The organism is Acetobacter orientalis, assembly GCF_000963965.1.
Lineage (GTDB): Bacteria > Pseudomonadota > Alphaproteobacteria > Acetobacterales > Acetobacteraceae > Acetobacter > Acetobacter orientalis.
Map to the genome: position 1 here is coordinate 1 of NZ_BAMX01000009.1, position 49,134 is coordinate 49,134.

General features: G+C 53.8%; 42 protein-coding genes and 1 riboswitch. Of the genes, 25 read left to right on the forward strand and 17 right to left on the reverse strand.

The window, feature by feature from the left end:
- Together Abor_RS03475 and aroB are read right to left on the reverse strand one after the other, a co-directional pair.
- Positions 1-899: hypothetical protein (locus tag Abor_RS03475; protein ID WP_048840460.1), on the reverse strand; the 899-nt coding region annotated here is incomplete at its 3' end.
- A 336-nt stretch (positions 900-1,235) separates the two neighbouring features.
- Positions 1,236-2,969 (reverse strand): 3-dehydroquinate synthase, encoded by a 1,734-nt coding sequence (gene aroB / locus Abor_RS03480; protein ID WP_084594357.1) that lies wholly within the window; start codon positions 2,967-2,969, stop codon positions 1,236-1,238.
- 63 nt (positions 2,970-3,032) lie between these two features.
- Between aroB and Abor_RS03485 the strand changes: the two genes are divergently transcribed.
- The 3 genes from Abor_RS03485 to Abor_RS03495 all read left to right on the forward strand — a co-directional run bounded on the left by Abor_RS03485 (position 3,033) and on the right by Abor_RS03495 (position 5,248).
- Positions 3,033-3,284 carry a hypothetical protein gene (locus tag Abor_RS03485; RefSeq protein ID WP_048840461.1) on the forward strand — a complete coding sequence of 84 codons (252 nt, stop codon included), beginning with the start codon at positions 3,033-3,035 and terminating at the stop codon, positions 3,282-3,284.
- Entirely contained in the window at positions 3,284-4,219 is a 936-nt protein-coding gene (locus Abor_RS03490; RefSeq protein WP_048840462.1) for a tyrosine recombinase, read from the forward strand. The genes Abor_RS03485 and Abor_RS03490 overlap by 1 nt, the downstream gene beginning before the upstream one ends.
- A 72-nt stretch (positions 4,220-4,291) precedes the next feature.
- Positions 4,292-5,248 (forward strand): acetyl-CoA carboxylase carboxyltransferase subunit alpha, encoded by a 957-nt coding sequence (locus Abor_RS03495; protein ID WP_048840490.1) that lies wholly within the window; start codon positions 4,292-4,294, stop codon positions 5,246-5,248.
- Positions 5,249-5,283: 35 nt separating this feature from the next.
- Here the strand turns inward: Abor_RS03495 and Abor_RS03500 are convergent, their stop codons facing one another.
- Positions 5,284-6,036 carry a competence/damage-inducible protein A gene (locus Abor_RS03500; RefSeq protein ID WP_048840463.1) on the reverse strand — a complete coding sequence of 251 codons (753 nt, stop codon included), beginning with the start codon at positions 6,034-6,036 and terminating at the stop codon, positions 5,284-5,286.
- 163 nt (positions 6,037-6,199) lie between these two features.
- On the opposite strand from Abor_RS03500, the gene Abor_RS03505 reads away from it, so the two are divergent.
- Genes Abor_RS03505 through Abor_RS03515 form a run of 3 tightly spaced genes read left to right on the forward strand, consistent with a single transcriptional unit; the run spans position 6,200 to position 10,667 of the window.
- Complete coding sequence (locus tag Abor_RS03505) at positions 6,200-7,825, forward strand: lysine--tRNA ligase (RefSeq protein WP_048840464.1); 1,626 nt, start codon at positions 6,200-6,202, stop codon at positions 7,823-7,825.
- Between the two features lie 17 nt (positions 7,826-7,842).
- Entirely contained in the window at positions 7,843-9,894 is a 2,052-nt protein-coding gene (locus Abor_RS03510) for a lysylphosphatidylglycerol synthase domain-containing protein (protein ID WP_048840465.1), read from the forward strand.
- A gap of 59 nt (positions 9,895-9,953) precedes the next feature.
- Complete coding sequence (locus Abor_RS03515; protein ID WP_048840466.1) at positions 9,954-10,667, forward strand: MarC family protein; 714 nt, start codon at positions 9,954-9,956, stop codon at positions 10,665-10,667.
- Positions 10,668-10,766: 99 nt separating this feature from the next.
- On the opposite strand, the gene Abor_RS03520 is transcribed toward Abor_RS03515, so the two are convergent.
- Complete coding sequence (locus Abor_RS03520) at positions 10,767-11,588, reverse strand: 23S rRNA (adenine(2030)-N(6))-methyltransferase RlmJ (protein WP_048840467.1); 822 nt, start codon at positions 11,586-11,588, stop codon at positions 10,767-10,769.
- Positions 11,585-12,655: a tRNA (adenosine(37)-N6)-threonylcarbamoyltransferase complex transferase subunit TsaD gene (gene tsaD / locus Abor_RS03525; protein WP_048840491.1), complete on the reverse strand. Its 1,071-nt coding sequence runs from the start codon at positions 12,653-12,655 to the stop codon at positions 11,585-11,587. The genes Abor_RS03520 and tsaD overlap by 4 nt, the downstream gene beginning before the upstream one ends.
- Positions 12,656-12,975: 320 nt before the next feature.
- Between tsaD and hemC the strand changes: the two genes are divergently transcribed.
- Together hemC and Abor_RS03535 are read left to right on the forward strand one after the other, a co-directional pair.
- On the forward strand, positions 12,976-14,049 hold the full coding sequence (gene hemC / locus Abor_RS03530; RefSeq protein WP_048840468.1) for a hydroxymethylbilane synthase: 1,074 nt from the start codon (positions 12,976-12,978) through the stop codon (positions 14,047-14,049).
- A 57-nt stretch (positions 14,050-14,106) separates the two neighbouring features.
- Positions 14,107-14,841, forward strand: coding sequence for a uroporphyrinogen-III synthase (locus Abor_RS03535; protein WP_084594353.1), 735 nt, complete (start codon positions 14,107-14,109; stop codon positions 14,839-14,841).
- A 125-nt stretch (positions 14,842-14,966) separates the two neighbouring features.
- On the opposite strand, the gene secB is transcribed toward Abor_RS03535, so the two are convergent.
- Both secB and Abor_RS03545 read right to left on the reverse strand, forming a co-directional pair.
- Positions 14,967-15,464, reverse strand: coding sequence for a protein-export chaperone SecB (secB, locus tag Abor_RS03540; protein ID WP_048840469.1), 498 nt, complete (start codon positions 15,462-15,464; stop codon positions 14,967-14,969).
- 226 nt (positions 15,465-15,690) lie between these two features.
- A complete protein-coding gene (locus tag Abor_RS03545; protein ID WP_048840470.1) occupies positions 15,691-16,209 on the reverse strand; it encodes a histidine phosphatase family protein in 519 nt (172 codons plus the stop codon).
- 173 nt (positions 16,210-16,382) lie between these two features.
- Here Abor_RS03545 and Abor_RS03550 point away from each other — a divergent pair, with 173 nt between their 5' ends.
- The 4 genes from Abor_RS03550 to Abor_RS03565 all read left to right on the forward strand — a co-directional run bounded on the left by Abor_RS03550 (position 16,383) and on the right by Abor_RS03565 (position 20,244).
- On the forward strand, positions 16,383-17,063 hold the full coding sequence (locus Abor_RS03550; protein WP_048840471.1) for a Tim44/TimA family putative adaptor protein: 681 nt from the start codon (positions 16,383-16,385) through the stop codon (positions 17,061-17,063).
- Complete coding sequence (locus Abor_RS03555; RefSeq protein ID WP_052946348.1) at positions 17,060-17,902, forward strand: DNA-methyltransferase; 843 nt, start codon at positions 17,060-17,062, stop codon at positions 17,900-17,902. The genes Abor_RS03550 and Abor_RS03555 overlap by 4 nt, the downstream gene beginning before the upstream one ends.
- Positions 17,903-18,099: 197 nt before the next feature.
- Positions 18,100-19,518: a cytochrome-c peroxidase gene (locus Abor_RS03560; protein WP_048840493.1), complete on the forward strand. Its 1,419-nt coding sequence runs from the start codon at positions 18,100-18,102 to the stop codon at positions 19,516-19,518.
- Positions 19,519-19,668: 150 nt separating this feature from the next.
- Positions 19,669-20,244, forward strand: a complete 576-nt coding sequence (locus tag Abor_RS03565) for a Smr/MutS family protein (RefSeq protein WP_048840494.1) — start codon at positions 19,669-19,671, stop codon at positions 20,242-20,244.
- 171 nt (positions 20,245-20,415) lie between these two features.
- Here the strand turns inward: Abor_RS03565 and Abor_RS03570 are convergent, their stop codons facing one another.
- Both Abor_RS03570 and hemF read right to left on the reverse strand, forming a co-directional pair.
- Positions 20,416-21,558 (reverse strand): hypothetical protein, encoded by a 1,143-nt coding sequence (locus Abor_RS03570; RefSeq protein WP_048840473.1) that lies wholly within the window; start codon positions 21,556-21,558, stop codon positions 20,416-20,418.
- Between the two features lie 97 nt (positions 21,559-21,655).
- Entirely contained in the window at positions 21,656-22,570 is a 915-nt protein-coding gene (gene hemF, locus Abor_RS03575; RefSeq protein WP_048840474.1) for an oxygen-dependent coproporphyrinogen oxidase, read from the reverse strand.
- A gap of 235 nt (positions 22,571-22,805) precedes the next feature.
- Between hemF and Abor_RS03580 the strand changes: the two genes are divergently transcribed.
- The 4 genes from Abor_RS03580 to Abor_RS03595 all read left to right on the forward strand — a co-directional run bounded on the left by Abor_RS03580 (position 22,806) and on the right by Abor_RS03595 (position 26,629).
- On the forward strand, positions 22,806-24,002 hold the full coding sequence (locus Abor_RS03580) for a cytochrome b (protein WP_048840475.1): 1,197 nt from the start codon (positions 22,806-22,808) through the stop codon (positions 24,000-24,002).
- A gap of 89 nt (positions 24,003-24,091) precedes the next feature.
- On the forward strand, positions 24,092-24,853 hold the full coding sequence (locus tag Abor_RS03585) for a cytochrome c1 (protein WP_052946350.1): 762 nt from the start codon (positions 24,092-24,094) through the stop codon (positions 24,851-24,853).
- Positions 24,840-25,730 (forward strand): S-methyl-5'-thioadenosine phosphorylase, encoded by an 891-nt coding sequence (locus Abor_RS03590; protein ID WP_048840476.1) that lies wholly within the window; start codon positions 24,840-24,842, stop codon positions 25,728-25,730. The genes Abor_RS03585 and Abor_RS03590 overlap by 14 nt, the downstream gene beginning before the upstream one ends.
- 77 nt (positions 25,731-25,807) lie before the next feature.
- The gene (locus Abor_RS03595; RefSeq protein ID WP_048840477.1) at positions 25,808-26,629 is read left to right on the forward strand and encodes an SDR family NAD(P)-dependent oxidoreductase; all 822 of its coding nucleotides are present in this window, start codon (positions 25,808-25,810) and stop codon (positions 26,627-26,629) included.
- A 168-nt stretch (positions 26,630-26,797) separates the two neighbouring features.
- On the opposite strand, the gene Abor_RS03600 is transcribed toward Abor_RS03595, so the two are convergent.
- The 4 genes from Abor_RS03600 to Abor_RS03615 all read right to left on the reverse strand — a co-directional run bounded on the left by Abor_RS03600 (position 26,798) and on the right by Abor_RS03615 (position 32,877).
- Entirely contained in the window at positions 26,798-28,471 is a 1,674-nt protein-coding gene (locus Abor_RS03600; RefSeq protein ID WP_048840478.1) for an OprO/OprP family phosphate-selective porin, read from the reverse strand.
- Positions 28,468-29,811: an MFS transporter gene (gene tcuC / locus Abor_RS03605; RefSeq protein ID WP_084594354.1), complete on the reverse strand. Its 1,344-nt coding sequence runs from the start codon at positions 29,809-29,811 to the stop codon at positions 28,468-28,470. Before tcuC ends, Abor_RS03600 begins: the two co-directional genes overlap by 4 nt.
- Before the next feature lie 158 nt (positions 29,812-29,969).
- Positions 29,970-30,968 (reverse strand): Lnb N-terminal periplasmic domain-containing protein, encoded by a 999-nt coding sequence (locus Abor_RS03610; protein ID WP_052946349.1) that lies wholly within the window; start codon positions 30,966-30,968, stop codon positions 29,970-29,972.
- A 1-nt stretch (position 30,969) separates the two neighbouring features.
- Positions 30,970-32,877 carry an esterase/lipase family protein gene (locus Abor_RS03615; protein WP_373319047.1) on the reverse strand — a complete coding sequence of 636 codons (1,908 nt, stop codon included), beginning with the start codon at positions 32,875-32,877 and terminating at the stop codon, positions 30,970-30,972.
- A gap of 522 nt (positions 32,878-33,399) precedes the next feature.
- Between Abor_RS03615 and Abor_RS03620 the strand changes: the two genes are divergently transcribed.
- On the forward strand, positions 33,400-34,221 hold the full coding sequence (locus Abor_RS03620; protein ID WP_048840479.1) for a hypothetical protein: 822 nt from the start codon (positions 33,400-33,402) through the stop codon (positions 34,219-34,221).
- Between the two features lie 107 nt (positions 34,222-34,328).
- Here Abor_RS03620 and Abor_RS03625 read toward each other — a convergent pair whose 3' ends face one another.
- Positions 34,329-34,886 (reverse strand): flavodoxin family protein, encoded by a 558-nt coding sequence (locus Abor_RS03625; RefSeq protein WP_048840499.1) that lies wholly within the window; start codon positions 34,884-34,886, stop codon positions 34,329-34,331.
- A 237-nt stretch (positions 34,887-35,123) separates the two neighbouring features.
- Here Abor_RS03625 and Abor_RS03630 point away from each other — a divergent pair, with 237 nt between their 5' ends.
- A complete protein-coding gene (locus Abor_RS03630; RefSeq protein ID WP_048840480.1) occupies positions 35,124-35,717 on the forward strand; it encodes a peroxiredoxin in 594 nt (197 codons plus the stop codon).
- 9 nt (positions 35,718-35,726) lie between these two features.
- On the opposite strand, the gene petA is transcribed toward Abor_RS03630, so the two are convergent.
- The 3 genes from petA to Abor_RS03645 are packed head-to-tail and all read right to left on the reverse strand — an operon-like array spanning position 35,727 to position 38,491.
- Entirely contained in the window at positions 35,727-36,428 is a 702-nt protein-coding gene (gene petA / locus Abor_RS03635) for a ubiquinol-cytochrome c reductase iron-sulfur subunit (protein ID WP_048840481.1), read from the reverse strand.
- A 6-nt stretch (positions 36,429-36,434) separates the two neighbouring features.
- Positions 36,435-37,244, reverse strand: coding sequence for a cytochrome c1 (locus Abor_RS03640; protein WP_232015146.1), 810 nt, complete (start codon positions 37,242-37,244; stop codon positions 36,435-36,437).
- Positions 37,244-38,491, reverse strand: coding sequence for a cytochrome b (locus Abor_RS03645; protein ID WP_048840482.1), 1,248 nt, complete (start codon positions 38,489-38,491; stop codon positions 37,244-37,246). The genes Abor_RS03640 and Abor_RS03645 overlap by 1 nt, the downstream gene beginning before the upstream one ends.
- Before the next feature lie 272 nt (positions 38,492-38,763).
- On the opposite strand from Abor_RS03645, the gene Abor_RS03650 reads away from it, so the two are divergent.
- The 7 genes from Abor_RS03650 (at position 38,764) to Abor_RS03680 (ending at position 48,874) form a co-directional block, all read left to right on the forward strand.
- The gene (locus tag Abor_RS03650) at positions 38,764-41,169 is read left to right on the forward strand and encodes a TonB-dependent receptor (protein ID WP_048840483.1); all 2,406 of its coding nucleotides are present in this window, start codon (positions 38,764-38,766) and stop codon (positions 41,167-41,169) included.
- Between the two features lie 153 nt (positions 41,170-41,322).
- Positions 41,323-41,466, forward strand: a riboswitch (FMN riboswitch).
- Between the two features lie 113 nt (positions 41,467-41,579).
- Positions 41,580-42,629 carry a bifunctional diaminohydroxyphosphoribosylaminopyrimidine deaminase/5-amino-6-(5-phosphoribosylamino)uracil reductase RibD gene (ribD, locus tag Abor_RS03655; protein WP_244877860.1) on the forward strand — a complete coding sequence of 350 codons (1,050 nt, stop codon included), beginning with the start codon at positions 41,580-41,582 and terminating at the stop codon, positions 42,627-42,629.
- Positions 42,614-43,216, forward strand: coding sequence for a riboflavin synthase (locus Abor_RS03660; RefSeq protein ID WP_048840484.1), 603 nt, complete (start codon positions 42,614-42,616; stop codon positions 43,214-43,216). The genes ribD and Abor_RS03660 overlap by 16 nt, the downstream gene beginning before the upstream one ends.
- A complete protein-coding gene (gene ribB / locus Abor_RS03665) occupies positions 43,201-44,538 on the forward strand; it encodes a 3,4-dihydroxy-2-butanone-4-phosphate synthase (protein ID WP_084594356.1) in 1,338 nt (445 codons plus the stop codon). The genes Abor_RS03660 and ribB overlap by 16 nt, the downstream gene beginning before the upstream one ends.
- Before the next feature lie 30 nt (positions 44,539-44,568).
- A complete protein-coding gene (ribH, locus tag Abor_RS03670; RefSeq protein WP_048840485.1) occupies positions 44,569-45,051 on the forward strand; it encodes a 6,7-dimethyl-8-ribityllumazine synthase in 483 nt (160 codons plus the stop codon).
- Positions 45,052-45,108: 57 nt separating this feature from the next.
- Positions 45,109-46,164, forward strand: coding sequence for a lysylphosphatidylglycerol synthase domain-containing protein (locus tag Abor_RS03675; RefSeq protein ID WP_048840486.1), 1,056 nt, complete (start codon positions 45,109-45,111; stop codon positions 46,162-46,164).
- Positions 46,165-46,279: 115 nt separating this feature from the next.
- Entirely contained in the window at positions 46,280-48,874 is a 2,595-nt protein-coding gene (locus Abor_RS03680; RefSeq protein WP_048840487.1) for an MMPL family transporter, read from the forward strand.
- The last annotated feature ends 260 nt before the right edge of the window (positions 48,875-49,134 follow it).

Consider the following 49,134-nt stretch of genomic DNA (forward strand, 5'->3'; position numbering starts at 1 on the left):
GTCTGAACGTGGGTAGAAGCCTGTGCAGCTTCAGCAACGATCTGGCGTGCACGTGCGCTCAGGACAGATTTATCCCAATCGAAGAACACGAGGTAAGAGCGTGCTGGCAGCGGAGCGGGTGCTGCGACAACAGGTGCTGGTGGTGGTGGTGGTGGTGCTGTGTCAAACGCATAGCGCAGACCCAGAATGAACTGGTGGTTAAAGCGGTGGTCAAAGTTGGTGTTGCCACGCCCTTTAGCACCGTTTGCATAGTTGGCTGTAGATGTGAAAGAACCGTCAGTGAAAGAGCCGGGCTGGCCGATCATGCGGTATTCTGTCGTAATCTGGAAGCCGGGAATGCCCGTGTCGTAAGCGGCACCAACAATACCCTGATAAGCAAAGCCACCATTTGTACCGCCAAGGCGGCTAGTGTTAACATTGTTGTAGGTTGTAGTTGTGGGGTTATAATGCTGCCACAGGTAACCTGCACCAACGCCAACAAACGGTGTAACAGGCGCATCAATACCGAACTGTTTCAGGTCGATATCGTACAGTACGTTGATAAAGCCGCCGTAAGACTGGTCGCTACCACGGGTACGGCCTGGTACAGATGTGCCACCCTGATGGTTGATGTTGGAGTAGTTATAAACCCCTTCAACCTCAGCGCGCAGGCCATTGCCAAAGCCCCAGCCAAATGCACCAAAGCCAGTAAAGCCTGTGCCGTGACGGAACTGAGAAGACGTTACGTTTTCGTTGGAAGACGCGCCACCACCAAAGCCGGAAGTGTGGGCGTGTTGGTTCTGAACCAGATTGTAACCACCACCTAGGTCAACGTAGGGGCCTGTGATTGTGGTTGCAAATGCGGCCGCCGGAGCCGCTGCCATTAGTGTTGTCGCAAGTAACGCGGTACGGAGACGCATGTTTCTGCCCTCAATATTTCATCTGTTCGACTGTGTCGTTAACCATTTAGCGATCAAAGCCAGCAAGATGCCTAAAGCCGTATAAAACGAGAGGTTCCCTCAGAGAAACCATAACCTGTGCATTGGGTGCGATTAGGCGGAGTGACCGTGGTGTATTTGCAACAGTTTATAGCGGTGAGGCGATGCGCTGTTGCAGTATTGTGTAGTATTCGGGCGGCCACGACTTGTTAAGGAGAGAGTATCTAGCCAATGCAGCGCCCCATCTCTTGCGTAAATACGGCTAAATTAGGGCGCTGCAACGTCTGTGCAACGTAGTGTGTTGTAAATGCAATGAATTTAGGGTTGGCACCCATCGGCCAGCAACACGTCTTGCACTGCTTCTGGTGGAACATCACGGGTTGTGAAGGCCTGACCAATGCCGTGCGTGAGCACGAAAGACAGCTTGCCATCTTGCATTTTTTTGTCGCGCTGCATGTGGGCCATCAGGCCTTTGGCGCTGAAAGTATGGGCGAGGTCACGAATATGTGTGGGCATTTTAAGGCGGGTTAAATGCGCCGTGACTCGGTCTAGGTCGGTTTGGGGGCATAGGCCCAACCGTACAGAAAGAGCAAAGGCAAGGTTAAGGCCTATGGCCACAGCCTCACCATGTAAGAGGCGGCCATCGTAGCCCAACTCGGCCTCAAGGGCGTGGCCAAACGTGTGCCCTAAATTGAGCAGGGCGCGACCATTACTACTTTGTTGTTCACGCTCATCTGCGGCAACGACACAGGCTTTAAAGGCGCAGGCTTGCCGTACGGCTTCAATTTGTGCCTCTGGGTCTCCGTCTAGTACGGCGGCACCGTTTTTCTCGCACCATTCAAAAAGTGCGGGGTCACCAATTAGGCCGGACTTCACAATTTCAGCGTAGCCTGCAACCAGTTCGCGCCAGGGGAGGGTGGCAAGGGCGGCTGTATCAGCAAGTACGCAAAGCGGTTGATGAAAGGCGCCAACAAGGTTTTTGCCCCAGCGTGTGTTAATGCCCGTTTTGCCGCCAACTGAGGAATCGACCTGAGACAGCAGAGTGGTGGGAATTTGCACAAATGGCAGGCCGCGCAGGGTTGATGCGGCAATAAAGCCAGCAAGATCGCCGACTACGCCGCCACCAAAGGCAATAATGGTGGTTTTGCGCTCAACACCACTTTCCAGAATGTCGTTAACCAACCTTTCATAGGTTGCAAAACTTTTGGAGTGCTCGCCCGGCTTCACCACGAGTGTACGGAAGGTGATGTTGGTCTCTGAGAGCGAATCGTGCAGTTTGGGGAGGTGTCGTGCCGCAACGTTTTCATCTGTGATGATGACAACGTTTTTCTGTGGCAGAAGCGGGGCCAGAAGAGCACCCGCGCGGCTGATAAGGCCAGTGCCAATAACCACATCATACCGTGCGTTGCTAAGGGTAATGGGTAGCTGCACTGGCCTGCGGGAAAGGGCTAGGGCTTCAATAACGCGCGTCGTGCTGTAGTCCACGTTGTGCTCTCCACAATCAACAACAATATCGGCTTCGGCGTAGAAGGGGTGGCGTATCGTCATAAGGCGCGCCAGCACATCCCGCGGGGAGGCCTCGTTTAAAAGGGGGCGGTGGCTGCGCCCTTGCACGCGCCGCAAAAGCACGGGCAGGGGGCAACGTAGCCAGATGGAAATAGCCCGCTCGCGCACTAAAGCGCGGGTGCTGGCATCCATAAAGGCACCGCCGCCAGTGGCCAGTACCATTGGGGGGCCTTCAAGCAGGCGGCGGATAACGCGCCGCTCGCCATCTCGGAAGGCAGGTTCGCCGTAGAGTCGGAACACATCAGCAATAGAGCAGCCAGCGGCGCGTTCTATTTCCACATCGGCATCAACAAAGGGCAGGCCAAGGCGTACTGCCAGCCTGCGGCCAATGGTGGTCTTGCCCGCGCCCATAAGGCCTACAAGAACAATGGTGCGCCCTGAGGGAATAAGCCCGCCACTATGGCGGCGGCCTACCCTTTCAAGGTCGAGGGGAATGGGCGGGGGGTCCGCCGTGTCGGAGGAAGGTGACGAGATACGTGATGACATGAACCGCAGCTTACCATAGAGCAGAAAGAACACATCTACCTCTGTTAGCAGGGAGCTTAAAGTATGAGCCGCATGGTTCTTGTTATTGTCGCGGTGGTTTGCATTGCTTTTGTAGGCGGTATTGCGTCTCTTGGTCTGTCTGGCCATGCGCCGGTGCCACAGCCTGTGCACCGTGATATACCGCTGCAAGCCCCGCAGCAGGCTGTGCAGGCCCCAACCACACCTGTGCCCCCGCCCCCGCCAGCCCCCCTTGTAACCCCGCTTAGCCCTGCACCGCAGGGAGCGCCCGTTACGCCGGCCCCCGCGGCGCATTAATGGCTGTAGGGCACGAGGTTGAACTGTTTTTGGAGATGCTGGCGGCAGAGCGCGCGGCATCGCCTAACACGCTTTTAGCCTATAGTGCTGATCTGGAGTCCTGCACGGCATTTTTGGCAGCGCAGGGCGTGTTGCCTGTCTATGCCAAAGCAGAGGAACTGGCCGCGTGGTTGGCAGATTTAAGCCTAGATGGCCAAAGCCGCCGTACGGTGGCCCGCAGGCTTTCATGCTTAAAGCAGTTCTATCTTTTTTTGCTGCGTGAAGGGGTAAGAAAAGACAACCCGGCCGCAAACCTAGATGCCCCCCGGCCTGAAGCAACGCTGCCGCATTTTTTATCCGAATCCGAAGTGGTGGCGTTGCTAGAAGCCTGTAGCGCCCCAGAAGGGGCGAGTATTGCCCAAAAGCGTAGGGCGCTGGTGGCCCGTGCAGCGCTTGAACTGCTTTATGCTTCTGGCCTGCGTATTACGGAGTTGCTGACTCTACCGCGTGAAGCCCTGCGGGCAGATAAACCCATGCTCCTGATTCGCGGTAAAGGGGGGCGGGAGCGACTGGTGCCTATTTCTGAAAGCGCGCGTGAAGCTGCCTTGGCCCTTTATGCGTGTGATGCATGGCGCGAAAGCCCATGGCTGTTTCCGGGGCGGGACGCCAAACGGGCTTTAACCCGCCAAGCCTTTGATAAAATTTTGCATGAAGTGGGGTTGCGTGCGGGACTCGACCCGCAGCGTTTGTCTCCGCATGTTTTACGGCACTCTTTTGCTACGCATTTATTGGCGCATGGGGCCGACCTGCGCGCCCTGCAAATGCTGCTGGGCCATGCAGATATCGCCACAACCCAGATTTACACCCACGTGCAGACAGAACGGCTGAAACAGGCGGTGGAAGCCTATCACCCCCTCGCCACACAGCCAGACAAAACAGCGCAAAAAACAGGCTAAGCGCCTGATATCTGCATTTGAGATGCACGAAGTCTCTTGGTTTTATGTGTGACTGTGCTATCCGCTTTGGCCATGCGTCAGTTCCTGGATTTCGAAAAGCCCGTCGCCGAACTTGAGAACAAGATCGACGAACTGCGGCAAATGACCGACCCGCACGGGGTCAATATTGCAGAAGAGACCGCCCGCCTTCAGGATAAGGCGGAAAAGCACCTGCGCACCATTTATGCCAAGCTTACGCCTTGGCAGAAGGTACAGGTTGCGCGGCATGCTCAGCGCCCCCACACGCAGGACTATATCAGCACCCTGCTGACCGAGTTCACCCCTCTTGCGGGTGACAGGCTCTATGCTGATGATAAAGCTATTATTGGCGGTATTGGCCGCTTTGATGGCACACCTGTGGTGGTTATTGGCACAGAGCGCGGTTCTGACCTTGAAACGCGTCTGGCGCATAACTTTGGCATGGCGCGCCCCGAAGGCTACCGCAAAGCGCAGCGTCTGGTGAAGCTGGCTGGCCGTTTTAAGCTGCCTATCCTCACCTTTATTGACACAGCAGGCGCGTGGCCGGGTATTGATGCAGAAGAGCGCGGGCAGGCCGAAGCCATTGCCCGCTCTATTGAGGTCTGCCTTGAAGCCCCGGTACCCTTAATTGCGACTGTTATTGGTGAAGGTGGGTCTGGCGGCGCTGTGGCGCTTGGTGCGGGTGACCGCGTACTTATGCTTGAGCACGCAATCTACTCCGTGATCTCACCCGAAGCGTGTGCGTCTATTTTGTGGCGTGACCCCAAACAGGCCAGCACAGCAGCAGAAACCTTGCGCCTTACCGCCCAAGACCTGCACCGTTTGGGCTTGGTAGACCGTATTATTAGTGAGCCAGTTGGCGGTGCGCAGCGTGACCCGCAAAGCGCGCTTGCGTCTGTGCATAAAGTGCTGGCGGAGGAACTGAAGGCTCTGCTGCCTTTAGCGCCCGCTCGCTTGAAAGAACTCCGCCGGGAGAAATTCTTGGCAATGGGGCGCGATAACCTGACCTGATTTGTAACAGGTCAGGCTTTTAAGGCCTTAGGCGCTCAGGGCGGTGGCTCTCCTTCAAGGGGGGCGCCGCCTTTTTCTTTGAGCAGCGTATAAATGGCGTGGGCGGCTTGTTCGACTGCCTCTTTGTCCTGCCCTTTGGCCACAAGGGCCACGCCGCGCCTGCCATCTTCACGGTGGAAAGGGTAAGACCCAAGATCTAGCTGGGGGTAGGTGTTTTGAATGGCTTCCAGCCCATCAGCAATGGTGCCCTCAAATAGGTTGAGTGTGTGCCATGTGCGTGAAAATACGGGGGCACCCTGTTTAAGAGTAGGGGCCAGCTCTTCAAACATGGCGCGCATAATGCGGGGTACGCCCGCCATAACGTGCACATTGCCAATAGAAAAACCCGGTGCACGAGAAACAGGGTTGGGTATGGGGGTGGCCCCGCGTGGCAGCTTGGCCATGCGCTGGCGGGCTGGGTTGAAGTCTGCCCCAAACTGTTCTTTGAGCATGTCGTACGTGGCGGGGTGAAATTCCCACGCAACACCAAAGGCTTCGGCAACGCAGGGAGCGGTTATATCGTCGTGCGTGGGGCCAATACCGCCTGTGGTAAACACTTCATCAAAGCGGGCGCGTAGGTCTGTGACATTGGCCACAATAGTTTCGCGAATATCTGGAATAACCCGAATTTCATGCAAGGGTATACCGAGCTCGCCAAGGCGGGTGGCCAGATATTGAATATTGTCGTCTCGTGTGCGGCCAGAGAGAATTTCGTTGCCAATCAAAAGAAGGGCGGCGGTACGGCGCATGAAAAACTGTCCTTTCAGCAACACCCAAAAGGGGTAACGTGTGCTTTGGCAGTAGCATGGGCTGCCCCTTAAAACGGGTCAATGGTCTGAAAAATATCAGGCGGAAGGGTTTTACGCTGTTTTTAGATTGACCAAGTGCGGTGCAGTTCATAGCTTCCGCCCCATGTCAGATAGCCGTACAGCACCCGAACCCACCCTTCCGCGCGCCTGGCCTTTTGAGGAGGCGCGCAAACTTGCCACTCATGTAGAGGCCCGCACGGCCAAAGCGGGTGCCACCGATGATGCGCGCCCCGCACTGCTAGAGACAGGCTACGGCCCCTCTGGCCTGCCGCATATTGGCACGTTTGGCGAGGTTGCCCGCACGTCTTGGGTGCGGCAGGCTTACACCGCCCTTACTGGCCGCCCCTCACGCCTGCTGGCGTTTTCTGATGATATGGACGCATTGCGTAAGGTGCCAGACAATGTGCCCAACCGCGATATGCTGGAAAAATTTATCGGTCAGCCGCTGTCTCGTGTGCCAGACCCCTTTGGCACCCACGACTCGTTTGCAGCACACAATAATGCCCGCCTGTGCAGCTTTTTAGACAGCTTTGGCTTTGATTACGAATTTGCCTCTTCTACTGCGTATTATACTGGCGGGCGCTTTGATGCCGCATTGAAGCGCGTGCTTGAAGTGCATGAAGACGTTGTAAATGTTATTGCCCCAACATTAGGGCCAGACCGCCGGGCAACCTATTCCCCCGTATTGCCGCTGCACCCGCGCACGGGTGAGGTCATGCAGGTGAAAATGGATGCCGTAGACCCTGTAGCTGGCACTGTACGCTGGACAGACCCTGCAACGGGGGAGGTGTTTGAAACACCTGTAACCGGTGGCCACGCAAAAATGCAGTGGAAAGCCGACTGGGCCATGCGTTGGTATGCGTTGGGTGTTGACTATGAAATGTCAGGCAAAGACCTGATTGATAGTGTGCGCCTGTCTGGCAAAATTTGCCGTATTCTGGGCGGTGAACCACCCTCTGGTCTGACCTACGAGCTGTTTTTGGACGAGCAGGGCCAGAAAATTTCTAAGTCAAAAGGTAACGGCCTGTCGGTTGAGGAATGGCTGCGTTACGCGCCGCAGGAAAGCCTTGGGCAGTTTATGTTCAACCAGCCCCAGCGCGCAAAACGGCTTTATTTTGACGTTATTCCCAAAACGGCAGATGACTATTTGGCCCACGTTGAAAAAGCCAAACAGCTTCAGGCGCAAGACCCCAAAGGCAACGACCTACGCGCTAACCCCGCATGGTTTATTAATGGGGGCGACATTGCCGCAGATGCAGGGTCTCCAGTTTCTTTTGGCATGTTGCTGAACTTGGCCAGCGTTGCCAATGCTGAAACACCAGAGGTGCTGTGGGGCTTTATACGCCGCTACGATGCCACCGTATCGCCTGAAAGCCACCCTATGCTGGCGGGCTTGGTTAAGCATGCCATTGCTTACTACGCAGATTTTGTACGCCCGGCCAAAACCTTCCGTGCGCCAAGCGAAAAAGAGCGCACAGCCTTGGTTGACCTAGCCGAAGCGCTGCGTGGTTATGAAGGGGAGGCAGCAGATGCCTCTACTTTACAGAATTTGGTTTTTGAAATTGGTAAGCGCCACGAGTTTGAACCGCTTAGAAGCTGGTTTGGCTGCCTGTACGAAGTCTTGCTTGGCCAGAAAGAAGGCCCACGTTTTGGGGGGTTTGTTGCGTTGTACGGCGTGGCAGAAACCGTAGCCTTGATAGAGGCAGCCCTTTTGCGTGAGCAGCACTGAAACAGGTTAAGGTTGGCATGGTAGAAAACGGGCAGGACACACGGCAGGGGCAAGTGCCCAAGCCGCAGGGGTGTAAGCGGTGGCTTAAACACCTGCCGCACCTACTGGGCCTGTTGCTTATGGTGGCCGCTATTGTTGTGGTGCAGCACGAGTTGCGGCACCTACGGCTGGCAGAAATTAAGCAGGCCATAAAAGCCATACCCACCAAGCAGCTTGCTTTAGGGGTGGCGTGTACCTTTCTGTCTTATTTTGTTTTGTCGTTTTACGACCGGTTGGCGGTTAGGCAGGTGGGCTATGGCCACCTGTCTTTTAAGCGCACGGCGTTTGCTGCGTTTTGCTCTTATGTATTGTCGCACAATTTAGGGTTTTCTGCGGTTTCTGGCGCTGCGGTGCGGTACAGGCTGTACCGTAACTGGGGCGTTAGCTCTTTTTGTATTGCCCAGATTATTGCCTTTTGCTCTGCTACCTACCTGTTGGGTGCCGCCGTGCTTATTGGCGGCGTGCTGGTGTGGGAGCCATCAGTTATCCCTATGGCGGGTAGCCATATACCCGGTGTTGTGTTGGCGGGTATTGGCATACTGCTATGGGCCTGCGTGCTGGCCTATATTGGGCTGGCCTTTAAGGTGCGTACCTTTACCTTTAAACGCTGGACAATAGACCTGCCATCGCCCCTTATGGCGGTGCTGCAAACGGTTGTTGCGGCAGCAGATGTTGCAGCAACGGCAGCTATTGCCTTTGTGCTGCTGCCGCCTGGCGCACACATAGATTACGGGTCTTTTCTAGCAATTTACATTGCCTCTTACACGGCAGGGCTGGTGGCAAGTGTGCCCGGTGGCCTTGGGGTGTTTGACGGGGCCATGTTGTTGGCGCTTTCACCTTATATGCCCGCGCCCCAAATTATGGGTGTGGTGCTTATTTTTAGGCTGTTTTACTACATTATTCCGCTATTTATGGCGGGGGTTATGTTTGCCGCGCACGAGCTGTTTTTGCGCGGAGATGACGCCTTGGCAGCCAAAAAACAGCAACAGGCCCAAAAGCCGCGCCGCGTCAGGCCGAGCCAATTAGTGCGCGAGAGCGAGGCCGGGTTTTCGGTCGCTGTCGCAACGGGCACCGTGTCTTTATGTGGCATTATGTTGATCTGCCTTGTGCTGCTAGACCCGGTAGCCAAATTTGCCGTTGTTTCTGGCCCCTTGGTTGCGTGGTCTAGCGCTATTAGCACGTATCTGCTCTCTCTTATGGGGGTGGGGCTTATTGGGCTGGCTATTGGCCTTTCTCAACGCGTAACACTGGCATGGCGGGCAACACTGGGGCTGTTGGTGCTGGCCGCAGTTATTACCTTCTTGCGTGGTAATACTGTGTTTGTGCCGGTTATGCTGGGCTTGTCTGCTTTTTTGATAGCGCCTTTCCGCTCTTGCTATTACCGGCGGGCCCGGTTGTTGAGCGAGCCACTTTCTACCCCCACTTTACTGTGCCTGTTGCTGTTGTTTGGCTGCGTTATTGCGCTGGCCTCTCGCCATGCAGGTGGAAGCTGGTGGGAAATGGTGTTTGTGCTGCCTTATTCCGGCGCTGTGCGCTGGACGGTTGCTTTGTCTGTGGTGTTAGCTCTTTTGGTTATTGGCCGCCTTATGTTGCCGGGCCGCATAAAGGTAAAACCGTGGGACAATGCTGCGTGGCAGCACTACCAAACCCTAGACCACGCTATGCCAGCCCTGCCTAATATCTCCCCCGATGGATACGTAACGGGTGAGGGCGGAGAGGCTGTTATACCCATATGTTACAGGGGTGCGTTTTTAGTTGGGTTGGGAGACCCCGCCGGTGCTGAAGATGACAGTGTTTCAGCGATATGGCGCCTGCGAGACCTAGCCTGCCAAGACGGTTTAAAGCCTGTGTTCTGGCAAGTGGGTACACCGTTTTTGCGTATTTATGATGATATTGGCCTTAATGTATGGCCGCTGGATGAAAACGGAGATTTGAATTTCTGTTATCCGGCAGAAGATATTGCTCTGGCATCGCGTTTTGTTGCTACGTATAAGGACGGCAACGCAGAGCCTTCTGTTCCTGCGTTGTAGGCAATGCACGCAGGGGCCTGTTAAGCGCGGGCCTTGGTGGTCGGGTTTGGGGTTATTCCGTGCCGTTTACGCTCTCGTTTTTGCAAGGTAGCGCCATCTCTTCTGCCACAGTGGCTTTTTTGTTGGCATTTCCGGCGCTGTTTTCCATTGTTAACCCCTTTGGGGCCTCTCTTATTTTTGCGCAGGCAACAGCGGGCCGCTCCCAGCGCGAAATTCTGGCGCTAAGCAGGCTTGTTGCCTTTTACTCGTTCATGATCATTCTGATTTCTGTCTGGTTGGGCGGAAAGGTACTGGTCTTTTTTGGTATTACCGTAAGCGCGTTACGTGTGGCTGGTGGGTTGGTTGTGGCCGTGCGTGCCTGGAACTTGCTGCAAAGCCCCGAAACGATGGAAGCCAAAAAAGAAAAGCAGGCTTTGCAGGGCGGTAAAACCGTTATGGCCCCCAACTGGTCAGATTCGGCATTTTTTCCGTTGGCTATGCCTTTTACGGTGGGGCCGGGTACTATTGCCGTGGCCATTGCCTTGGGGTCTGGCTGCCCACCAGACCAGCCTTTTTTGCCGTATGAGCTAGGCGTTACATTCGCGGCCGTTTGTGTGGTGGCTATTGTGTGGGTCACCTATTCCAGTTCAGAAAAACTGGTGTCCTTTTTAGGGGTTACGGGCACACGTATTGTCAGCCGTATGGCGGCGTTGGTGCTGTTGTGCATTGGGGTGCAAATTTTAGCAGCTGGTGTGCAGGGTTATGCACTCCAAATCTGGCATGCCATGAAGTAGTGGCCACCAAGGCCACTACACCTGTGCTGTGTCGCTTTTTCTGCAACATAAGCTTATGTTTTGTACCCAATTAAAAGCCGCCTAAAAGGGCGGCCTTTTTTATTCGGGGCTTATTTGCGTAACACTGTAGTCTTGCGCGTGCAGCACTGTTTTAAGGCGTGCCAGTTGGGCTTCTGCCTGTGCGGCAAAGCCAAAAGGCGGCTTTATGACCAATAGCCCAGCCCCGTTTAGGGTTGTGGGGTCCGTTGCGGGTTGCATGAGTAATTCAGCGGCCAGCATGTCGCGCACACCAGCATCTTGCAGGGCTGTAAAAAAGGCCCGTACAGGCGTGCGGTGCTTAATAGGGTACCAAATAGCAATAATGCCGGTTGGAAAACGGGCCTGTATGGTTTGTACGGCTTGCTCCAGCCGGCTAAATTCATCGGGTTCTTCAAAAGGGGGGTCTATGAGCACCAAGCCGCGTTTGGCTGTTTTGGGTGGGAGTAGGCCGCGCAGGGCCTCGTAACCGTCGCGCTCATGCACCACAACATTGGGCATGCGGGTAAAGCGACCATAGAGGGTGCGTTTATCTTCGGGGTGCTTTTCGCAGCAAATCAGCTCATCTTGCGGGCGCAGCATAAGGGCGCTGAGTAATGGAGAACCGGGGTAAATTTGCGGCCCGCCAGCTTTTTTTACCAGTTCCAGCCACGGGGCTAAGGGGCTATCTGGCCCTTCATGCGTAAGCAAGCCAATGCCGCTTTGCCATTCCTGTGTTTTTTCAGCCTCAAGGCTATTCAGGTCGTAACGGCCAATGCCTGCGTGGGTGTCTAGCACCACAAAAGGGGCGGGCTTGCGCAAAAAACTGCCTAGCAGAGAAACCAACAGGGCGTGTTTCATGCAGTCTGCAAAATTGCCTGCGTGGTAGGCGTGGCGGTAGTTCATGCAAGCGTATCCTGTGGGGGTGTAAAGCGTTGGGCCATATCTTCTAATGGCCAACGGGGGCGGGGGCGGGTTGTGCTGTCATCGGGGTGGGGTAGGCCACGGGCGGCTGCCTCTTGGCAGGTTTCTAGGGCGGCCCAGCCCACCATAACGGCGTTGTCTGTGCACAGGCGTAAGGGCGGGGCGGCAAAACGTAAAGAATGGGCTGCGGCTACCTCTTCCAACCGGGCGCGTAGCACTTTGTTGGCGGCAACACCACCGGCACATACCAAAAGCTGGGCCTCGGGCATCATGTTTAGGGCGTGCTCTATGCGGTCTGCCACCACATCTGCCACCGCTTGCTGGAAAGAGGCGGCAAGGTCTGCGGCAAATTGGCGGGGTAGGGCCGTGTGCCCATAAGGCGCTAGTTTTTGAGAGAGCGCAGTTTTAAGGCCAGAGAAAGAGAAGTCACACCCCGCGCGGCCTAGCAAGGGGCGGGGTAAGGGTATGGCTTTGGGGTCTCCCTCCTGTGCTAGTTTTTCAAGCTCTGGGCCACCGGGCCACCCTAAGCCTAGCATTTTGGCCACTTTATCAAATGCCTCACCTGCGGCGTCATCTATGGTGCCACCTAGCTTGCGGTATTGGCCAACGCCTTCAACGGCAATGCACTGGCAATGCCCGCCAGAAACAAGCAGCAGTAAATACGGAAAAGGGGCCCCACCGGCTACAAGGCCGGGTAAGCGGGCGGTTAGGGCGTGGGCTTCAACATGGTTTACGGCCACAAAGGGTTTACCCAATGCCAAGGCCAGCCCCTTGCCAAAACCAGCGCCTACAATAAGCCCGCCAATAAGCCCCGGCCCGGTACTGGCGGCTACAAAGCCTATTTGCTCTGCGGTTAAGCCTGCATCGTGCAAGGTGGCCTGCACCAAGCCGGGTAGCAGGGCCAAATGGGCACGGGCGGCAATTTCTGGCACAACGCCGCCAAAGTCTGCGTGGCCATCTTGGGAGACAACGCGTTGGGCTAAACAGGTGCCATCGGGCGAGAGAATCGCGCAGGCGGTTTCATCGCAAGACGATTCTATGGCTAACACAGGCCCGTAAACACCGCTTTTCTGCTCTGGTTTGGTTGCAGATGTTTGGGGCGCATGGCTGGTGGTCGGGTTTGTAGCCAAAGGGTCTGGCGTGGCGGTGTGAGGGGTGCCGGGTAAGCCTGAAAACTGGCTGCTGACCGCCATCATACTGTGTTCTCTCCCGTATTTTGCAGCAATGCTGTATAAGGGCAGGCTAAAGCGTTGCGTGTGCGCAATGGCACGTAACGGGGCACTATGGCCACCGGGGGCGCAAAGTTTTCAGACCTGCCGGGCATCATGGCTGCTTGTCCTTTTATCATTCCCGGTAATAGACACATCTTATGGACTCAGCCTACCCTTCCTCTCCCGCCCTCTCGCCCGCGTTGCAAAAAGTTGCGGCGGAAGCGGCGGCACGCCAGAAAAAGACAGCCGGGCATTCTACCCGCCGTCATCTGCCCCTCCGTGTCGGAACCCGTGGGTCTCCGCTTGCACTGGTTCAGACGCGTGCGTTTCTGACCATGCTGACACGCTTTTGCCCGGTATTGCGCGATATGGGGGCTTTTCAGGAGCACCAGATCAATACCACAGGCGACCAGGTGCAAGACAGACGGCTGGCTGAAATTGGCGGCAAGGGCCTGTTTGCAAAAGAAATTCATGAAGCCTTGGCAGATGGCCGCATAGATTTTGCGGTACATAGCCTTAAAGACCTTGAGACAGAACTGCCCCCCGGCCTTGTGCTGGCCTGCACCCTAAAGCGTGAAGACGCGCGTGATGCGCTGATACTTGGCCCAGACCTAGCCCAGACCGACCCAGATGACCCGTATTCAGCTCTACCACAAGGTGCTGTGGTTGGGTGCTCATCTGTGCGAAGGCAGGCGCAAATGCTGCATGCCCGCCCCGACCTTAAATTTGGTTTGCTGCGTGGCAACGTTCAAACGCGAATCGATAAACTGGCAGGCCGCCAGTGCGATGCCACATTGCTGGCTCTGGCTGGGCTACGTCGCCTTGGCATGGCAGAGCGGGCCGATATTGTGCTTGACCCTACCGTTATGGTGCCCGCCGCAGGCCAAGGTATTGTGGGCGTAACCGTGCGCGAAGACGATATTGAACTCCGCGAACTGCTCTCAGCCATTGAAGACTACGAGGCTCGTGCTGTTGCAACAGCAGAGCGTGCTTTGTTGGCCGAGCTTGATGGGTCTTGCCGTACCCCTATTGGCGGTTACGCCCAGCTTATTCCCGTTGTGGCAGGTGGCGAGCCAGAATTGCACCTAACAGGCTTGGTCGCGCGGGAAGATGGCTCGTTTTTGCTGAAGCGCGCCGTTAGCGGTGCGCCTGCCGATGCTGCACGCCTTGGGTATGAGTTGGGTAAAAGCCTGCGGGCCGACAGCCCGGCGGATATTTTTGAAGAGAACTAACATGCCCCGCTGGCTCAAGCGTGTTGTAAAGTGTGCTGTGGCGCACCTACAAGCATCATGAGCCAGCTTTTACACCCATATAAAAGCATTGGTGTTTTGGTAACCCGGCCAGAACCGGGCCTGTCTGAAACACTGGTGGCGGTACAAAAAGCGGGCTGGCAAGCCTATGCCTCCCCCGCGTTAGAAATTAGTGCGCATATACTGCCTCCCTTAGCAAAGCCACCAACGGCTTTGGTGCTTACCAGCAGCCAGGCAATTGCGTGTGCATGTGGCATGGTTGCCAAAAACCTACCCGTTTTTGCCGTGGGCGCGCGCACTGCCCAACGTGCGCAGGCGGCAGGCTTTACGCAGGTTTATAGTGCTAACGGCAATGCGGCAGATTTGCAGGCGTTGCTTGCGCGTATGGTTGTGCCTGAGCAAGAGCGGCTTTTACTATTGTCGGGTGCGGGGCAGGGGGTAAGTCTTGCCACCCAGTTACAGGCTTTGGGCTTTACTGTTACGCGGCAGGTGGCTTATGCCGCCCGGCCTGTGGCCCAGATAGAGCCAGCTATTGTGCAGCAGCTTAGGACTGGGAGTATTGGGTACAGCCTGTTTTTTTCAGCCCAGAGTGCCAAAGCATGGGTGCAAGCCCTGCCGCCCGATGTGCTGCCTTTTGCCGCACAGACAACGGCTTTAGTATTGTCTGGTGCAACAGCCGATATAGTGCGCGCCGCTGGCTGGCAGCAGGTACATGTTGCTGTACAGCCCAATGCAACAGCGCTTTTGGCATTGTTGGGTACACGCCCTGCTTAAGTCTGTAGTTGCTTGCATATAAGCCATAAAAAAACGGCCCACTTGGCATAAAAGCCAGAGGGGCCGTTTATAAACGCATAAAAGCAGGTAGGTAAAAGCCCACCTGCTTGTTGTGCGGTTTAAACTTAGGCGTTGCCAGCCGTTTGTGGGAATTCAGCGCGTTTGGCCTGCCACAGTGCAACAAAGTCGATAGGTTGAAGCACGATAGGCGGGAACCCACCGTCACGCGTGACATCGCTGATGATGTTGCGAGCATAAGGGAAAATAAGACGTGGTACTTCAACCAGCAGCATAGGCTCAATAAGCTCCTGCGGCGGGTTGGTAAGGGTTACAACAGCTGCATAAGCCAGTTCTGCAATAAACACAGTACGGCCCGGTACGCCACCTTCGGTTTCTGGTGCTTCTTTGGCTTCTGCCTTGATAGCCAGTGTCACTTCGTAAACAGACTGGTCATCTTGCAGGCGGCTTGCTTGCACATCAATGTTCACAGCAATGGCAGGCTGAGAGCGCAATGTTGCAAAAATTTCCGCACCAGCTGGCACTTCAAAGGAAAGATCCCGTGTGTATTGCAGGTTAACGGCAAGCGGGAGTGCAGGCGGGGTGGACTGGTCGGTTTCAGACATGGAAAAAAACAGCTTTCTTGTCAGGTCACACAGAAATTGGTCGGTCAAATGATCACCCCGGCCACTCAGCGCGTGGCTTGCGGTGGGGTGGTATAATACAGGGCACGTCCGGCGCGGCTCTGCAAGGGGAAAGCGGTTAAAATTTATTTGCTAACAGAAGGCGCAGCGTCTGCTGCGGTGGGCTTGCATGGGGTGGGTGGTTTTTGCGTGGACCATTTAGGGTGCCTTAAAGAGGGTAATGCCGCCATTCTCCGTTTTCTAAACTGTCACCACACAGGCCCAGCAAAAACCACCAATGCGACACAACAAGCGTCTGCCCGCTGTCTGGGCTTTGGCGCATGCTGGCTAAAAACGTTTGTACGCGGTGCTGCATATGGTGGTCTGGTTCTGGCTGTTCAGACCACCAGCGCTGTGAAAGCGCACTAAAGTCGAGTTGGGGCCATGCGGCCTGCAAGGTGGTGGGGCAGGAGCCTTCATCGCAGGAATAGAGCCCGCGCTCCCGAATAACGGGGGTGATTTGGGGTGTTAGGTTAAGGACGCGCGCCAGCGGGGCGGCAGTTTGCAGCGCACGGGTAAAGGGCGAAACCACAATACGGGTAATGGGTAGCCCCGCCAGTTGGCTTACAAGATTTTGGGCCTGCGCCTGCCCTGCAGCAGAAAGGGCTGGGTCTGCCAGATTGGGGTCTCGGCCTGTTTGGGTGTAAAGACGGTTGAATTCGCTTTCGCAGTGCCGCAAAATAATCATGCTCTAGCAGATAGAAAAAAGAAGGCCCCAAGAGCAAGGGAAATACGCTAAAAATGAGACATTGACGGGGCTGCTCATTGTATCAGGCGGCTGCCTTGTCTATGTGTAAGCAATGCCCATTGAGAGTGTTCTCTGCCTGCGGGCGGGCACGTAAAAATAATGGACGTGTAAAAATGGATTTTTCTTTCGACCACTTTCCGGTCGATCTTGTTCTTTTCGCTCTTGTTGCCGCTTTTTTGGTATTGCGCCTGCGCAGTGTGCTGGGCCGTAAAGTTGGCATTCAGCCCCTACCAATGCCGCTCCCACAGCAGGCCGAAGCCCTTAAAAAGGCGATAGACGCCAAAGCGAATACGACCGAGCAAAAGGCTGAATTTAGTATTCCGGCTCCGGCTACACGTGTGGGCCAACAGCTTGAGGCCATACGCCAGCAAGACGCAACCTTTACCCCCCAGCAGTTTTTAACCGGGGCACAGGGTGTGTTTACTGAAGTTGTGACCGCTTTTGCCGCAGGCGAGCGTACCCCGCTTGAAAACCGCCTGACACCGGCTGTTTATGCGTCTTTTGAGGCCGCTATAACGGCGCGCGATGCCGCGGGTGAAAAACAGCGTACAGAAATTAAAGCCATTCGTTCTTTGGCCATTGAAGATGTGCGCCTGACCCAGCTTGCAGCCGGTACCGGTGCCGCCATTGATGTGCGTATTGTTTCTGACCAGATTAGCCTTGTCACTGGGGCAGATGGCCAGCCTGTTACGGGCATGGACGCGGTAACCGAGTTTTCTGACCTCTGGACATTTGAGCGCCTGCTGGGTGTTGCTGGCAGCACATGGCGCTTGGCATCGGCCCGTAGTGCGTGACAGCAAAAAAGGGTTCGAAAGTCTCTGTGGCGGCCGTACAGTCTCGGCGCTACAAAGTGGGCCGCCAGCACATTGTGCGGGGCGACTGCCTGCGTGTGCTGGCCCGTATGCCCGCAGAGACAATAGATGTTATTGTTACCTCACCGCCCTATAATATAGGGCTGTCTTACAAAAGCTACCCCGACCGCAGAGACGAAGAAGACTATCTGGACTGGATGATGACAGTTGCAGAAAGTCTGAAGCGTGTGCTCAAGACAGATGGGTCTTTTTTTCTGAATATTTCTGGCTCATCTGCCCAGCCATGGCTTCCGTTTGAGCTGGTTGTGCGCCTGCGTGAGCTGTTTGTGCTGCAAAACCATATTTCGTGGGTTAAGTCCATTTCGGTGGGAGATACCAGTTTTGGGCACTTTAAACCCATGAACAGCCAGCGGTTTTTGCACCGAGGGCATGAGCACCTGTTCCATTTTACCCAGCGGGGGGATGTGTCTATCGACCGGTTGAGCGCTGGGGTGCCGTATCAGGACAAGTCAAACATTGCCCGGCGTGGCCACCAGCAAGACAGGCGTTGCAGGGGGGATGTCTGGTTTATTCCCTACGAAACAGTGCGTGGCCGGTCTGAAAAGTTTGACCACCCCGGCACTTTTCCCGTTGGGTTGCCAGAGCAGTGTATTAGGCTGCATGGCCGGAAAAAAGCCAAAGTGCTTGACCCCTTTATGGGCACAGGCACCACACTTGTTGCCGCCCAACGCATGCACTGCGAGGGCGTGGGTATAGAAATAGATGATGACTACGTGGCCATTGCCCGTAGGCGTTTAATGGAAGACTGGCTCGATCAGTAACCTGTATTTGCCCAATAGAGCGTAGGTTTTGCGTAGGTAATCTGGCTTTTAAAACAGTCTGTTATCTATCTTGATCGATTTTGTTAATAATTTATTTGAAAATAATCTATTTGACAGTTTGATATGTATCAAACACAACACAGATCAGACTGAGTAAAAGAACGAATAGTTTTTAAAAACGAGCGGGAGTTTGTGTGTTGCGCAGAGTTATAGTGTCTTTGGTGGGGGTGGGTATTCTTGCTTATGGTGGAACAATTGCGTTTTTAACGCATTTTGACCATTCTACAGCACCGCAGCTTTCTGCCTCATCTCCAACTAAACAAGACCCGGTAGCTCTTGCAGCCTATAATGTGCTGGCAGAAGCACGGTGCGATTACTGCCACGCAACGGGGCGTAACTTGCCGTTTTACTTCAAACTGCCAGTTGCAAACCAGTTGATGGAAAAAGACCTGCACGAAGGCTTACGCCACTTCCGTATTGAGCCCGTGCTGAGTGCTTTTGAGCAAGGCAAGCCCCCAACGGAAGAGCAACTGTCGCGCATTGAAGAGGTTATTACCCAAAACCGTATGCCGCCCACCATGTATTTGCTGATGCATTGGCACGCGCATTTGTCTGATAGCGAGCGCCAAGCTGTGCTGCATTGGGTAGAAGAAACCCGGCGTAAATATTATGCAGACACAGGGGCTGCTGCCAAATTTGCCGGTGAGCCTGTGCGCCCTGTGCCAGCCAGTGTGCCGGTAGATGCTGCTAAAGTTGTGCTGGGCCGCCAGTTGTTTTTTGATAAAAACCTGTCTGGTGATGGCACCCTGAACTGCGCAAGCTGCCACGACCTGAACCACGGTGGGGTAGACCACTTGGTAACGGCTACAGGCATTGGTGGCCAGAAAGGCCCTATCAATGTGCCAACAGTTTATGATGCGTATTTTAAAATTGCGCAGTTCTGGAATGGCCGTGCGGCAGACCTGGCCGCACAGGCTGCTGGCCCGGTTATGAACCCGCTGGAAATGGGCTCGCACGATTGGGCACAGGTTGCGGCTAAATTACAGGGCAACCCTGAATATGCACCGCTGTTTCAAGCCGCATTCGGGGCCGATGCCAGCATTGACCAAAACACCATTACCACGGCCATTGGTGAGTTTGAAAAAACACTGCTGACCCCAGATAGCCCGTTTGATGATTACCTGAAAGGCAATGCCTCTGCCATTAGTGAGCAGGCAAAGCGCGGCTACGACAAGTTTAAGAGCATTGGCTGCTCTGGCTGCCATAGCGGTATTGCCTTGGGTGGTGGTGCCTACGAAGTTATGGGGCTGGAAGGTGACTACTTCAAAGACCGTGGTGGTAAGCTGACAGCAGCTGACACAGGGCGATATGACGTAACCCATAAAGACGAAGACCGCTCACGCTTTGTGGTGCCAACCCTGCGTAACATTGACCAGACTGGCCCATACTTCCATGACGGTAGCGTAAAAACGCTGGAAGATGCCGTGCGCAAAATGGCCCGTTACCAGACGCCAGATAGCACAATTTCAGACCAAGATGTGTCTGACATTGTGGCTTTCCTGAAAACCCTTACGGGTAAATATCAGGGCCGTTCTTTGGCTGATATGGCGCAGTAAAAAGCCAGAGGTTAGAAAAATAGAGGTTTTTCAAGACTTTTGATCTGAACCTTGAAACAAAACCCACCCACTGGTGTATAACCTTGGGTGGGTTTTTTTATAGGGGTTTGGCCAGTGGCAAGGCGGCGACAGCTACAGGATGAAGAAAAAATGCTGTGGCAGCACGTCATGCGTGATGTGGTGCGCCTGCATGGAGCCATTGACCCAACCTCTACGACTTCACCTGCGGTAGAGCCCGAACAGCCCGCAGCCCCGCCGGGTAAACCAACGCCACGCCCGCGTAAACAACCCCGCAGGGCAAAGGCGCTGCCAGAGGTAGACTTTGCGCTTTTTGTACCCCCAGCCAAACCGGTTGTGCAGGTGCAGCGCACGGTGCACCCTGTAGAAGAAATTGGTAAACGCTACCCCGGTGTGGATAATTACAGTTGGCGTACTTTTTCAGAAGGGGCCATGCGGGTGCAAGGGCGGTTAGACCTACACGGTCTGGTGGCGCAAGACGCGTTTCGTCGCCTGATGGATTTTATGGATGTGGCCCATATACGTGGCTATCGGTGTGTTGAAATTATAACCGGGCTAGGGACAGGGGTTGAAGGCGGCATTTTAAGGCGTGAGTTGCCGCACTGGTTGGCCCGTCCAGAAATACGACACCGTGTTTTGGGGCTGGCATACCCCCACGCCGCTAATAAAGGTTCGGTGCGCGTGTTGCTGCGCCGCCGCCGTGCGTAAATTGGTTTTGAGGGGGAAGCGGCAAACACCCCAGAGCTAAGGAGTGGGCCGGTCTTTTTTGGTAAACTTCAGCGGCTTTCTCTTACCCGGTTTTGTAGCGTGTTAAAGAGGCGCAGCATTTGGGTAAAAAAATTACGCTAAACTAACCTAAATATTCTTTAAAAGACCTTGTTAAAGGCGGGGCTGAGGGCGGTCGCGCCATTTGGGAATGTTAAGGGCCAGCCAACGGCGGAGGGCCATAATACTGCTCACATCTGGCATCATGGCGGCGTAAGCGGTTGTGCAGGCCGTGCTGGTAAGCATGTATTCGTTTTCGTCACGCGCGTGGGTGCGTAGGTCTGGTTGTGTGGCCGCAAGTTGGCAGGCATGCCGCCATTGCGAGATGTCTGCTGGCGTAGAAAGAATAGGCAGCATAAGCCCAGCTTTCATGTTGCAGGCAGCACTTATGGCACCCCAGACAGTATAGTTCAGGGCATTGGGCATGCGCCTGCGTTCTTGCTGGTAAATGGTTGTAAAATCTGGTGGTAAGCCCCTGCGTAAAAACGGGTCTTTAGGGAACGCATTAGAAAAGAGGGGCTCAAACCCTTCTTCTTGCAAGGTGGCGGCGCGCTCTGTGTAGTCTGCATCAAAGGGGAGCTGAATAACATCAACCGTCCCGGCCCGCAGTGCGTCTATGGCGGCGTTAGGCTGGCCAAGCCCCGGTATGGGCAGGGGGTGCAAGGCAAGTAGGTCTAGGGCAAAAACAGTGGGTAGTTCTGCCCCGTTATAGCTTGAAACCCCAACGCGTAAGGGGCGGCCATTAATCATGCTGGCTAAGGAGCGGTGTAGCGATGCACGGCCTAAAGCAACTGTGGGCTGGTGGCTTAAAAACGTGGGCACCCAGCGTTGGTAGTCGTAATGCACGCGGGAGTCGCCGGTCATGGCGGCTAAAATGGCAGAGCCGGGCACCATAAGGGCGGCTGGGGGTTCAACTTGCTCTTGTTGTGTTTCGAACAGGTTGGCACCGGTAATGCCGTCCCACCCGGTTGTGGTGGTAAGGGTAAATGCGGGTTTGTGGAGTGTTTCTGCTAAATTTGGGGCCAAAAGGCTGGCCCACTGGCCGCTCAAACTTTCAGGCACCCCAGCCACAATAAGGCGCGCTGGCCCATTGGCGGCATTGCTTTGCACAGCTTGAGCACTCCGCCCAAACGCCGAGAGCGCACATAGCCCAGCCGCAGCCCCCCCTATAAGCCCACGGCGGGAGAGGGGGGCAGTGTGTTTACTGGGTGTTTTCTGGTCTCGGCACGGCACGCGGGCTAGCCCCCTGTTGGTCATCCTTCGCAAGGCTGCTGTTTTGCTGGGCGGCTTACAGCGGCACTTGGGTCACACTGGCATGTTTAACCATTCTTCACGGCAAAATAAGGGCCGAAGTTTAGGGCCACTTCACTTCTGGGGGCATGCTCATCAGAATTGCTTCTGTGTTGCCGCCGGTTTTAAGGCCAAACAGGGTGCCTCGGTCGTGTAGCAGGTTAAATTCTACATACCGGCCACGGCGTATCAGTTGGGCTTCGCGTTGCTCGGTTGTCCAGGGTTGGCCCATACGTTTACGAATAATGGCGGGGTAGGTTTCAAGAAAGCCAAGGCCCACATCTTTGGTGAAGGCAAAGTCTTGTGCAATGTTGCCACTATCGAGCCGGTCATAAAAAATGCCGCCAAGGCCGCGTGGTTCGTTACGGTGGGGCAGGTAAAAATACTTGTCGCACCATGCTTTAAAGCGTGGGTAATACTCTGGGTTGTGGCGTGCGCAGGCGTGCTCAAAACCAGCATGGAAGCGGGCTGCATCGTCAATTGCTTCAGCAGATTCCGGAAACATGGGGGTAATATCGCCCCCGCCACCAAACCAGCCTTGGGTTGTAATAATCATGCGCGTATTAAAATGGGCCGCAGGCACAACTGGGCTGCACATGTGCGCCACAAGGCTAATACCTGTTGCAAAAAAACGGGGGTCTTTAGAGGCGCCGGGAATGGTGGCGGCAAATTCTGGGCTAAAAGTACCTTCAACGGTGGAGACGTTTACTCCCACTTTTTCAAACACGCGGCCACGCATAAGGCTCATAACGCCACCACCACCGGGTGTGCCATCTTCGTTCTGGCGGTTCCAGCTTTTGCGCTCAAACGTGCCCGGTTGCTCATGGCCGGGTAGCACTTGGGTGTTAGCCTGCACGGCCTCTTGCTCAATGGCTTCAAAAGCAGCACAGATTTTGTCGCGCAGGGTTTCAAACCATGTGCGGGCTTCTTCCTTCAAAGCAGCGTGTTCGGGAACCGAGTGAACTTTGGTAGGGATCATGCCGGGGTCTCTGTTTTGATGTCTCGCGCAGTAACTGCCTTGTTCATTGCGGTCTATGGCCGTTTTGTAAAGGCGTGCGGGGGTTAGAAAAGTGTTATAAGCACGCTTGGCGCATGGCGGCCTTGCACGCATAACACACGCAACGTGCTATAGAGCACGCCAATGGCCCGGCATAAGCACGGGCTGCACGTTAAGGGCCGCTTGCGTGCCAGAGGCAGGAGAGAGACAGCAGCGTATGTCTGGCACACCCTTACCCCCACAGCATACCGTAAGTGCTCTCGCTCCAGACACGCAGCCACCGGCGCAAGGCTTTTTAAGCCATACATTGAGCCTGCGCCTACCGCGTGACCTGAATATGCTCTGGACAGTAGGGGCCATGCTGCTTGTGGTTTTGGCACTTATGGTTGCCAGTGGGCTTACGCTTGCCCTGTCTTACACACCCGATGCAAATTTGGCCTTTAGCACGGTTGAGGCATTAGAGCGCAGGGCGCCCTCTGGCTGGTTATTGCGTAGCCTGCATATAACAGGGGCCAGCTTTTTTATGCTGGCGCTTTACCTGCATGTTTTTAGGGGGCTGTGTTACCGTTCTTACGCCCCCCCAAGGCGTGGGTTGTGGCTGGTAGGGGTTATGCTGCTGGTTATGGTTATGGTGACCGCTTTTGCGGGTTATGTGCTGCCGTGGGGGCAAATGTCTTACTGGGGGGCAGATGTAGCGGGTAAGGCTGTAGGGGCCATTCCGCTTATTGGCCCCTTGCTTGAAAGTGTTTTTTTAGGGGGCGATAGCCCCGGCACACCAACATTGCACCGTATGTTTGTGCTGCATTTTACGCTGGCTTTTAGCATTGTAGGGGCGGTTATACTGCATGTTGCTGTTTTGCATGCCAAAGGTAGCAACAGCCCCTCTGGTATAAAAGGGCAGGCTGCGGCGCAGAGCTTGCCCTTTCACCCTTATTTTACCGTAAAAGACCTGCTGGGTGTGGTGCTTATGGGCATGGCGTTTACGGCAGTTATGTGCTTTTGGCCGCAACTGGTAACAGAGCCCGCCAATTACCGGCCAGCTAACCCCTTGCATACCCCAGCCGATATTGAGCCAGAATGGTACTTTCTACCCTTTTACGGCATGTTGCAGGCTGTGCCGTCTAAGTTTTTTGGGCTGCTTATTTCTGGTGGTGCCGTGGTGGTTTTATTGTGTGTGCCATGGCTCGATAACCGGCAAAATTCTAGCCCTATATGGTTACGGTATGGCCGTGTGGCCGGGCTGGCTTTGGGTATGCTGGTTGTCTCTTTTATTGTGGCGGGTCTTGCCGGGCGGCACCATGTGCAAGGGGGCTGGTTGTGGGCTGGGCGTTTAGCGACGTTTGGCTATTACGCCTATTTTTTAGGTTTTTTACCGTGGCAGGCCCGCGCAGCCCGTAAAGGGGTAAGCGCATGACCGGCACCTTTACGGCTCTACCAGCTTTCTTTTTATGCGGGCCTAAAAGAGGGCCAGTTGAGCAACCTTTTTTACAAGTGCAGCGCACTATGGCGCGTGTGTTTTTGGGTGGCTTGCTGGCTCTAGGGTGGTGCGGGCAAAGCTATGCACAGTCTTTAATGCCCGATAAAGCGCCCGTGCAAAATTGGTCTTTTAATGGCCCGTTAGGGCATTTTGACCTTGCTGCCGTGCAGCGTGGTTATGGCGTATTTGCAGGTGTATGTGCAGCCTGCCATAGCCTTAAAGATGTGCATTTTGCAGACATGGCGCAAACTGGCCTAACGCCAGATGAGGTTATAGCTCTTGCCGCATCATGGAAAGTGCCGGTAGCTGTAGGTTCGGAGCGGTTACGCAAAGGCCTGCCAGATGATGCGTTTCCCAACCCGTACACCACGCCAGAGGCCGCGCGGGCGGCCAATAATGGCGCGGTGCCACCAGACCTCTCACGCATAGGCGTACTGTACCCGGGCGGGCCAGACCGTATTTTTGCGCTGTTAACAGGGTATGACACAGGGCCAAAACAGGCCGGAGGGCAGGGGGCAGCTCCCCCCGGTTTTGCGAACCGCTACGCCATAGCTCACCGCACCGCCATGCCCCCGCCTTTGCACCAAGATGCCGTGGTGAATGCAGATGGCACCCCCGCCACCGTTGAGCAGGAAGCCAAAGACGTAACCACCTTTTTGGCATGGGTTTCTGCCCCTCATGCAGACAGCAAACGCCGCTTGGGTGTTGGCGTGGCGCTGTATCTGTGTTTTCTCGCCATTCTACTTGTGATCCTGAAGCGGAGAATCTGGTCTCATGTCGCAAAATGACGTTGTTGAGCCTGTTATTGGCCTTATTGGTGGCTCTGGCCTGTATGATATTGAAGGCTTGGAAGAAAAAGAGTGGCGGCATGTTGAAACGCCGTGGGGCGCACCATCTGACCAGTTGTTGTTTGGCCGGTTTGAAGGGGTGCGCTGCGTGTTTTTGCCCCGCCATGGCCGTGGGCACCCCATTCCGCCCTCACGCTTGAACTACAAAGCTAATATTGCAGCGCTCAAAATTTCTGGCGTAACCGATATTGTCTCTCTCTCCGCTGTGGGGTCTTTGAAGGAAGAACTGCCACCGGGCCATTTTGTGATTATTGACCAATTTATTGACCGCACCATCTGGCGCGAAAAAAGCTTTTTTGACACAGGCTGCGTTGCCCATATTTCTATGGCAGACCCGCTGTGCCCCCGCATAGGAGATGTGCTTGAAGCCAACACCAAAGCTCTGGGCATAAGCGCTACCCGCGGTGGTACGTATCTGGTTATGGAAGGCCCGCAGTTTTCTACCCGTGCAGAAAGCGAGCTGTACCGCACATGGGGCTGCTCAGTGATAGGCATGACCAACATGCCAGAAGCGTCTTTAGCGCGTGAGGCAGAAATATGTTACGCCACCGTGGCTATGGTAACCGACTATGATTGCTGGCACGAAGAGCACGATAACGTGACCGTAGACAGCGTTATTAAAACCATGCAGGCCAACTCAGCTAACGCAAAAGCGCTGGTTAAAGCCGTTATTCCGGCATTGGGCCAAAAGCGTGAGTTGTGCTCTGCCGGGTGTGACCGTGCCCTTGAGCACGCCATTATTACCGCGCCAGAGGCCCGCGACCCCGCCCTTATTACCAAGCTTAAAGCTGTAGCCGGGCGGGTGCTGGGCGCTTAATTTTAGGCCATCCCTTGCATGGAGGGGAAAAGACGTGGATGCTAACCCAGTTCTAAAAATTGGTTCTGTTTGCCCCTATGTCTTTTTCTTTCCTATCTTCTGCTAATGCTCGCCCTGTTGCCCTGCTTACGGGGGCAGCAGGTGGTATAGGTACGTGCCTAACCAGTAGGTTGGTTGCTGCGGGCTACCATGTGCTGGCGTTAAGCCGCAAAGGCGACACCCCAGCACAGGCGCATGTAAGCGCTCTTGCCTGCGACCTAACACACCCTGCCCAAAGCGAGGCTATTTTTACAGCCCTAAAAGCTGATGGCGTGAGCATACGGGTGCTTGTGCATTGCGCTGGCGTTATTACCCCCCAGCGTATGGGCGCGTGCGATACAGCTTACGTGTCTACCCAGTTGGCTGTTAACCTTGAGGCCCCAATTTTTTTAACCATGCAGGCACTGGCTCTTATGCCGCGTGGTGGGCGCATTGTGTTTGTAAACTCCATGGCGGCTTTGGTGCCTTTGGAAGGCAGTAGCATTTATACGGCCAGCAAGTTTGGCTTGCGCGGGTTTGCGCTGTCTTTGGCGCAAGATGTGAGAAGCCGGGGTATTTCTGTCTCGTCTGTTTTTCCGGGGGCGGTTGATACGCCTATGCTCCACCGTGAAATGGAAAATGGCGGTTCTGTTCTTAATTTTGTGACGCCGCCAGCCACAGCCGATGATATTGCCCAAATTGTTGAAAAACTGATTAAACGCCCACGGCTAGAAGTGTTTTGCCCAAGCGCAGATGGTGTGCTGGCGCAGTTTATGCTCATGATGCCGCGTGTATGGCGGTTAATTTTGCCTATTTTGTTGAAAAAAGGCCTTAAAGGTAAAAAGAAGTATCTCGATAAAAAAAGCAAATGTGGGTTTTGAGAACCTCATTGCTTGTGGCGTAGTGGCTAACAATTGGTTTTAAAAATTGTTTGGTGAGGGCTTTCTGCCTGAAGGTTTATTTTCTCTCCTTCATAAGTTCTGACCTTTTGAAAAAAACCCGGCTTACACTGTAAGCCGGGTTTTTTGTTATGTAAGCGCCACTCTGTTTTAGAATGTTACTGCAGAACGCACGCCTATAATATTACCGCTATTAGAGCCGATATATTTGCCTGTTCTATTGGTTACATCGGCATGGGTGTAGTTAAGCATAATGCGGGCAAAGCTGAGCAGGTACCAGTTAACACCCACGGTTGCTGTCCAAGCGCGCCCGCCTGTTGGTAGGCTCGAGGCATCTATCCAGTCTAGCCGTGCTGCAAGCTCCCACCCGCCCCAGCCATCTGCTGTCATGGGGTGTAAAATGCGTGGTGTGGCCCATTGGCCTGTATGCGCAAAATAATTAGGTGTTTCGCCTGTCAAAAAAATACCCGTTTGCACACTTACGGCTTTTTCTGTGCCAGAGGCGCCTGCATAGGCCATGTTTGTTGAGGGCAGAGGGGCCGTATCACGCAGTTTGATATGGCGTACGCCACCTTCAGCTAAAAACCAGGCAGATTTCCAGATACCAAACAGTTCCAACCCGCCAGCCAAAGAGTTGGCTATAGGCATGGTGGGGCCAAACTGGAGGGCAAAGGCATCATCTGTGCGGGCAAGCAGTCTTATGTTTTGAGAGAAAGACGTTGCGGGTTTTACATCTTCATAAAAGCCCCATGCGCCCAAATGCAGCAACGATGTTTCGTTCCGCCACGGAATATAATGTGTGCGCAGCATGTAGGTGATGTCGTCGCGTATGTTATTGGTTTGGTTGATTGTATTAACATCGTTACCCGTAATTTGGGTGGCAACGTGCCAGTCTTTCCCGAATATTTTGAAAGCGCCCCCCATGCCGTACCAGCCTTTCACGGGGAGGAGGGTATTGGCTACACCATCGCGGTCAAGGAACACGGTTTGGTCTGAGCCTGTTGAGCCATCAAAACCGCGTTCGTTGAATTTGTTGCCTAGAGAATATTCTACGAGGTGGCCTGCCATTTTGTCGCTCCATGTTACAAAAGCGCTCATGACAGAAAGCTGGTTGTTAGAATAATCACCTTCTAAAACCCAAGAGAGTTGGTGGGCGTTCCCTTCAACCCCTATACGGGCGGCACGCATAACCGTGCGCGAAATATTGTGCTCTGGGTAACGGCTACCAAAACCGCTGCCGTAATCTGCCAAAATACGCCCACGCATACGGAAAGAATAGGCGTTATCTGGTGTGGTAATTTGTGGCAGGCCCTTACCCCATTTAAGTACCAGCCCCCCAATAGTTGTGCTGCGGTTGGAGGTAGGAATTTGCGATGCCACCCCCATAACCGGCGCCGAGCCAGACGGCATGTTAGACACCGCCCCATAAGACCCCGGTGCGGCAGCTAAAAGCGGGTAGGTTGTTTGTGTTTGCGCTGCCAGTTGTGGTGTGTCCCCCCCAAAAGCAACGGGCTCTACGGGGCCAGAATGCAGGGTGGGGGTGTTAGTCCGTGCTACAGACGGTGGTTTGACTGCATTTTGCGCGGTTTGGGTTGCTACAGTGTGTGGCGTTGTGTGTTTTTCAACTTTGGCCAAACGAGATTGCAGGTCGTGTATTTGTTTGGACTGTTGTTTAACCAGCCGAATAAGTTCCTGCACTTCTGGGTCGGCTGAGGTTGCGCGGGCGGTAGCCGCGTCTAGCACGGTGCCAAGTGTTAGGCTGATAACCAAAGAGCTATAACGTGCAAGCCGTGCAGGCCGGGACGGAGCAAGGTGTTGGGTCATGCTTTTTTACTGTCGTAAGGCTGGGCCACAACGCTGGCAATAAGGCCGCAAAGTGCTGCAAATGCCAGCCATAGGCCCGGCATGGCGCGGTTACCTGTTGTATGGATAAGCCATGTGCACAACGTAGGCGTAAACCCGCCCACACAGGTTGCCAGACTATATGCCAGTGAAAAACCTGTGGTGCGAATACGCGGCGGCACAATTTCAGTGAGGTAGACAACTGCGGCACCATTATAGGCGCTGTACAGCACAGACAGCCAGAGTTCTACGCTCAGCAGGCGCCCAAACGATGGTGCACTCACTAGCCAGTGCATAGTGGGGTATGCGGTAAGAATGGCCAAAGCAGTCGCCCCGGTAAGTAGGGGTTTGCGGCCAATTTTATCTGACAAAGCGCCAAAAACCGGCACGAGCACAAAGTTGCTTAGGCCCACGCATAGCGTAACCACAAGGCTAACATGGGCAGAAAGATGCAGCACAGCACTGCCAAAAGACGGCGTGTAGGCGGTGATAATATAAAACGATGTTGTGGTCATAAGCACAATAAACAGGCCGGTTACAATAACGCGCCATTCCTGCTGTATTGTGGTAAGGATTTCTTTAAGTTTGGGTGGGCTGTGTTGCGTGGCAAAGGCTTCTGTTTCTTGCAGGTGGCGGCGCAGAAAAAACAGAACTGGCACAATAAGGCAGCCAATAAGCAGCGGGATACGCCACCCCCATGCTGCCATATCTTGCGCAGAAATAAGCGATGCCAAGCCAACGCCAAGTGCAGCGGCAACCATAACCGCAATTTGTTGGGAAGCAGACTGGAAAGAGACAATAAAGCCCTTGTTATAAGGCTTGGCAATTTCAGCCAGATAGACAGAGGTTGAACCAAGCTCTACCCCCGCTGAAAAGCCCTGTAACAAACGCCCAGCCAGTACCATAAGCGGCGCCAGTAGCCCAATGGCAGCGTAACCCGGCGTTAAGGTTAGGGTTAAGGTGCCAATAGCCATAAGGGTAAGGGTAAGAATAAGGCCTTTGCGGCGGCCTATCCGGTCTACATAGGCACCAAGCACGAATGCCCCAAGTGGGCGCATTAAAAAGCCAGCCCCAAAAGTTGCAAAAGAGAGCAAGAGCTCAGCATACGGGTCTGATGATGGAAAGAAGGTACGGCCAATAGCGGCGGCATAATAGCCAAACACCATAAAGTCGTACATTTCCAACATGTTGCCGCTAGCCACTTGGGCGGCAGCTTTCATGCGTTCTCGCGTGGTTTGTGGTGGGGCCGGGGTTACGCTGTGGGCAGCGAAAGTATCGGCCCCATCAGCCTGATAGGCCGGGGGTGTGCTGCTAGGGGTCATTTGTGCATATTCTTGTTGTTGGTTTTTATTAGAGAGCCCTCACCACGTAGGGTGATCAGCCATATAAGCACAATTAGCAGTATGTGGGGTTAATATGGATAAATATTTTTCATAAAGAAGTGATGTTCACGTTTTTATAAGGCCGGGAACCTTAATCGTTACTTGGCCGGTGCATCTGGTGTTAGGCTTTTACGAATATCTTGGGAGTATGTGTCTTGCGGGGTTGCGTTATCTGGCCGGGTAATACGGCTGTGGGCTTTAAGCTGGGCAAAGCTCATACCGTTGGTGTTAAGCAGGCCTAGGTCATACGCTAGTGCAGCCGTATGGCCGCTTAGGAGCACACGCCAGTCTAACCTGTAGCGCAGCTTGGCTTGTGCCCGTGTTAAAATGCCAGTGGTGCAGTTATCTGTTAGCGTATTGTACCATGCGGGGTGGCTGTTAAGTTTATGTATTTCTTGCAAATAGCTAACAAACAACCTTTCGCGAGATTGGGCGGAAAGCGCAAGGTTATATAAATAAACACGCTCTTTACGAATATCGGTGCGCACACCAATAAGGTCTCGCTCATCTGCGGTTACGTAAAACGTTTCGTAATGATGGAAAAAACCTGCAATGGCTGAATAGTCAAAGCGTTTTTGCCGCCGGGTTTCAATAGACATGGCAAGGTGCCTGCCATCTTTAAAGCCAAAGCTTAGAAACACATGGGCTATGTTCTCCCCTGCCCAGTAAGAGGTCACTAGGTCAAGAGATGTCAGGTCATCTAAGGCGTAATCGGCGGTGTAATAGTGGGGGGTGTACTCTTCTGTTGTGCGGTAGGTTATGTTGCGCACATTAGTAACATGGGCCACACGGTTTGTAAGGGTGGCATCTGCTGTTATGGCATATTCTTTGGCCCAGTCACGGTTATTGCGTGGTGGGTCAGTTAGGTACCACGCCAAAAATACGGCAAACAGCCCCCCGCACACAGGTTTGCTCCACCGTTTTTTGCGCCACACAATGGTGGTCATAATGCCGGCAGGAAAAGCGCAGGTTAGCAGTAGCCTTAGTGCGGTGGGCTGCACGGTAGAGTAATAAAAAGCAGCAGCAGCAAAAGCCGTTGCCAAGACAAGAAAGAAGTACCCCGCCCAAACGAGCAGCTTTGACCACACTGTTTGCATGTTACAGCCCTTGTGCTTGTGCTTGTGCTTGTGCTTGTGCTTGTGCTTGTGCTTGTGGGGTAGGGGGAGTGGCTTTGAGGGGGGCTGGCTGTGTAGGCTCGTAGTGGCCGCCCATGCTTGTTATGTCTTGGCGGGTAATATGCTCATCGGGCGTTTGTGTTTGTAATTGCTCCAGCAAAATACGCCGTACTTCTGCAATGGTAATGGGGTTGGATTGTGTAGAGTGGCCAGAGTGGCGCACCACTAGCTCCGATCGTGCTTCGGGAATATGGGCACTTTTATAGGCCACAACGCCGTCATCAGCATTTTCGAGCGCGCCGCTGCCTAGTACCGGAATAATAGAGTGAGCTGTTACATCTGACGTAACCGGAATGGTAGCGAGTGTGCGCATAAAGGCGCTCCGTGGCGACATGCCATACACGCTGCCCACACGCCAAGGTGCCATGTTAAGGCGGCGTAAGGCGGGGTCGCTGGAGAGCACGGCTTTGGTCGCTTCTGTTACCGTAAGGGGGAAGGTAACCATACGGCCTATCATGTGTGCGATAGAAAAACCGGCCAAGTAACTGCCGTGCTGCGGGGTTGAAATAAACACCACACTTTTAACTTCTGGCAAAGGTGTTGGGAAAAGCACTTCGTGCAAAAAATCTTTATATTTTTGAGAAATTTTTAAAGAGTCTAACGGGCGGGGCACCATACCATTCCATAACGTGTCCCCTGCATTAATGGTGAGCAGCTTTATCAGTAACCCGCCTTGGCTGTGGCCTATTAGGGTCATTTGATTAAGGGCGGGGTCAGACTGTGTGCCGCCAAGTTGCTTAACTGCCTGCTGCAAAGCGCGGCGGAGTTGCAGGGCGGAGTAGGGAATGGGGTTGCCTGTGGCGTAAGAGAAAAACCAGAACTCGTAATTTTGCCTAATGGTGGGGTCTTCCATCAGGTCATTCACCATATTGGCCCAGCGCGCCGCACTGGATGCCGTGCCGTGCACCAACACAACCGGTCTGTGCCCGTATTGGTGGGGGTCTATGGTGAGTAGTTGCGGGGCTTGGGTTTGGTCAAACAGGCGGCCATCTAAAAAGCCTTTATATTCGGTTGACCAGTCCATGGTTTCGTTCAGGCTTACGGCCCGGGCGGCAGTTTGGTTATATTGTAGGGGTACGGGGGTTGGGCCGCCCTCTACTGTGTGTGTCGCTGTGTCCATTGCCGTAAGGGTAAGGGTGGCCTGCACGTGGGGTGAAAGCACTTGCTGGCGCGGCATGGTAAATTGCAGTTGCAGGTTAAGCGGCACCCGCAGTTTGTCTGATATTTGAAAAGAGTCGCGTTCCTGCTGTGAAAGGCGCGGCAGACCGCCCACCGGCTCTCCTAAGCCCATATGGCTGTAAACATTTTCAAACCCGCTTACAGACAGGCGGGCTAAGGGCCGCAGGTCTGTAAGTGGGTGGTCGTGCCATTTAAAGTCTTGCGGGGTACCGTTTACAGATAATGTGCCAAAAGGGAGCGCCCATTGCTGGGTTGTTTGTAAAATGGGCGAGCCAAAAGCTTCTGTCATGCCAAACATGTACAGGTCACACGCTTGCCTAAAATGCGGGTCAAACGCGCTTGGTTTTTCAGCTTCTGTGGCGGTTGGGTTAAGGTAGGCGTAAGCATAAAGGGCCGCGGCCATAAAATAGGCGCGGTTGCTGGTTTTGCGGGCGTGTAAATAGCTTAGCTCAGAAAGGGCAAAAAGCTGGTCTGCCAGACCTTGGGCATAAAAATGCTGCTGCGTCATGGTGCGGAGCTGGGCAAGAGCATTTGTTGGGTTTTTACGCCATGTGTCTAGCAGGTTTAGGCGGCGTAAAATGCTTAGGGTTGTTGCACTTGGGGTTTTGCTATTGAGCGCGCTCTGGCTTTGTTGCTGGTAAGCCTGTGGCAAAGAAAGTTGCCTTACTGCAACAGGTGCCGCACATGCCGAGAGTAACAGAAAAGAGGCGCTCCATGAGGCACACCGCACAGAAGAAAAAAGGCTTTTTGACACAGGAAACGTCTTAACTTTCTTTGTGCGCGGGCGCGAAAATATGCCGTGTATGGCGCTGTGTGTCAGCCCGCGTTTCTGCCACCAGTAGTGAGTTAATGTGTAGCATGAACTGCCATGGGGGAAAAATAGAAAGACCGACGTATAGGGTAACGGCGCCCGTGTAGCACTAGGTTGTGAGGTAGAACTGCGCCAAAAAGAAATTTGGCGCTTACAAAGCGGCAAAAGCGAGCACTGGGTTGTAAAAAACGGCTGTATAGGCCTGTTGGGGGTGCTTGCGTGCAGCCTCCTTAAAGAGTTGCCGTATGCCCAAAAAAAGTAGAGCCTTTTATAACATAATAGAAAATATCTCATTTTTTATTGAATATAAGACACATTGCACGAAACTATAGAAAACGAAAAAACGGCTGAAAGCAGAGTGTTATGGCTTTTGCAGAATATCGTTTACGCCAAAAGAGTGTGTGCTCTTTACGCAAAGTAAGTTTGTGTACGTTGAGTGCGCTAGGGCTTATGGTATTGCCCGCGTGTGTACCTACAAATGAAGAAGCCGTAGCGCCCCTTAATGTAGAGCAATTTAAACCCGGTGCAGACCGGTTGTCTGTTATGCAAGTTGTGGGCCAGCCTGAAAGCACAGCGCGGCAAGCAGGCCGCCAGTGTGACACATACCAAGTTTACACCAAGGGGTTACGCGCAGAGACCCCGAGTGTGCTTGCAGGTGCAGCACCCTTTGCAGGGCAAAAGCAACAAGGGCAAATGGATATACAGCCAACGTTGCATAAATTGGTATTTTGTTATTCCGCTAATGGGGTTTTGTCTGATATTTATGACCAAAACCCAACCACATCGTTACAGCCAGTGCATAGGGTTTTTAGTGTGCCCTACCAGCAGTCTTCTCAGGCGGTAACATTAACTGTGGCACAAGCGCACCCGGTTAAAGCGCAAATTGACCATATGCAAAGAGACCCGGCTACCGGCCAAATAATTATATACCAGAAGGCAGCGTTACCAAAACCAAGCGCACAGGCTGGCAGCATTACCCTTAATACTGTCTCGCAGGAGGCAACAAATGGGCGCCAGCAGGTTGAAACCGGGCAGGTGCAGGTTTCTACGCGCGCTACAGCCGATGATCTTAACACAGTCAGTCAGCAGAAAGCTCAGGCTGCTAATCAGGCTACTTTTGCGCAGGCAGCGCAAGCCCCGTGGCGTACGCCAGCCAATACTGCGTTGGGGGCAGGTGCAGAGTAAAAGGCGGTATTTAAAACAGTCGTGTAAAAAATTTTTGTATAAGATCAGGTAAAATATGTGGGCGTTTAAAAGCCCCACACACCATTATGGGTGTGTGGGGTTGTTTTTTAGGCTGCTGAAAAACGTGCGCTAATAGCGGCAATACGTTTACCGTAAGCGACAGCCGTATCGAGGTGGCCTTGTGGAATTTCATCAACGCTTGCATCGGCTGGGCTTTGTACCAACAAGCCAACTGAGCCACCAAGGGTGTTGGGGTCTGTGGGCTGTGTGGCTTTTGTGTTGCTGGGCAACTGGCCAAGGCTTACCCACAGCCCACCATGTTGTGAGGCCAGTGTTTGCAGAGCAGACAGAGTTAAGCCTTTGTCCCCCACTGGGCTTGCGCTGTTGGTGAAGCCACCAAAAATTTTATCCTGCCAGCCGCGGTTGTACCAAATGCGCGATGTGGCATCGGCAAATTTTTTAAACTGCCAGCTTACGTTACCCATATAGGTGGGGCTGCCAAAAACAATGGCTTTTGCGGCATTAAGCTTTGCCCAGTCTGCCTCTGTTAGTTCACCATTTTCTGAAATGGCAACCAGCTCTGCTGCGGCACCTTGTGCGACATGTTCGGCCACTTTTTTGGTGTGGCCAAAGCCAGAGTGATAGACAACAATAATATCAGCCATGGTCTGTTTCCCTGCTTTTAGGTGGGTAAGGCGTTTCTGCATTGCCCTATTACGTATGGGGTGGAGCATGGCTTAGCTTGGTGTGGTTGATAATCTGCTTTGTGGGAAAGTCATCTCACACTCACAGTATGAAGTTGGGGTGTGCGAATAGGTATTGAAAAACCATGACCAACATAGGCACACTGCTTTTAGGCACATGACTAGAGACGTGTTGAAAAAGCAGGATACAGCAAAACCATGGCACACAAGATAAACACCACCCCACGGCGGTTGTTAGGCGCGCTGGCGCTTACTAGCATATTGGCCGGAGGGGCTTTAGTCGGGAGCCTAACCGCAAAAACCGCTTATGCGGCGCTGGCACAAGGTGCACAGGCCCCAGCCTTTACGGCCCCCGGCGCAAAAGCCGGTAAGCCTGTTACGTTTGAGCTGAAAGAAGCCCTTAAAAAAGGGCCAGTTGTACTTTATTTTTTTCCAGCTGCATTTACACCCGGCTGCACGCTTGAGGCACATGCCTTTGCTGATGCCACAGACGAGTTTGCAAAGCTAAAAGCAACAGTTATTGGCATAACGGCGGGCAATGTAGAGCGCTTAAAAGCGTTTTCTGAAGAAGAATGCCACGGTAAGTTTGCCGTTTTAGCAGACCCCAAAGCCAAAATAGCCACTCTGTACCAAAATACCAGCACACACGGCCTGAGCGTGCTCTCTGACCGAACCTCTTACGTTATTGCACCCGATGGCAAAATTCTGCTGGCCTTTACCAGTTCAGACCCGCAAGCCCATGTAAGCCGTACCATGGCGGCTGTTACCGCATGGTACGCGCTCCATTCTTAAAAAATGCCTTTAAATTTGCACGATTGTTGAGAAGTCAAAACTCTGCCCTTTGGGGTTTTCACCCAAACGTAGTGTTGTGGGGGTGGGCATAAAATAGGGGGGTACCGGCAAGTTGTACGGTGCGGGTGCCCCTTTAAACACGCGGCCTGCAAGATCAAATTTAGAGCCATGACACGGGCAGGCGTAGCCACCGGGTGGGGTTTCTTGGCTTATAGGTTTACCCGCCCCTTCTGCTGCGGGTGCTGGTACATTGCCCGCAGCGGCTGGCGCATAGGCGGGCACGCAGCCAAGATGGGTGCAAATACCAACATACACCCCGTATTCGGGCGTTAAAGAGCGGTGCCAGTTTTCAGCATAAGGGGGCTGTTGGTGCTCTTTAGAGGTTGGGTCGCGCAGGGTGTCTGCCTGTGCAGCGTTTTGCAGCTTGGCAATATCTTCTGGCGTGCGGCGGAGAATAAACACAGGCTTACCCTGCCAGACGACAGTTGTTTGTTGCCCCGGTGCCAGTTTGGACAGGTCAACATCAACCGGCGCATGGGCAGAGGCACTGTCTTGCGGTTTAAGGCTTTCTAGAAACGGAATGGCACAGGCAGCGGCCCCGGTTACGGCCCCCGCAGTTGTGACCATGCCTAAAAAGTCGCGGCGGTAGGGTTCCTGCCCGGTGGGGGTGTGCTCTGGTGTTTGGGGGGGCGAGGGGGGTGTTTTATCCATGGTGGGTCAGGCTCCTCCGTGCAGGCGTTTCCAGATTTTCTTCTTCCATGCAAATGCCAGCAGAAGCAGAACAATAAGGTAAAGCACAACCCCCTTGCCAATATGGTGGCGTGCTGTGCGGTGTGGGTCAGATGCCCAAACCAAGAAAGTGGTTATGTCTTTAGCTTGCTGCTCTACCGTGGCGGGTGTGCCATCTGGGTATGTCAGGGCACCGTTTACAAGCGGTGGGGGCATGCCAATAAAGTGGCCATCGGCCCAGTCGTTGTAAAATTTGCCCGGTACGGCGGCTACACCGGCAGGGGCGGGTATGTGGTAGCCGGTTAAAAACGCATACAGCCAATCTGCCCCGTGGGGGTGAATAAGTGCTAAGCGCGACTGGTCTGGCGGGGCAACGCCCCCCATCATAGCGGCGGCTGCGGCATCGCTCGGGAAAGGGGCTTTAAAGTGGTCGTCTGGGGTGCCGGGGCGGGTTGTGGGTTGGCCGTCTTCATCGACCGGGCCGGGAAACTGCTTGCTATGGGCTAACGCGCCAATAGTTTGGGGGCTTAGGCCAATGCCTAACAGGTCGTTATAGGTTAGGCTGCGCATACCGTGGCAGGTGGAGCAAATATGGTCATACACCATAAAGCCGCGTTGCAGGCTGGCTTGGTCAAACGTGCCAAATGGCCCGTCAAAACTCCATTTTTGGTGGGGTGGGGCTTTGGTGGGTTCTGTTTGGGCGTAAGCATGTTGGGGTAGGGCTACGCTGGCCCCTAAAAGGCTTAGGCCCAGTAAAGTGCTACGCATAACTATAAAACGTGGGAGCGTTGCAGGCATTAGGCGTCTCCCTGTGCGGCGGCAATAGACGTGGGCAGCGGGCGGGTTTTTTCAAACCGGGTGGCAAGTGGCAAGAGCACTAGAAAATAGCAATAATAGTAAAGCAGAGCAGCCCGGCCCAAAAGCATCCAGCCGCCTTGGGCGTGGTGCTGGCCCACAACGCCAAGCAGCACAAAAGCCCCAACAAGCCCAATAAGGCCAACCCGGCACATGGGCCTAAAACGGGCAGAACGCACGGGTGAACGGTCTAGCCACGGCAGAGCAAACAGCACCAAGAGCGAGCCAGCAGCCGCAACAAGCCCCCCAAATTTAGACGGCACAGATTGCAGCATGCCGTAAAATGGCAGGAAGTACCATTCAGGCTCAATATCTGCCGGGGTGTGCATGGGGTCTGCCGGGGCGTAGTTGTCTGGCTCAATAAGCAAGCCCGGCCAGAAAAACAGTAAGAGTGCAAAAATAAGAGCAAACAGCACCAGCCCAAACAGGTCTTTACTGGTAAAATAAGGGTGGAAGGGCACGGTGTCTTTTGGGGTTTTAGGCTCTATGCCCAGCGGGTTGTTAGAGCCAGTAACATGCACCGCAGCAACATGCAGGCCCACAACCCCGACAACCAGAAAAGCCAGAATAAAGTGAAGCACAAAAAAGCGATGCACAAAAATATCGCCCAGATGGTCGCTGCCTGCCAGCACATGCTCTAGCGTGTCGCCAATAACAGGCACAGCGCCTACGGCTTTGCTAATAACATCTGCCCCCCAGTAAGACATTTGGCCCCATGGCAAAATGTACCCGGCAAAAGCAGTAGCCATAACCATAAGCAGCAGCACCAGCCCGGTAAGCCACAAAATTTCACGTGGGGCTTTATAAGACCCGTAATATAACCCACGGAACAAATGCACATACAAAGCGGCCAAAAACAGGTTGGCGCCTACCATGTGCATGGCGCGCAGTAGCCAGCCACCGGGTAGCTGGCGGTCTATGGCCTCAACCGACAAAAAAGCATCGGTTGCGGTGGGGGTATAGTGCATGGCTAAAAAGGTGCCGGTTGCCAGCATAAGCAGCAGCACAATGGTAAGAATAGCCCCAAAATTCCAAAGGCCGTTCAGGTTTTTGGGCATACGAAAGTGAATATATTCGGCTTTAAACCCGCTAATAATGGGTAGGCGCTGGTCTATCCACCCGGCAAGGCCGGTGCTTTCTTCTGTGCTTGCGCAGGAAGGGGAATGCTCCGGTGGGGTGGGTTTGGTCATTGTTTTTCCGTTTTTAGGGGTTTAACGCCCGGCAAGAACCAAAAAACATAAATTAACCGGAATAATTTGCAAGCCAGTAAAGGGCATGCGCCTTGCCCAGTGTGGGGGAGTATCCTGAGTGCGCCATGTTGGCAACAGCAACCCGATGCAAGTTGGCAACAATTGCTGCAAAAGCGCACAAAAGAGGCAGAGTTTGTCTTTCCTTTCTGTGTATTTTTTGTCCTAAAGCAACGCCATCACGAACGCTTTTTACTTGAGGGCACAGCACGTCAATGGTTCCCACTAAAACACAGCACGGCCGGTTTGTTGCCGCCATTCTTAGCAGCACCTTCCTGTTCTGTGATTATGCTTATGCTGCAACACATAAAACAGCGGCCCGGCAGGGTGGGGCATCTGCAAAACTGCACAAGCAAGCTCGTGCAGCAGCGCGGCCAGCGGCCCACCGTGCCACAGGCCCGGTGCAAAGCCACGGTGCAGAAGAGCTAGACGTTGCTGTAAACCGTGCAGGTGGTGGCGGCATGATGCGCCATGAAACCGCGCCCCATGCGGTGCAGACCGTAACAAAGCGTTTTATTGCCATGCAAAGCCCAACCAGCACCGCGCTGGATTTGGTTAAAAACCTGCCAAGCGTGAGCGTTTCTACCAACGACTCATCTGGCATTTTGGGGGGTACGTTGAATATTCGTAGTCTGACAGATTCAGACATGGGTATTTTGCTTAATGGTGTGCCAGTGGCAACGGCCTATTACCTGAACCAGAATGTGGATTCAGAAAACCTTGACCATGTGAGTGTCACCCCCGGCTCTGCCGCTATTAACCTGCCAGTTACCACAGCGGCAGCCGGTGTGATGGATGCTGGCACTATTACGCCAGACCATAAATTTGGCGGCATGACCGATTTTTCTTACGGCACCAACAACATGTCTCGCGAATTTTTGCGGGTAAATAGTGGTGATATTGGGAATACTGGCCTGCGTGGCTATTTGTCTTTCTCGCACGAGCATGCCCGTAACTGGATGGGGCCGGGCGTTAACGAGCGCCGCCACCTAGATTTCGGTGCCCGCAAAGACTTTGATAACGGGTCTTTCATTAACCTGTTTGCAAGCTGGAACCACCAGTTTACCTCTATACCGCTCTACCCAACGGCCCAGCAGTTTTTAGATAAAAAACACGGTAACGGTAGTTTTTCATACTCGGCCCAATATAACCCGCAAGCGCCGTCTCAATATGTGGGGCTGGTTGGCAATATGTGGGACCAGTTCTTTATTACGGCCCCCGTGCATGTGGTGCTGCCTAGCCGCTTTAGTTTCGATTTTAAGCCGTATTACGTTTATAACGGTGGGTATTCATACAACGGCTCTTTGTTTGATGCGAACAGCACCGCCGTAACGCTAGGGCCCAATGGTGGGGCATTAAGCGGGCAGGTGCCTACAACATCAACCTACAGCATTTACCGCCCCCATGCCGGAGCCATTGCGCAATTAAGCTACCAAATTAACCGGCATAACACTGTGTCTTTGGGGTATTGGTTCGATTATCAGGATAATCAGGTTAACAACCTGTATTCTGTTGTTGGGCCAGAGGGGCAGAAAAACTATCCGTATGATGCAAGCCACGGTCTGTTTCAAAACGGTGCGCGGTATATGCCTTATCAGGGTGATTCGGGGTGGTATAACCACTCTCTCTTTGTGCGTGATGTAAGCCGCTACTTCGATAACCGCTTGCAGGTTGATGCTGGGTTTAAAGTCTCAATGATTAACCGTTACAGCCGCAACTACGCTAACGGCGCCCCACAAATGCAGGAAAACACCGTAGTGCCCCTGCCGCAGTTGGGTATTGGCTACAAAATAGACGATAACAACCAGATTTATATTAATGCCGAGGGCGATTACCGCATGCCAGACCCCGGTGCGCTGTCTTCTGTGTATGATGCGCAAACAGGCCGGTATGTGGGCAACCCTTATAACGCCAAACCCCAATACGCGATTAAAGAAGAACTCGGCTGGCGCTTTAACAACAAATACCTGATGGTTGACCTAAGCCTGTTTAACTACTCCATTACCAACCGCTTGGTAGATACCAGCGTGTATGTGAATAATCAGGCGGTAAGCACGACCATTAACGCTGGTAACCAGACCGCCCGTGGGTTTGATGCCATGATTGCGGCACACCCCATTCATCACTTCAGCCCTTATGCGTCTATTGAGTATTTGAACGCGTCTATGGATTCTAACATGCCAACAACGGGCACGCTTAACGGCACTACCGTGGCAGACCTGTTGCAAACAAAGGGCAAGCGGGCGGTTATGTCACCGCATGTATTGGCCAATATTGGCATGACCTATGATGACGGTAAGCTGTTTGGTAGCTTTGCCGTGCATTATACATCCGGACAGTACACAACGTTCTTAAACGATGAGAAAATGCCCGGCTACTTTACGGACTCCATTGCTGTTGGGTACCGTTTTCCGGGGTTTGGGTTTGTGAAAAACCCTATTTTCCGTCTCAATTTCAATAACATTACCGGTAGCCTTGTGCGTACAGGTGCTTACGGCCTAACCAATAATGCCCACGCCACAACAGGTGTTTATGGCAGTGCGGTGAGTGCAAGTGGTGCGCCTAGTTATTACCTGTACCCACGCTTTAATATGACCGGCACGCTCTCGGTTTCTTTCTAACAAGTTTGCGCTACCCGGCCCTTGGCTGGCCGGGTTTGTGGCGGGTGTTAAAAAGGTAATTTTAACACCCGCAAAAGAGTGATGTGTTTCTCTCTTGCACTTTCATCGTAATATCCTCATATTAACAAATGCAGCCGTCATTTATGGCGGGTGTGATGTTCTCAGGGCAGGGTGCAATTCCCTACCGGCGGTAAGTGGCCTTGGCCATAAGCCCGCGAGCGCCTATTTTTGGTAGGGTCAGCAGATCTGGTGTAATTCCAGAGCCGACGGTTACAGTCCGGATGGAAGAGAGCAGCCGTAACGCAAGCCGTTGCTGTGCCTTTTGCTATAAAGGGGCAAGCTAGGGTTTGTGCATGCGCCTCTGTGCCCAAAGTGCATCTGTTTTCATACAGAGTAATGGGTTTTTGGGCGTGCAGAACTCCCCTGACAAAATTGCCGCGTTTGTGCCAGAGCAGGTGAAACTTGCGTTTCAAGCTGCTGTAGCAGAAGCATGCCGTTTTGTAGGGCAAACTGCACCCAACCCGGCTGTTGGCTGCGTGCTTTTGAGTGCAGAGGGGCAGGTGCTAAGCCTTGCTGCCCACCATAAAGCGGGCCAGTTGCATGCAGAGCGGTTGGCGTGTGAGCAGGCGCGGGCGGCAGGTGTGCTGCACCGGGTGTATACAGCCGTTGTAACGCTTGAGCCATGCAACCACACAGGCCGTACCCCCCCCTGCACCGAAGCCCTGCTTGAAACCCCGGTTAAAACCATTTGGATTGGCTGCGCAGACCCCAACCCCCGTGTGGCTGGGGGCGGTGCGGCCCGGTTGGTGCAGGCTGGGCGCACAGTGCAGTGGCTAGAGCATGCGCCCAATGGGGCCGCGCTTTTTGCCCTATGCCGCGCGTTGTTGGCCCCATTTGTGCAAAAAACCGTACACGGGCGGCCTTGGCTTACCGTAAAACAGGCGCTCAATAGTGCGGGTACAATGGTGCCACCTACTGGGCAAACCACGTTTACGACGCCAGATTCTCTTACCTTTGCGCATAAGTTACGCCGCGTAACAGATGGCATTGTAACTGGCACAGGCACCGTGCAGGCAGACCTGCCCAGCTTTACCGTGCGGCATGTAACAGACCACCCAAACCGCCGCCGCTTGCTGGTGGTGTGCGGGCAGGCAGCCCACGTACCACAGGCGTGGCACGCTAAGGTTGAGCAAAAGTTTGATGTGCTGCTCTGCCCAGATGTAGCCATGCTGCCTAGCCTTTTGGCCAGCACCGATGCCCTGTGGCTGATGGTAGAGGCAGGCCCCACCCTTTTAGCAACCCTGAAAGCCCAAAACCTTTGGGACGACTGGCTGAGCATTCGACAAAATGCTGCAGGGGTTGACCATTTTTCAGTTTCAACACGGCACGATGTAACCCCCCTTGCTCTGTTTCCGGAGTGGGCACGGTGCACGCAGGAGCAAACATGTTTTCCGGAATAATTGAATCCCTCGGTCATGTTCTCACGGCACAAACCGGCGACAAGTCACTGGTGATAGACGTTGATACCGGCCTGAAAGACATTGCCGAAGGCGAAAGCATAGCCGTAAACGGCGTGTGCTTAACCGCTGTAGCCCCTGCCGCTACCGGGCATGCCCGCTTTTTTATAAGCAGCGAAACACTGGAGCGCTCAACACTTGGGGCTTTGGTTGCAGGCAGTCGTGTTAACCTTGAGCGTGCCGTTACCCCAGCCACGCGCCTGTCTGGGCATATTGTGCAGGGCCATGTTGATGGCACAGCGCATTACACGGCCTGTACCCCCTCGGGCGATGCCCGGCGTGTTGAGTTTAGCGTGCCAGAAAGCCTGCGCCGCTACATGGTGGAAAAAGGTTCCATCACGCTGGATGGCATTAGCCTGACACTGAACGAAATTGGGCCGGTGGAAAACAGCGCGTTTACCATTGCCCTCATGATTATTCCGCACACATGGGCCCACACCACACTGGGCACCCTAAACGTGGGTGACGCCGTGAACGTGGAAGTGGACGTAATTGCTAAATATGTGGAGGTACTATGCCAGACCAAGTGAATATGGCGGCCGTAACGGCACAGCCTTCTGTGGCGCTGGTACGGGCTGTTGCAGCCCTGCGGGCGGGCCGCATGGTTATTATGGTTGATGACGAAGACCGCGAAAACGAAGGCGATCTGGTTATGGCCGCCCAGTTTATGACCCCGCAGGCCATGAACTTTATGATAACCCATGCCCGTGGTTTGGTGTGCTTGCCGCTAACCCCACAGCAGGTTGAGCGTTTGGGCCTGCCCCAAATGTCGAGCAATAACACCGCACGCCATAGCACCGCCTTTACGGTTTCTATTGAAGCCAAAGAAGGCGTGACCACTGGTATTTCTGCTGCAGACCGCGCCCATACTGTGCTGGTTGCCGCGTCTGAAACCGCAACCCCGGCCGATATTGCGACACCGGGGCATATCTTTCCGTTAAGGGCAGAGCCGGGTGGGGTGCTGGCCCGTATTGGCCATACGGAGGGCTCGCTCGATATTTTACATCTGGCTGGGCTGCGTCCTGCCTCTGTCATTTGTGAAATTTTAAACGAAGATGGCACCATGGCGCGCCGCCCGCAGCTAGAAGTATTTGCGGCCCGTTACGACATGCCCATTATTTCCATTGCTGAGCTAGTAGAGTGGGTAAAAGCCAATGGCTTAACACCATTGCCCGAACAAGGCGCACAAACAGCACCAGAGCCAGCCGCACCAGAGGAAACACTGGCTGACCTAGCCGAGGCCGCTTTACCCAGCGCTTACGGTGGGGAGGACTTGGTGATCCATGCTTTCCGTGACCGTTTGGGAGTTGAGCATGTGGCTTTGGTAAAAGGCAACCCCGGCGCGGCTAATGCCGTGCCCGTGGTACGGATGCACTCTGAATGTGTAACGGGTGATGCCCTTGGGTCTTTACGGTGTGACTGCGGCACGCAATTGCACGCCGCCCTTAAAGCTATAGGGCAGGCAGAGTGCGGTGTGCTGGTATATGTACGCGGCCACGAAGGGCGCGGCATTGGCCTTGCCAACAAAATACGCGCCTACGAATTGCAAGATGCCGGTTTAGATACAGTAGATGCCAACCACAAACTTGGCTTTGCAACAGACGCCCGAGACTGGACAGCGGCTGCCGCCATTCTGCGCGAACTGGGCGTGGGCCAACTCGATTTATTGACCAACAACCCAGACAAAGTGCGCGCGCTAGAAGCCCGTGGCTTTGTGGTACGGCAAAGAATCGGGCTTGAAACACCAGTTAACCCCTTTAACCGCGCGTACCTGCATGCCAAGCGGCAACGTATGGGCCACCGGCTGAGTAACTTTTCTGTGACTGATGCCCCTGCGACAGTGCAGGCGTAAGTTTGTTTTTTTGAGACTAAGGACTGTTTAATGAGCACGCATTTACCGGCTTCTTTCCCGAACCTGAAACTGACCCCCGCACCACGTCTGGCTATTATTGTTAGCCGTTTTAATGAAGACGTGACAGGCGGCCTGCGTAATGGTGCGCTGGAATGGCTGGCTGAACATAATATTAGCGTTTCCGAGCAGGATGTTTTTGCTGCCCCCGGCGCGTTTGAAATGCCCCTTTTGGCGCAAACCCTTGCAAAATCAAACCGTTACGAAGGGGTTATTTGCCTTGGTTGTGTGATTAAGGGGGATACCGCGCATTTCGAATTTATTAGCCTTGGCACCACTATTGGTATGATGCAGGCCTCTTTGGCCACAGAAGTGCCAATCGCTTTTGGTGTTTTAACAACATATACCGACGAACAAGCGGAACTTCGTTCGCGTTCTGACATTCATAACAAAGGACGTGAAGCTGCGGCCGCCTGTGTGGAAAGTCTTGCACTCCTGCGCCAGATCAAGGTCTGATCAGGGGCAGGGCTGCATACCCGGCACGGTGTGCAGCCTTGCAAAGCAGGGGGAAGAATGAAGCGGGTTGCCATTATAGCTGGGGTAGTGGGGCTGGGCCTTACAGTCTGGATGCTGGCGCAATTTGGTGCTGGTGCCATTCTCTCGCTTATTATGGCTGGTGGCTGGGGCATTCTGGCTGCTGTTCTTTTCCATACCGTGCAGGTTGCCCTTTCAGCGCAGGCGTGGCGCGTTATTGCTGGCCCGCAGGTAACCCCATTATCTTCCTCTACCCCTTTAAAACTTAAAGACTATTTTGCCCTGCGCTGCGTGCGTGAAGGGGTAAATAACTTGCTGCCTGTAGCCCAAGTGGGGGGCGAGGTCTGCTCAAGCCGCCTTTTGGCGCGGCGTGGCCTTGGCACGCGGCATGCCGCTGCGGCAACTATTTGTGACCTTACGCTAGAACTCCTGAGCCAAGTGGTTTTTACCCTGAGCGGGCTGGCCATTTTGCTGCTGCTGGTTAAGCGCTCTGCCATTACAGACGAACTGGTAGAAAGTGCGTTTGTGGCACTCGCTATAGGGGCCGTGTTATTTGCCAGCCAATGGCTTGGGGCTTTGGCTTTAGTTGAGGTGATTTTGGCAAAAATAGCCGGGCATTTAGGCTGGAATGGCGTACAAAGTATGCGCGGCCTGCATGAGCAGGTGCTGGCCCTTTACAAAGCCAAGGGTAACGCGCTTTGGGCTTTTTTTCTGCAATTTGTGGCATGGGCGCTTGGCGCGGTTGAGGTCTGCCTTATCCTCCATTTTTTAGGGCATGGCTGCTCTTTGTGGGTTGGGTTTGTGATTGAAGGCGTAGGCGAGGCCGCAAAGTCTATCGGCTTTGCCGTACCGGGGGCTTTAGGCGTTTCAGAAGGCGGGTATGTGCTGGTGGGTGGCCTGTTTGGTGTGCCCCCACAGGTTGCTATGGCGCTTTCTCTTATTAAACGCGTGCGAGAAATTGTGTGGGGCCTGCCGTCTTTGGCGCTGTGGCAATGGCTTGAGCACAAATGGTGCGCCACCCCAGAGCCCGAAGATGTGCGGCCCACGCACCATGCCTCTTTGTGCCAAAGCACAATTTCCAGTACCAGTTTATAAGGTGCGTCATACGCCTTTGGCATATCGTCACTTGCAAGATGCGGTATGGTTGGGCCAAACGAATGCAGCGTCTGGCCATTGGGCCATTACATTTTTCGGGAACTGATCGCCAGCCATGCTCTCAGCCTTTATCGGTCGCTTTATTACAGTCTGCGCGCGCCATGCTTATGCGGTTATTGCGCTCTTCTTTGTGCTTTCAGCTGGGGCGGTGTTTGCCGGGGCCAATTATCTGGGGGTTACCACAGATACCAGCAAAATGCTGTCTGACCGTCTGGCATGGAAGCAGCGCTCAGATGAAATGGGGCGGCTGTTCCCGCAGAAAGAAAACCTGCTTGTTGCCGTTATTGAAGCAGATTTGCCAGAAGAGGGGCGCGAAACCGCACGCCTTATGGCCGAACGCCTAGGGGCAGACCATAAAAATTTCGACTTTGCCAAACGGCCAGATGCCAACCCGTATTTAGTACGCAATGGCCTTATGTTTCTGGACACCCAGCCTTTAAGCAAAGTGCTGGATGACACCATTGCAGCCCAGCCTTTTTTGGCAGCCCTTGCACAAGACCCTTCAGCCCGTGGGTTGTTTGGTGCGCTCTCCCTTATTGCTGAGGGTGTGAAAACAGGGCAGGCAGATTTAGGCGGTTTTCAACCCGCTTTGGCTGGCTTTGCTGACAATATGGAAAAAGCCGTAGCAGGCCACCCCCAACCTCTCTCGTGGGAGCGTTTGCTGGGCGGTCAGTTGTCTGACCTTGCCGGGCAGTACCAGTTTGTGGTGACCAAGCCTAAGCTGGATTACGGGTCTTTCCAACCCGGTGGAGACGCGGCAGCGGCTATGCGTAAAGCCGCAGAAGGGCTTGAATTTGTGCGCGATGGCCACGCCAAAGTACACATGACAGGCCAAGTGCAGCTTGATGATGAAGAGTTTGCAACCGTAGCAGAAGGCATGGTGGCAGGGCTGCTTGGGTCTTTGGCGCTGGTAACGTTGTGGCTTATGCTGGCTGTACGCTCTTGGCGTGTGGTGGTGCCTATTGTGGTTACTCTTGTGGTGGGGCTGCTGCTTACAACAGGCTTTGCGGCTGTCGCTGTGGGCACGCTTAACCTTATTTCTGTTGCGTTTGCTATTTTGTTTGTGGGCATTGCGGTTGACTTTGCCATTCAGTTCTCTGTGCGCTTTAGAGCGCAGCACCAAGATAGCAGTAACGAGCGCGGTATTCTGGAAGCTTTGGCTGAAACCGGGCGTGAAACCGGGCACCAGATTTTGGTGGCAGCGCTTGCAACCTCTGCTGGCTTTTTGGCCTTTACGCCAACAGCCTTTTTAGGTGTTGCACAGTTAGGGTTAATTGCTGGCATTGGCATGATGGTCGCTTTTGTGTGTACCACCACGCTGTTGCCCGCTTTGCTCAAAGTGTTTCACCCACCGCTTGATTGCCCAAGCATGGGTTATGCTTTCATGAAACCGGCAGATGTTAAAATTCGCCATGCCCGTAAGCCCCTTTTGCTTGTGTTTGGGGTTGTTGCTTTGGCGGGTATTATACTGGTACCTAAGCTACAATTTGACGGCGACCCTCTGCATACTAAAAACCCTAATTCTGAGGGTATGAAAGCGCTGCACCTGCTCATGACCAACCCGCAATCTTCGCCCTATAGTGCGGAGCTGCTGGTGAAGTCGCTTGATGATGCGCAAAAAGACGCCGAAAAACTCTCAAAAGTACCCGGCGTGCACGATGCCATGTGGCTTGGTTCTTTTGTGCCAGAACAACAGCCTGAAAAGCTGGCGCTTATTCAGGACGCAGCCAATATTTTGCTGCCAACCCTTATTGTACCAACCCCCAAACCAGAGCCAGATGCACAGGCTTTGCGGGATGCTGCACAAAATACCGCAACAGCTCTTGGCGGGATTTTGGATAAACTGCCCACCAACGACCCATTGCGCCGCATTCAGGTCGCATTGGCTAAATTGGCCCAAGCACCAGACAAGATTGTGCTTGATGCCAACCACGCACTGGTACGTTTTTTACCCCAAGAGCTAGACCAATTGCGGGTTATGCTACAGGCAACACCTGTAACGCTTAAAGACGTACCGCCAGAACTGGCAAACGACTACCTGCTGCCAGATGGCCGTGCGTTGGTAGAAGTGCACCCAAATGGGGTTATGTCTAACAGCGGTGCCCTGCGTAAATTTGTAACGTCTTTACAAAAAGTAGAGCCAGATATTGCAGGCAGCGCGGTTGATATTGTTGAGAGTGCGCGCTCTATCGTGAAAGCCTTTGAGCAGGCAGCCATTGCAGCCATTATCATGATTGCCATTATTCTGTACCTGTCTTTGCGCCGCTTAACCGACATGGCATTGGTGCTGGCACCGCTTATGCTGTCTGCCCTCATGACCGTTATTTTGGTGGTATTGCTGCCAGAAACCCTAAACTTTGCAAATATTATTGCTTTGCCGTTGCTGCTGGGTGTTGGGGTGTCTTTCAACATCTATTTTGTCATGAACTGGCGCGATGGGGTAAAGTACCCGCTGGCGTCGCCCACGGCACGCGCGGTGCTATTTTCTGCTCTTACAACGGGCACGGCTTTTGGGTCTTTGGCGCTGTCGCACCACCCCGGTACGGCCAGTATGGGGCGGCTGTTGCTGCTGTCTTTGGCCTGCACCTTGTTGGCAACATTAGTGTTTGTGCCAGCCTTGCTGCCCAAACGAGAGATTGATGAGAAATAAGCCAAGAAAAACGCCCCTTACTGGGGCGTTTTTTTATGGTGCAGTGTGTATGTGGTTAAGGAGGGAGCAGAGGCTAAGCTGTAAACTGCCAAAGACAAGGGAGAGCATTTTGCACCTACAAACGTTATGGTTTGCAGTAATGCTGCGCTATGATTGCTGCAAAAATAGCCTGTTAGAGCCAACAAATATCTTGCCAGCCCGCAACGCATAATTTTGAATCAGCCAATCAGCCAATCAGCCAATCAGCCAATCAGCCAATC

Bases quoted from the DNA above. Each gene is read 5' to 3' on its own strand.
- aroB (WP_084594357.1), bottom strand. From the start codon at position 2,969: ATGTCATCACGTATCTCGTCACCTTCCTCCGACACGGCGGACCCCCCG.
- Abor_RS03485 (WP_048840461.1), top strand. From the start codon at position 3,033: ATGAGCCGCATGGTTCTTGTTATTGTCGCGGTGGTTTGCATTGCTTTT.
- Abor_RS03490 (WP_048840462.1), top strand. From the start codon at position 3,284: ATGGCTGTAGGGCACGAGGTTGAACTGTTTTTGGAGATGCTGGCGGCA.
- Abor_RS03495 (WP_048840490.1), top strand. From the start codon at position 4,292: ATGCGTCAGTTCCTGGATTTCGAAAAGCCCGTCGCCGAACTTGAGAAC.
- Abor_RS03500 (WP_048840463.1), bottom strand. From the start codon at position 6,036: ATGCGCCGTACCGCCGCCCTTCTTTTGATTGGCAACGAAATTCTCTCT.
- Abor_RS03505 (WP_048840464.1), top strand. From the start codon at position 6,200: ATGTCAGATAGCCGTACAGCACCCGAACCCACCCTTCCGCGCGCCTGG.
- Abor_RS03510 (WP_048840465.1), top strand. From the start codon at position 7,843: ATGGTAGAAAACGGGCAGGACACACGGCAGGGGCAAGTGCCCAAGCCG.
- Abor_RS03520 (WP_048840467.1), bottom strand. From the start codon at position 11,588: ATGAACTACCGCCACGCCTACCACGCAGGCAATTTTGCAGACTGCATG.
- hemC (WP_048840468.1), top strand. From the start codon at position 12,976: ATGGACTCAGCCTACCCTTCCTCTCCCGCCCTCTCGCCCGCGTTGCAA.
- Abor_RS03535 (WP_084594353.1), top strand. From the start codon at position 14,107: ATGAGCCAGCTTTTACACCCATATAAAAGCATTGGTGTTTTGGTAACC.
- secB (WP_048840469.1), bottom strand. From the start codon at position 15,464: ATGTCTGAAACCGACCAGTCCACCCCGCCTGCACTCCCGCTTGCCGTT.
- Abor_RS03545 (WP_048840470.1), bottom strand. From the start codon at position 16,209: ATGATTATTTTGCGGCACTGCGAAAGCGAATTCAACCGTCTTTACACC.
- Abor_RS03550 (WP_048840471.1), top strand. From the start codon at position 16,383: ATGGATTTTTCTTTCGACCACTTTCCGGTCGATCTTGTTCTTTTCGCT.
- Abor_RS03565 (WP_048840494.1), top strand. From the start codon at position 19,669: ATGCTGTGGCAGCACGTCATGCGTGATGTGGTGCGCCTGCATGGAGCC.
- Abor_RS03570 (WP_048840473.1), bottom strand. From the start codon at position 21,558: ATGACCAACAGGGGGCTAGCCCGCGTGCCGTGCCGAGACCAGAAAACA.
- hemF (WP_048840474.1), bottom strand. From the start codon at position 22,570: ATGATCCCTACCAAAGTTCACTCGGTTCCCGAACACGCTGCTTTGAAG.
- Abor_RS03580 (WP_048840475.1), top strand. From the start codon at position 22,806: ATGTCTGGCACACCCTTACCCCCACAGCATACCGTAAGTGCTCTCGCT.
- Abor_RS03585 (WP_052946350.1), top strand. From the start codon at position 24,092: ATGGCGCGTGTGTTTTTGGGTGGCTTGCTGGCTCTAGGGTGGTGCGGG.
- Abor_RS03590 (WP_048840476.1), top strand. From the start codon at position 24,840: ATGTCGCAAAATGACGTTGTTGAGCCTGTTATTGGCCTTATTGGTGGC.
- Abor_RS03595 (WP_048840477.1), top strand. From the start codon at position 25,808: ATGTCTTTTTCTTTCCTATCTTCTGCTAATGCTCGCCCTGTTGCCCTG.
- Abor_RS03600 (WP_048840478.1), bottom strand. From the start codon at position 28,471: ATGACCCAACACCTTGCTCCGTCCCGGCCTGCACGGCTTGCACGTTAT.
- tcuC (WP_084594354.1), bottom strand. From the start codon at position 29,811: ATGACCCCTAGCAGCACACCCCCGGCCTATCAGGCTGATGGGGCCGAT.
- Abor_RS03610 (WP_052946349.1), bottom strand. From the start codon at position 30,968: ATGCAAACAGTGTGGTCAAAGCTGCTCGTTTGGGCGGGGTACTTCTTT.
- Abor_RS03620 (WP_048840479.1), top strand. From the start codon at position 33,400: ATGGCTTTTGCAGAATATCGTTTACGCCAAAAGAGTGTGTGCTCTTTA.
- Abor_RS03625 (WP_048840499.1), bottom strand. From the start codon at position 34,886: ATGGCTGATATTATTGTTGTCTATCACTCTGGCTTTGGCCACACCAAA.
- Abor_RS03630 (WP_048840480.1), top strand. From the start codon at position 35,124: ATGGCACACAAGATAAACACCACCCCACGGCGGTTGTTAGGCGCGCTG.
- petA (WP_048840481.1), bottom strand. From the start codon at position 36,428: ATGGATAAAACACCCCCCTCGCCCCCCCAAACACCAGAGCACACCCCC.
- Abor_RS03640 (WP_232015146.1), bottom strand. From the start codon at position 37,244: ATGCCTGCAACGCTCCCACGTTTTATAGTTATGCGTAGCACTTTACTG.
- Abor_RS03645 (WP_048840482.1), bottom strand. From the start codon at position 38,491: ATGACCAAACCCACCCCACCGGAGCATTCCCCTTCCTGCGCAAGCACA.
- Abor_RS03650 (WP_048840483.1), top strand. From the start codon at position 38,764: ATGGTTCCCACTAAAACACAGCACGGCCGGTTTGTTGCCGCCATTCTT.
- Abor_RS03660 (WP_048840484.1), top strand. From the start codon at position 42,614: ATGTTTTCCGGAATAATTGAATCCCTCGGTCATGTTCTCACGGCACAA.
- ribB (WP_084594356.1), top strand. From the start codon at position 43,201: ATGCCAGACCAAGTGAATATGGCGGCCGTAACGGCACAGCCTTCTGTG.
- ribH (WP_048840485.1), top strand. From the start codon at position 44,569: ATGAGCACGCATTTACCGGCTTCTTTCCCGAACCTGAAACTGACCCCC.
- Abor_RS03675 (WP_048840486.1), top strand. From the start codon at position 45,109: ATGAAGCGGGTTGCCATTATAGCTGGGGTAGTGGGGCTGGGCCTTACA.
- Abor_RS03680 (WP_048840487.1), top strand. From the start codon at position 46,280: ATGCTCTCAGCCTTTATCGGTCGCTTTATTACAGTCTGCGCGCGCCAT.